The organism is Kitasatospora sp. NPDC097643 (assembly GCF_040302625.1).
Taxonomy (GTDB): Bacteria; Actinomycetota; Actinomycetes; order Streptomycetales; family Streptomycetaceae; genus Kitasatospora.
The window spans coordinates 1-57,671 of sequence record NZ_JBEOSA010000039.1 but is presented as its reverse complement, the minus strand read 5'-3'; the positions used below and the strand labels follow the sequence as shown (position 1 = coordinate 57,671).

Annotated in this window: 40 protein-coding genes and 3 pseudogenes (1 of these 43 running past the window's edge); 28 read left to right on the top strand and 15 right to left on the bottom strand. The window is 71.9% G+C overall.

Annotated features, from left to right (window positions below):
- From ABTY15_RS23950 to ABTY15_RS23925, 6 genes are all read left to right on the top strand, one after another.
- Positions 1–118, top strand: partial view of an arabinofuranosidase catalytic domain-containing protein gene (locus tag ABTY15_RS23950; protein WP_502893574.1) — the 3' end only. Its footprint begins 1,364 nt before the window's first position; the window shows 118 of its 1,482 coding nt (coding positions 1,365–1,482); its start codon lies off the left edge, out of view; the stop codon is at positions 116–118.
- A gap of 491 nt (positions 119–609) precedes the next feature.
- Positions 610–1,599 (top strand): LacI family DNA-binding transcriptional regulator, encoded by a 990-nt coding sequence (locus ABTY15_RS23945; RefSeq protein ID WP_350598435.1) that lies wholly within the window; start codon positions 610–612, stop codon positions 1,597–1,599.
- A gap of 363 nt (positions 1,600–1,962) precedes the next feature.
- Positions 1,963–3,660, top strand: a complete 1,698-nt coding sequence (locus tag ABTY15_RS23940; RefSeq protein WP_350598324.1) for a ribulokinase — start codon at positions 1,963–1,965, stop codon at positions 3,658–3,660.
- Positions 3,657–4,325 carry an L-ribulose-5-phosphate 4-epimerase gene (locus ABTY15_RS23935; RefSeq protein WP_350598318.1) on the top strand — a complete coding sequence of 223 codons (669 nt, stop codon included), beginning with the start codon at positions 3,657–3,659 and terminating at the stop codon, positions 4,323–4,325. The genes ABTY15_RS23940 and ABTY15_RS23935 overlap by 4 nt, the downstream gene beginning before the upstream one ends.
- Before the next feature lie 11 nt (positions 4,326–4,336).
- A complete protein-coding gene (gene araA / locus ABTY15_RS23930; protein ID WP_350598314.1) occupies positions 4,337–5,845 on the top strand; it encodes an L-arabinose isomerase in 1,509 nt (502 codons plus the stop codon).
- Between the two features lie 81 nt (positions 5,846–5,926).
- The gene (locus ABTY15_RS23925) at positions 5,927–7,015 is read left to right on the top strand and encodes an aldose epimerase family protein (RefSeq protein ID WP_350598308.1); all 1,089 of its coding nucleotides are present in this window, start codon (positions 5,927–5,929) and stop codon (positions 7,013–7,015) included.
- A gap of 64 nt (positions 7,016–7,079) precedes the next feature.
- Here ABTY15_RS23925 and ABTY15_RS23920 read toward each other — a convergent pair whose 3' ends face one another.
- The 10 genes from ABTY15_RS23920 to ABTY15_RS23875 all read right to left on the bottom strand — a co-directional run bounded on the left by ABTY15_RS23920 (position 7,080) and on the right by ABTY15_RS23875 (position 22,300).
- Positions 7,080–9,197: a beta-galactosidase gene (locus ABTY15_RS23920; protein WP_350598303.1), complete on the bottom strand. Its 2,118-nt coding sequence runs from the start codon at positions 9,195–9,197 to the stop codon at positions 7,080–7,082.
- 66 nt (positions 9,198–9,263) lie between these two features.
- On the bottom strand, positions 9,264–11,015 hold the full coding sequence (locus ABTY15_RS23915) for a cellulase family glycosylhydrolase (protein WP_350598298.1): 1,752 nt from the start codon (positions 11,013–11,015) through the stop codon (positions 9,264–9,266).
- A 48-nt stretch (positions 11,016–11,063) separates the two neighbouring features.
- On the bottom strand, positions 11,064–12,575 hold the full coding sequence (locus ABTY15_RS23910; protein ID WP_350598295.1) for a glycoside hydrolase family 43 protein: 1,512 nt from the start codon (positions 12,573–12,575) through the stop codon (positions 11,064–11,066).
- Positions 12,576–12,674: 99 nt separating this feature from the next.
- Positions 12,675–13,133 carry a cellulose binding domain-containing protein gene (locus ABTY15_RS23905; RefSeq protein WP_502893573.1) on the bottom strand — a complete coding sequence of 153 codons (459 nt, stop codon included), beginning with the start codon at positions 13,131–13,133 and terminating at the stop codon, positions 12,675–12,677.
- Positions 13,134–13,390: 257 nt separating this feature from the next.
- Positions 13,391–15,532 (bottom strand): alpha-galactosidase, encoded by a 2,142-nt coding sequence (locus ABTY15_RS23900; protein WP_350598289.1) that lies wholly within the window; start codon positions 15,530–15,532, stop codon positions 13,391–13,393.
- Positions 15,533–15,571: 39 nt separating this feature from the next.
- Positions 15,572–17,557: a beta-galactosidase gene (locus ABTY15_RS23895; RefSeq protein ID WP_350598283.1), complete on the bottom strand. Its 1,986-nt coding sequence runs from the start codon at positions 17,555–17,557 to the stop codon at positions 15,572–15,574.
- A 37-nt stretch (positions 17,558–17,594) separates the two neighbouring features.
- Positions 17,595–18,623, bottom strand: coding sequence for a LacI family DNA-binding transcriptional regulator (locus ABTY15_RS23890; RefSeq protein WP_350598277.1), 1,029 nt, complete (start codon positions 18,621–18,623; stop codon positions 17,595–17,597).
- Positions 18,624–18,714: 91 nt separating this feature from the next.
- Positions 18,715–19,689, bottom strand: coding sequence for a carbohydrate ABC transporter permease (locus ABTY15_RS23885; protein ID WP_350598272.1), 975 nt, complete (start codon positions 19,687–19,689; stop codon positions 18,715–18,717).
- Positions 19,686–20,675, bottom strand: coding sequence for an ABC transporter permease (locus ABTY15_RS23880; protein WP_502893572.1), 990 nt, complete (start codon positions 20,673–20,675; stop codon positions 19,686–19,688). Before ABTY15_RS23880 ends, ABTY15_RS23885 begins: the two co-directional genes overlap by 4 nt.
- Positions 20,630–22,300: an ABC transporter substrate-binding protein gene (locus ABTY15_RS23875; protein ID WP_350598261.1), complete on the bottom strand. Its 1,671-nt coding sequence runs from the start codon at positions 22,298–22,300 to the stop codon at positions 20,630–20,632. The genes ABTY15_RS23880 and ABTY15_RS23875 overlap by 46 nt, the downstream gene beginning before the upstream one ends.
- Before the next feature lie 231 nt (positions 22,301–22,531).
- Here ABTY15_RS23875 and ABTY15_RS23870 point away from each other — a divergent pair, with 231 nt between their 5' ends.
- The 5 genes and pseudogenes from ABTY15_RS23870 to ABTY15_RS23850 all read left to right on the top strand — a co-directional run bounded on the left by ABTY15_RS23870 (position 22,532) and on the right by ABTY15_RS23850 (position 31,368).
- Positions 22,532–25,384 carry a glycoside hydrolase family 3 C-terminal domain-containing protein gene (locus tag ABTY15_RS23870; protein ID WP_350598256.1) on the top strand — a complete coding sequence of 951 codons (2,853 nt, stop codon included), beginning with the start codon at positions 22,532–22,534 and terminating at the stop codon, positions 25,382–25,384.
- A gap of 117 nt (positions 25,385–25,501) precedes the next feature.
- Positions 25,502–26,491, top strand: coding sequence for an acetylxylan esterase (locus ABTY15_RS23865; protein WP_350598250.1), 990 nt, complete (start codon positions 25,502–25,504; stop codon positions 26,489–26,491).
- A gap of 26 nt (positions 26,492–26,517) precedes the next feature.
- Positions 26,518–26,649, top strand: a pseudogene (locus tag ABTY15_RS23860) (family 1 glycosylhydrolase); the annotation flags it as partial.
- The gene (gene yicI, locus ABTY15_RS23855) at positions 26,646–28,928 is read left to right on the top strand and encodes an alpha-xylosidase (RefSeq protein WP_350598242.1); all 2,283 of its coding nucleotides are present in this window, start codon (positions 26,646–26,648) and stop codon (positions 28,926–28,928) included. The pseudogene ABTY15_RS23860 and the gene yicI, both read left to right, overlap by 4 nt.
- Positions 28,929–29,373: 445 nt before the next feature.
- A complete protein-coding gene (locus ABTY15_RS23850) occupies positions 29,374–31,368 on the top strand; it encodes a glycoside hydrolase family 31 protein (protein ID WP_350598235.1) in 1,995 nt (664 codons plus the stop codon).
- A 173-nt stretch (positions 31,369–31,541) separates the two neighbouring features.
- On the opposite strand, the gene ABTY15_RS23845 is transcribed toward ABTY15_RS23850, so the two are convergent.
- The gene (locus ABTY15_RS23845) at positions 31,542–33,686 is read right to left on the bottom strand and encodes an alpha-galactosidase (protein WP_350598229.1); all 2,145 of its coding nucleotides are present in this window, start codon (positions 33,684–33,686) and stop codon (positions 31,542–31,544) included.
- A gap of 193 nt (positions 33,687–33,879) precedes the next feature.
- Here ABTY15_RS23845 and ABTY15_RS23840 point away from each other — a divergent pair.
- Positions 33,880–34,092: pseudogene (locus ABTY15_RS23840) on the top strand (helix-turn-helix domain-containing protein); the annotation flags it as partial.
- 458 nt (positions 34,093–34,550) lie between these two features.
- Here the strand turns inward: ABTY15_RS23840 and ABTY15_RS23835 are convergent.
- Positions 34,551–34,661: pseudogene (locus ABTY15_RS23835) on the bottom strand (GntR family transcriptional regulator); the annotation flags it as partial.
- Between the two features lie 307 nt (positions 34,662–34,968).
- Here ABTY15_RS23835 and ABTY15_RS23830 point away from each other — a divergent pair.
- Both ABTY15_RS23830 and ABTY15_RS23825 read left to right on the top strand, forming a co-directional pair.
- A complete protein-coding gene (locus tag ABTY15_RS23830; protein ID WP_350598223.1) occupies positions 34,969–37,200 on the top strand; it encodes an alpha-L-fucosidase in 2,232 nt (743 codons plus the stop codon).
- Between the two features lie 308 nt (positions 37,201–37,508).
- The gene (locus tag ABTY15_RS23825; RefSeq protein ID WP_350598218.1) at positions 37,509–38,930 is read left to right on the top strand and encodes a non-reducing end alpha-L-arabinofuranosidase family hydrolase; all 1,422 of its coding nucleotides are present in this window, start codon (positions 37,509–37,511) and stop codon (positions 38,928–38,930) included.
- A 131-nt stretch (positions 38,931–39,061) separates the two neighbouring features.
- On the opposite strand, the gene xylA is transcribed toward ABTY15_RS23825, so the two are convergent.
- The gene (xylA, locus tag ABTY15_RS23820) at positions 39,062–40,234 is read right to left on the bottom strand and encodes a xylose isomerase (RefSeq protein WP_350598215.1); all 1,173 of its coding nucleotides are present in this window, start codon (positions 40,232–40,234) and stop codon (positions 39,062–39,064) included.
- 96 nt (positions 40,235–40,330) lie between these two features.
- Here xylA and xylB point away from each other — a divergent pair, with 96 nt between their 5' ends.
- Both xylB and ABTY15_RS23810 read left to right on the top strand, forming a co-directional pair.
- Entirely contained in the window at positions 40,331–41,761 is a 1,431-nt protein-coding gene (gene xylB, locus ABTY15_RS23815; RefSeq protein ID WP_350598210.1) for a xylulokinase, read from the top strand.
- A gap of 24 nt (positions 41,762–41,785) precedes the next feature.
- Entirely contained in the window at positions 41,786–43,000 is a 1,215-nt protein-coding gene (locus tag ABTY15_RS23810; protein ID WP_350598426.1) for an ROK family protein, read from the top strand.
- Positions 43,001–43,046: 46 nt separating this feature from the next.
- On the opposite strand, the gene ABTY15_RS23805 is transcribed toward ABTY15_RS23810, so the two are convergent.
- Positions 43,047–45,050: an alpha-amylase family protein gene (locus ABTY15_RS23805; protein WP_350598206.1), complete on the bottom strand. Its 2,004-nt coding sequence runs from the start codon at positions 45,048–45,050 to the stop codon at positions 43,047–43,049.
- Between the two features lie 184 nt (positions 45,051–45,234).
- Positions 45,235–46,029 (bottom strand): FadR/GntR family transcriptional regulator, encoded by a 795-nt coding sequence (locus tag ABTY15_RS23800; RefSeq protein ID WP_350598202.1) that lies wholly within the window; start codon positions 46,027–46,029, stop codon positions 45,235–45,237.
- Between the two features lie 367 nt (positions 46,030–46,396).
- Between ABTY15_RS23800 and ABTY15_RS23795 the strand changes: the two genes are divergently transcribed.
- The 12 genes from ABTY15_RS23795 to ABTY15_RS23740 all read left to right on the top strand — a co-directional run.
- Positions 46,397–47,761: an ABC transporter substrate-binding protein gene (locus ABTY15_RS23795; protein WP_350598198.1), complete on the top strand. Its 1,365-nt coding sequence runs from the start codon at positions 46,397–46,399 to the stop codon at positions 47,759–47,761.
- Positions 47,758–48,666, top strand: coding sequence for a carbohydrate ABC transporter permease (locus ABTY15_RS23790; RefSeq protein ID WP_350598194.1), 909 nt, complete (start codon positions 47,758–47,760; stop codon positions 48,664–48,666). Before ABTY15_RS23795 ends, ABTY15_RS23790 begins: the two co-directional genes overlap by 4 nt.
- 55 nt (positions 48,667–48,721) lie before the next feature.
- On the top strand, positions 48,722–49,630 hold the full coding sequence (locus ABTY15_RS23785) for a carbohydrate ABC transporter permease (protein WP_350598190.1): 909 nt from the start codon (positions 48,722–48,724) through the stop codon (positions 49,628–49,630).
- Between the two features lie 35 nt (positions 49,631–49,665).
- Positions 49,666–51,666: a DUF8034 domain-containing protein gene (locus tag ABTY15_RS23780; protein WP_350598185.1), complete on the top strand. Its 2,001-nt coding sequence runs from the start codon at positions 49,666–49,668 to the stop codon at positions 51,664–51,666.
- Positions 51,663–52,010 (top strand): L-rhamnose mutarotase, encoded by a 348-nt coding sequence (locus ABTY15_RS23775; RefSeq protein WP_350598181.1) that lies wholly within the window; start codon positions 51,663–51,665, stop codon positions 52,008–52,010. The genes ABTY15_RS23780 and ABTY15_RS23775 overlap by 4 nt, the downstream gene beginning before the upstream one ends.
- A gap of 42 nt (positions 52,011–52,052) precedes the next feature.
- Positions 52,053–52,970: an amidohydrolase family protein gene (locus ABTY15_RS23770; RefSeq protein ID WP_350598177.1), complete on the top strand. Its 918-nt coding sequence runs from the start codon at positions 52,053–52,055 to the stop codon at positions 52,968–52,970.
- Positions 52,967–54,010, top strand: a complete 1,044-nt coding sequence (locus tag ABTY15_RS23765; protein WP_350598170.1) for a zinc-dependent alcohol dehydrogenase — start codon at positions 52,967–52,969, stop codon at positions 54,008–54,010. Before ABTY15_RS23770 ends, ABTY15_RS23765 begins: the two co-directional genes overlap by 4 nt.
- The gene (locus ABTY15_RS23760) at positions 54,007–54,768 is read left to right on the top strand and encodes an SDR family oxidoreductase (RefSeq protein ID WP_350598161.1); all 762 of its coding nucleotides are present in this window, start codon (positions 54,007–54,009) and stop codon (positions 54,766–54,768) included. The genes ABTY15_RS23765 and ABTY15_RS23760 overlap by 4 nt, the downstream gene beginning before the upstream one ends.
- On the top strand, positions 54,765–55,394 hold the full coding sequence (locus tag ABTY15_RS23755) for a bifunctional 4-hydroxy-2-oxoglutarate aldolase/2-dehydro-3-deoxy-phosphogluconate aldolase (RefSeq protein ID WP_350598158.1): 630 nt from the start codon (positions 54,765–54,767) through the stop codon (positions 55,392–55,394). Before ABTY15_RS23760 ends, ABTY15_RS23755 begins: the two co-directional genes overlap by 4 nt.
- Entirely contained in the window at positions 55,391–56,428 is a 1,038-nt protein-coding gene (locus ABTY15_RS23750; protein WP_350598153.1) for a PfkB family carbohydrate kinase, read from the top strand. Before ABTY15_RS23755 ends, ABTY15_RS23750 begins: the two co-directional genes overlap by 4 nt.
- Positions 56,429–56,467: 39 nt before the next feature.
- Entirely contained in the window at positions 56,468–57,319 is an 852-nt protein-coding gene (locus ABTY15_RS23745; RefSeq protein ID WP_350598149.1) for a fumarylacetoacetate hydrolase family protein, read from the top strand.
- Between the two features lie 88 nt (positions 57,320–57,407).
- A partial coding sequence (locus tag ABTY15_RS23740) for an SDR family NAD(P)-dependent oxidoreductase (protein WP_350598142.1) occupies positions 57,408–57,671 on the top strand: 264 nt, incomplete at its 3' end.

The following is a 57,671-nucleotide window of genomic DNA, read 5'->3' as shown; positions in this document are numbered from 1 at the left end:
CACCGGCGTCCCGTCCGGCCGCTGCCTGGACGTCTCCGGGGCGGTCACCGCTGACGCCACACCCGTCCAGCTGTGGAGCTGCTGGGGTGGCGACAACCAGAAGTGGACCTTCGGGTAGTGCGCACCCCGGCCGGGCCCCGGCGCCGCGTCCCCGCGGAGCCTGGGCCCGGCCGCCGTGCTGCGCTGCCCGGCACCGGCGCGGACGCCGTCGAGTGGTGGGCGGGTGCGGCGGTGCGGCGGTGCGGTGGAGGCGGTGGACTCGGTCATCGTGCGCGCCGAGGTCCGCGACGCCGACGGCGGTATGGCAGCGCTCACCAACCCCGGTCCCCCCGGCCCGAACGCGCCGCGTGCCGGGCCGCTCACCGAGCGCCGCCGTCGGGGGGAAGTGGGACGGCGATCAGGGCAATCACCTCCACGGAAGAGGCGTGAGCGTTAACTTGGCGATATTGGCACATGTCAGCGGCCTGGATGACTGGTATGAAGAGAAACCGCCAGCTGAACCGAGGGTGACGGATCGGCCTGGACCTGGTCGCGTACTGTGGTCCGCAGCCGAGGAGGGGACTACGCGTGGGAACCGAAAGTGCCGGGACGGAACACCGCCAGCCCGTGATGGCGGACGTGGCGAAACTGGCGGGTGTGTCCCACCAGACAGTGTCCCGCGTGCTCAACGGAGCCCCGCACGTCCGGCCGGACACCCGGGACCGGGTGCTGGCCGCCATCCGGGAGCTGGACTACCGGCCCAACTCCGCCGCCCGCGCCCTGGTGACCCGCCGTTCGCAGACCCTCGGCGTGGTCAGTTTCGACTCGACGCTCTACGGGCCCGCCTCGATGCTGGACGGCATCGAGCAGGCCGCGCGCAGCGCGGGGTACTTCGTCAGCGTGACCAGTCTGCGCTCGCTGGACGGCCGTTCGGTCCAGGAGGCCGTCGACCGGCTGCGCGACCAGGGGGTGGAGGGCGTCGTGGTGATCGCGCCGCAGACCTCCTCCGTCAGCGCGGTGGCGCGGCTCTCCAGCTCGGTGCCGGTGGTCGCGGTCGGTTCGGGCAACCAGACGCAGGTGCCCATGGTGTCGGTGGGCAACCGCTTCGGTGCCGGGGAGGCCACCGGGCACCTGCTCGACCTGGGCCACCGCACCGTGCACCACCTGGCGGGACCGGCCAACTGGCTGGAGAGCCAGGACCGCGAGGAGGGGTGGCGCCTCACGCTGATGGCGGCCGGCGCCCGGGTGCCGGACGTGGAACGCGGCGACTGGAGCGCCCGCTCGGGCTACCAGGCGGGGCTGCGCTTCGCCCAACTGCGCGACGTCACCGCCGTCTTCTGCGCCAATGACCACATGGCCCTCGGCCTGCTGCGCGCGCTGCACGAGGCCGGCCTGTCGGTCCCGGAGGACATCAGCGTGGTCGGCTTCGACGACATCCCGGAGGCCGCGTACTTCATCCCGCCGCTGACCACCATGCGGCAGGACTTCGGCGAACTCGGCAGACGGGCCCTGGAACTGCTCGTCGGGGAGCTGGAGGGCGGCACGCCCTCCCCGACCCATGTGCAGATCCACCCGGAGCTGGTGCTGCGCCGCAGCGCGTCCCGCGCCGCCGGGCGTTGAGCCGTGCCCGGCGCTGAACCGCGCCGGGCGCTGACCCGCCGCCGGGTTTCGCCACCACGCCCCTGATCCCTCGCCCCGCAGGTAGCTGCCCGACCAGGGAACTTCCCTTGACACGGACGTTGTTAGCGTTAACAATTCCTGTGAGCGTTAACAAAGACGCCATACAACTCCGCCGGCCGAGCGCTGATCCCCTGCTTCTGGGCGCCCGGCCGGCGGCCCCTCGTTCCGCCCTTCAGAGGGAGAGGCAGCGGAACGGAGCCTGTCGCCGGTGTGCTCCCCCTGCCCCGGACTCGGACCACCGGCGACAGGCGACACCAGTTGCTCGCGGCGCGAAAGCCGTTCCCCCGTACGAAGGATGAGCAGATGACCGTCAATCCCGCCGCCCCCGATCCGGACCGTTACGTGGTCGGGATCGACTTCGGCACCCTCTCCGGCCGCGCCGTGGTGGTCCGGGTACGGGACGGCGAAGAGGTGGGAACCGCCGTCCACGACTACCCGCACGCCGTCATCGAGCGCGAACTGCCCGGCACCGGCCGGCCGCTCCCGCCCGACTGGGCGCTCCAGCACCCCGGGGACTGGCGCGAGGTGCTGCGCACCGCCGTCCCGGCCGCGCTCGCCGCCGCCGGCGTCGACCCGGCGCACGTCATCGGCATCGCCACCGACTTCACCGCCTGCACCGTCCTGCCGGTCCTCGCCGACGGCACCCCGCTCGCCGAGACGCCCGCGTGGGCGCCCCGCCCGCACGCCTGGCCCAAGCTCTGGAAGCACCACGCCGCCCAGGGCCAGGCGGACCGGATCAACGCCCTGGCCCACGCCCGGGGCGAGAAGTGGATCTCCCGCTACGGCGGCCGGATCTCCGCCGAGTGGCAGTACGCCAAGGCCCTCCAGGTCCTGGAGGAGGACCCGGCCGTCTACGCCGCGACCGTCCGCTGGATCGAGGCCGCCGACTGGATCGTCTGGCAGCTCACCGGCGCCGAGAGCCGCAACACCTGCACGGCCGGCTACAAGGGCATCCACCAGGACGGGAGTTACCCGAGCGAGGAGTACCTCGCCGCGCTCCACCCGGACTTCGCCGACTTCGCCCGCACCCGCCTGGAGCACCCGCTCTCCCCGCTCGGCTCCCGGGTCGGCCCGCTCACCGCGCAGGCCGCCGAGTGGACCGGTCTGCCCGAGGGCATCGCGGTCGCCGCCGGGAACGTCGACGCCCACGTCGCCGCCCCGGCCGCCCGCGCCGTCGACAACGGCCGGCTCCTCGCCATCATGGGCACGTCCACCTGCCACGTCGTCAACGGCGCGACGCTCGCCGACGTCCCCGGCATCTGCGGCGTGGTCGAGGACGGCATCGTCGCCGGCTCCTACGGCTACGAGGCCGGCCAGAGCGCCGTCGGCGACATCTTCGCCTGGTGGCTGCGCCAGGGCGTCCCCGCCGACTACCTGGCCGAGGCCGAGGCCAACGGCGAGGACCTGCACCGGCTGCTCACCCGCAAGGCCGCCGACCAACCCGTCGGCGGGCACGGCCTGGTGGCGCTCGACTGGATGAACGGCAACCGCTCCACCCTGGTCGACCACCACCTGTCCGGCGTGATCGTCGGACTCACCCTGGCCACCCGCCCCGAGGAGGTCTACCGGGCCCTGCTGGAGGCCACCGCTTTCGGCACCCGGGTCATCGTCGAGGCCCTGGAGCAGGGCGGGGTCCCCGTCACCGAGTTCATCGTCACCGGCGGCCTCAAGAAGAACGCCCTGCTGATGCAGATCTACGCCGACGTGCTGCGCCGCCCGGTCTCGGTCGCCGAGTCGGAGCAGGGCCCGGCGCTCGGCTCGGCGATCCACGCCGCCGTCGCCGCCGGGGCGTACCCGGACGTCCGGACCGCGGCCGACGCCATGGGCCGGGTGCGGCGGGGTGCCTACCAGCCCGACGGGGCCGCCGCCGACACCTACGACCGGCTCTTCGCCGAGTACCGCGCCCTGCACGACCACTTCGGCCTCGGCGCCGACAAGCTCCTGCACCGCCTGCGCGACATCCGGAACGCCGCCCTCACCACACCGAGCGAGGCCATGTGAACGCGACCATCGACCTCATCCGCCGCCAGGTCAGCGACCTGCACCAGGAACTGGTCCGCTACAACCTGGTGGTCTGGACCGCCGGCAACGTCTCGGCCCGCGTCCCCGGCGAGGACCTGATCGTCATCAAGCCGAGCGGCGTCTCCTACGACGAACTGCTGCCGCAGAACATGATCGTCTGCGACCTGGACGGCAACGTCGTCGAGGGCGACCACGCGCCTTCCTCCGACACCGCGGCGCACGCCTACGTCTACCGCCACCTGCCCGAGGTCGGCGGAGTGGTCCACACCCACTCCACCTACGCCTGCGCCTGGGCGGCCCGCGGCGAGGCCGTCCCCTGCGTCCTCACCGCGATGGCCGACGAGTTCGGCGCCGAGATCCCGGTCGGCCCGTTCGCCCTGATCGGTGACGACTCGATCGGCCGGGGCATCGTGGACACCCTCAAGGGCCACCGCTCGCCCGCCGTCCTGATGCAGAACCACGGTGTGTTCACCATCGGCAAGGACGCCAAGGCCGCCGTCAAGGCCGCCGTGATGTGCGAGGACGTCGTCCGCACCGTCCACCTCTCCCGCCAGCTCGGCGAGCCCCTGCCGATCGCCCAGGCGGACATCGACAGCCTCAACTTCCGCTACCAGAACGTCTACGGCCAGCCCCAGGCCCGGTGAGGAGCCACCCCATGAAGAAGCCACTGGAGGGCCGCCAGGTCTGGTTCCTGACCGGCAGCCAGGGACTCTACGGCGAGGACACCCTCCGCCAGGTCGCCGAGCAGTCCCAGCGGATAGCCGAGGCGCTGAACCGCGACCTCCTGCTGCCGGTCGAGATCGTCTGGAAGCCCGTCCTCACCGACGCCGCGGCGATCCGCCGGGTCTGCCTGGAGGCCAACTCCGCCGACGACTGCATCGGCCTGATCGCCTGGATGCACACCTTCTCCCCGGCGAAGATGTGGATCGCCGGCCTGGACGCCCTGCAGAAGCCGCTGCTCCACCTGCACACCCAGGCCAACGTCGAACTGCCCTGGCAGACCATCGACATGGACTTCATGAACCTGAACCAGGCCGCCCACGGCGACCGCGAGTTCGGCTTCATCCAGTCCCGCCTCGGGGTGCCGCGCAAGACCGTCGCCGGACACGTCACCGACCCCGCCGTCTCCTCCAGGATCGCCACCTGGGCCCGCGCCGCCGCCGGCCGCGCCGAACTGCGCAGCCTCAAGCTCGCCCGCTTCGGCGACAACATGCGCGACGTCGCCGTCACCGAGGGCGACAAGGTGGAGGCCCAGCGGCGCTTCGGCGTCTCCGTCAACACCTACGGCGTCAACGACCTCGTCGCCGCCGTGGACGCGACGGCGGACGGTGACGTCACCGCGCTGGTCAAGGAGTACGAGGACGTCTACCGCCTCGCGCCCGAGCTGCGGGCCGACGGGGAGCGCCACGAGTCGCTGCGGTACGCCGCGCGGATCGAACTCGGCCTGCGCGGCTTCCTGGAGCAGGGCGGCTTCCGCGCCTTCACCACCAACTTCGAGGACCTCGGCGGACTGCGCCAGCTGCCCGGCCTCGCCGTGCAGCGGCTGATGGCCGACGGCTACGGCTTCGGCGGCGAGGGCGACTGGAAGACCGCCACCCTGCTGCGCACCCTCAAGGTGGCCGCCACCGGACTGCCCGGCGGCACCTCCTTCATGGAGGACTACACCTACCACCTGGAGTTCGGCCGCGAGCTGATCCTCGGCGCCCACATGCTGGAGGTCTGCCCGAGCATCGCGGCGGCCACCCCCTCCTGCGAGATCCACCCGCTCGCCATCGGCGGGCGCGAGGACCCGGTCCGGCTGGTCTTCGACGCCGAGCCCGGCCCCGCGGTGGTGGTCGGCCTCGCCGACCTCGGCGACCGGTTCCGGCTGGTCGCCAACGAGATCGACGTGGTCGAGCCGCCGGCGCCGCTGCCCAACCTGCCCGTCGCCCGCGCCGTCTGGCGGCCGCGTCCGGACCTGCACACCTCCACCGAGGCCTGGCTGACGGCCGGCGCACCGCACCACACCGTGTACTCCGGCGCGCTCGGGGTCGAGGAACTGGAGGACCTCGCCGAGATGCTCGGTGTCGAACTCCTGACGATCGACGACGACACGAACATCAGGCGGTTCACCAAGGAACTGCGCTGGAACCAGGCCTACCACCGCCTGGCCCAGGGGCTCTGACCCTTGCACGCTCGAACCGACGGTGCCCGCCCCTACGGCAGGCGTCGCCCAGTTTCCTACCGCGTCGATCGGAGGACGCCCGTGTCCAGGGACGCACTCGTGTCCACCGGCGAGCTGACGGTGACCCAGGAGACCCTCGGCGGCCTGCCGGACGGTCGGCGCATCACCCGCTGGACGTTCGGCTCCCGGACGCGGGTGATGGCGGAGGTCGTCAACCTGGGCGCCCGCCTCCAGGCGCTGTACACGCCGGACCGGGCCGGGCGGCGGGTCAACGTCGTCCTGGCCGGCGGCAGCGTCGAGGACCTGCTCGGGGAAGCCGCGTACTTCGGCGCGACGGTCGGCCGCTACGGCAACCGGATCGCCGGCGGCGTGCTGCCCCTCGACGGCAGGACGCACCGGCTGGCCACCCAGGCCCCCGGGCACACCCTGCACGGCGGACCGGACGGCTTCGCCACCCGCCTCTGGGACGGTGTGCCGGTCCGGGCGGACCGGCAGGTCGGCGTCCGGTTCCGCCTGCGCAGCCCGGACGGCGATCAGGGCTTCCCGGGGGCCATCACCGCCGAGGTGACGTACCTGCTCGATCCCGACGGGGAGCTCTCGATCGCCTACCGGGCGGCCACGGACGCCCCGACGGTCGTCAACCTCACCAACCACGCGTACTTCAACCTGGCCGGGGAGGGCTCTGGAACGGTACTGGACCACGACCTCCGGGTCGAGGCCGCCGGATACCTCCCGGTGGACGAGGAGCTGATCCCGCTCGGCCCGGTCGAGCCCGTCTGCGGTACGCCGTTCGACCTCCGGGAGGCCCGGAGGATCGGTGCCCACCTCGCGGAGGACCATCCGCAGCTCCGGCTGGCCGGCCGTGGTTTCGACCACAACTGGGTGCTGGACGGCGACGGGTTCAGGCGGGCCGCGGTGCTGAGCCACCCGGCCAGCGGCCGGCGCGTCGAATGCCTGACCACCGAACCCGGGCTCCAGGTCTACACCGGGAACCACTTCGACGGCTCACTGCGGGGGCGCTCCGGCCGCCGGTACGACCAGTACGCGGGCATCGCGTTGGAGACCCAGCACTTCCCGGACTCGCCGAACCGGCTCGGCTATCCCTCCGCCCTCCTGCGTCCGGGGGAGCAGTACCGGTCGAGGACGGTGTACCGCTTCTCCGCCGAGTAGCGAACGCTCCTCCGGGAGTGAACGGGGGGCGGTGGGCCCGGCGGGGCCCACCGCCCCCCGCGCGTCAGGAGGCGACGAAGACCCGCACGTCCCAGGCGCCGAGGTGGACCGACCCGCCGGCCGGCACCGAGGCGCCGCCCAGCACGTTGGTCAGGTCCACCGGAGCCTGCGCCCGGGCGGGCTGCCAGCTCCAGTTGTGCACCACGTGGACGCGGCGCCCGTCGGGAGCCGTACCGGTGGTCGCGGTGACGGATTCGGGCAGGTCGCGCCAGCCGCCGACGGGCGCGGGCGCCAGCCAGGCGGCCAGCGCCCGGGCCAGGTCGCGTCCGGGCACCGCGCCGACGCAGGTCACCCGGCCCGCGCCGTGGGCCCGGGTGGTGACGGCGGACCAGCGGCCGAAGTGCGGGTGGTCGTACCCGGCCAGCACCGACGCATCGGTGACCGTCAGGCAGTCGACCCACCGCGTCGCGGTCGCGCCCGCCGGCAGCTCGAACGGACTGCCGGGGAAGCTGCGCAGCGGGAGGTCCGAGGGCAGGTTGCTGAACTCGTCGTACCAGGCGCCCGCGGCGGCGGCGAGCCGCGGCGGAGCGGTCTCGTGCCGCGCCCGCGCCTCCTGGTCCGCGTAGCCGGCGCGGGGGCCGAGCACGAGGTGGCCGCCGGCCTCGGCGTAGGCCGCGAGCCAGTCCAGCAGCGAGTCCTCGGCGAGGTAGAGGCCGGGGACGACCAGCACGGGGTGGCGCCGGGCGGCCAGGTCGGGCGCCAGCCCGTCCCGCTCTCCCCTGGCGTCGTGCAGCTGGCGGGCGTGCAGGATCCGCACCTGGCGGCCGGCCTCGAAGGCGCCGCGGTAGAACGGGTCGAAGACGCGGTGGTAGGAGGTCGGGTCCGGATCGCCGTTCGGCTTCGCCAGCGGCGGGTACTTCTGCATCAGCCACTTGCTGGGCATCGAGTAGACCATCGCGAGGTCGGCGTCGGGCTCGATCCCGGCGACCAGCGGCCCGGCGGTCTCGAACTCGGCGCCGAGCCGGGCGAGTTCGGCGTACACCCGGCCAGGCTTGCCGCTGTGCGGCAGGATCCCGCCCCAGTACGTCTCGGTGCCGAAGTGCAGGGTGTGCCAGTGCCAGTACTCGATCATCCGCGCGCCGCGCGAGACGAGCGCCCAGGCGGCCTGCCGCCACTGGCCGTCGAAGGCCGGCCGGTTCTCCGAAGTACCGCTGATCGCCTGGGCGTTGGTCTCGGTGACCAGGAACGGCTCCTGGCGGGAGGAGAAGATCCGGTCGGCGCTCTGGTACAGGGCCCAGACGCCGCTGGTCTTCCACTGCTGCTCGTGGTCCTCGGGCGTGGGGTCGGGCAGGGCGAGGGCGTCCTGCATCTCGTAGTACGGGTTCCCCGCGGTGACGTCCAGGGCGTCGGTGATCTCGTCGTCCTCCATCGCGGGGTGGTTGTAGGCGAGGCAGGTGGTGACGAACTGGTCCGGGCGGGCGTACTCGCGGGCGATCGTGGCCTGCCAGGCGATGAACTCGGTGGTCTGGCGGGCCTGGAACGCCCGCCAGGCGACGTCGTACTGCGGCTGCTGGTTGCCGTCGGGCTGCCAGAGGTCGGCCCAGGTGGAGAGCCGGTGCGACCAGTAGACCAGGCCCCACTCCCGGTTGAGGGTCTCGACGTCGCCGTAGGTGTGCCGCAGGTGGTCGACGAAGCGTTGGAAGACACCGTGGTTGTGCGGCAGCCGCAGGCCCGGCTCGTTGTCCACCTGGAAGCCGATGACGGCCGGATGCGCGGCGTGCCGGTCGAGGATCGCCCGGGTGACGCGTTCGGCGTGGTAGCGGAACGCGGGGTGGGAGAAGTCGGCCTCCTGGCGGGCGCCCCAGCCCGTCCGCCGGCCGGTCTCCCGGTCGCCGGCGATCTCCGGGTACTGCCGGGCCAGCCACGGCGGCACGGCGTAGGTCGGGGTGCCGAGGACGACGTCGATGCCGCGCTCGTGGGCGCCGTCGAGGACGGGGGTGAGCCAGTCGAGGTCGAACCGGCCGTTCTCCGGCTCCCAGGTGGACCAGACGGACTCGCCGACCCGGATGACGGTGAACTTCGCCTCGGCCATCAGGTCGAGGTCCTCCTTGAGCCGCTCGTACGGCTGGTACTCGTGGTAGTAGGCGGCGCCGAACAGCACGCGCGGGGGCAGCGGGAACATGGATGCACCTCGGGACGTGACGGGGCCCCGGCTGCCGGGTGGCAGCCGGGGCGGGATGGGACGGGGTCAGGAGGCGGTGCCGGTCACCGTGTCACCGGACTTGGTCACGGTGTAGGTGACGGTGTCGCCGGTCCAGAAGCGGAAGGTGAGCGTCGCGGGGGCGCCGTCCTTGAGGGATTTGAGGAAGTCGGCCTTGAGGGTGGTGGTGTTGGCGCCGTAGTCGGGGCCGAAGTTGTCGAACGACTGGTAGGTGGTCCAGGAGGCGGGGCCGGCGGCGGTGCCGTCGGCGTAGGTGGACTGCACGTTGGCCATCAGGGCACCGTTGAACCGGGTGGGGATGGTGAGCCCGGCGGCGGTTCCCGTGGCGTCGGCCATCGCCGGCTTGTCGTACGAGCGCACGAAGAGCTTCCAGGGGACGCCGCCGGAGTAGCGGACCTCAAGGGTGGCGTTGACGCCGGCGGCGCGGTCGCCGGCGAGGCGGGTGAGGGCGTCGGCGGTCAGGGTGAGCCGGTCGCCGTCGAGGGTGTAATCCATGAAGGGGATCAGCGGGCGGTCGCCCTGCCAGAGGCCCGCGAACCAGAGGCCGTTGCGGTTCAGTGTGATGGTCTGCGCGGCGATGGGGCCGGACTTCGGCACGAAGAGGTTGTCGGTGGAGGCGGTGCCCGAGCGGGTCCGCCAGGAACTCTGGATCAGGGCCTTCATCTCGGGGACCTGCCACTGCATGGTGGAGCGGTTCAGGAAGTCGTTGGCGGCGTCCCAGACGGCGGAGGTCATGCCGTTGCGCCGCGCCTCGTAGTTGACGTGCTCGAAGTACTTGAGCATCTCGCCGCGCTCGACGACGCCGGAGTAGGGCGAGGTGAGCAGGCCGTACTCGCCGAGGTAGACGGGGATGCCCTTGGCGATGAAGGTGTCGTGCACCCGGGCGAAGCCGTCGGTGAGGTCCTTCTGGCTGGTGGCGTCGTAGGTCGTGCCGTTGGCGATGTTCACGCTGAACGGGTACCAGCTGTAGTAGTGCACGGTGGCGACCAGGTTGTGGTCGTGCAGAGAGCTCATCGTGGTGGACAGGTCGTCGAGCCAGTGCTGGGCGTTGTTGGTCTCCTCCGAGGGCAGGACGAGCAGGCGGTCCTTGTTCCTGCCGCCGGAGTTGCGGACGATGCTGTGGAAGGAGGTGTTGAGTTCCCGCAGGTACTGGGTTCGCTGGGCGTCGGTCGCGTTGGAGAACTGCGGTTCGTTGATGCTCTCCATGAGCAGTGTGCGCGGCTCGTCCTTGAAGGTCGTGGCGATCTGCTGCCACGTGGAGTTGAATCGCGCCGTGATGGTGTCGTGGTCGGTGGACATCGCGGCGATCCACTTCCACGAGTCGTGGTGGACGTTGATTTCGACGTAGAGACCGTCCTCCAGGGCGAGGTCGACCACCTGCTTCACCCGCTTCATCCACACCGGGTCGATGGTGTACGGGGCCGTGTCGGACTGGTGCGGGTACCAGGTGACGGGGATGCGGACGCTGCGGAAGCCCTGGGCTCGCAGGCCGTCGAACGTCGCCTTGGTGGTGAGGGGGTTGCCCCAGGACGTCTCGTCGGGGATCGCGTCGAGGGTGTTGCCGAGGTTCCAGCTGGGCTGCATCTGGGCCACGGCGGCCATCGGGTCGTGCGGGACCCTGGCCCCGGCCGCCTCGGCCGCCGACGGGGCCTGGTCGGCGGGTGCGGCGACGGCGGTGCCGCCGGCGAGGCTGCCGGTGGTGACCAGGGCCACCACGAGGCCGGCCGTGCGGTGGAGGCGGCGGTTACGGGTGCGTGCGGTCTGCGGTGCGTCGTTCACGGGTGTCCCTTTCGTGTGAAACAGGGGTGGCGTTCCCCTGGCGGATGGTCAGGGGAGCGGGAGGGGCTCGTAGTCGAACCGGTCGAAGTGGACGGTGCCGGCTGCGGCGTACATGCCGATGACCCGGCCGGTGAAGCCGCCGGCCACCTCGGTGGAGAGGTAGCGGCCGTCGAGGGTGGCGAGCACGGTGAAGGTGCCGTCGGGCTCCTCGACGCCGAGGACGACGTCGTCGGGGCCGGTGCGCGGGCCGCGCGTCGGCCGTGGGACGACGTCGACACCGAGCACCACGGCTCCGGCGGGCACCGGACGGGAGGCGACCTCGGTGCGCAGCGAGCCGATCCGGGCGAAGACCTTCACCTGGCCGTCGGCCGCCTCGATCTCGTAGTGGTGCTCCTCGTCCAGGCGGACGGCGAGGCCGCCGCGGCCGTCGGCGGGGTCGATCAGGGTGCGGGCCCGGCAGCCGAGGTGCTGCTGGCGCCGGCCGACGAACACCACGTCGTTCTCGTCCAGGGAGGCGCCCGCGGCGCGCAGGGTCAGCCAGCCGGAACGTTCCTTCATGGTGCACAGGTGCTCCGGGCGCTCGCGCACCGAGATCCACTGCGGGTGCAGCTCGGCCTGGTCGAAGTCGTCCCGGGCCGGTACGGCGGGTACGGGGTGCAACGGCCAGGCGGGGGTGGGCAGTTCGGGGGTGACATGGCCGACCACCGGCCAGCCGTCGACCCACTCGACCGGGGCGAGGAAGGTCTCCCGGCCGAGCACGTACCAGGCGGGGGTGCCGCCGCGCGGCCGGACGGCGAGCAGCACCATCCACCAGGATCCGTCGGGCGCCTGGACGAGGTCGGCGTGCCCGGTGTTCTGGATGGGACTGTTGATTCCGCGGTGGGTCAGCACCGGATTGGCCGGACACGGTTCGAACGGGCCCGAGGGCGAGGTGCCGCGGGCGATGGAGACGGCGTGGCCGCGCTCGGTGCCGCCCTCGGCGATCATCAGGTACCAGTACTCGCCGATCCGGTACAGGTGCGGGGCCTCGGGGGCCATGGCGCCGGGCGCGCCGGACCAGATCCGCTGCGGCTCGCCGAGGGTTTCGCCGGTGGCCGGGTCGAGGCGGACCTGGGAGACGCCGGCGACGGTGCACCAGCAGGTGCCGTCCTCGTCCCAGGCGAGGTCCGGGTCGATCCCGGGGACCCCGGGCAGCCGGATCGGGTCGGACCAGGGGCCGGCCGGGTCGGTGGCGGTGAAGAGCATGTTGCCGCTGTCGCTGACGTTGGTGACGATCAGCCAGAAGCGGCCGCCGTGGTGGCGCAGCGTCGGGGCGTAGATCCCGCCGGAGGACGGGGACTCGCGCGGCAGGCGCAGCTGGCTCGGCCGGTCGAGGGCGTTGCCGATCTGGGTCCAGTTGAACAGGTCGCGGCTGTGGAGGACGGGGATGCCGGGGAAGTACTCGAAGCTGGAGCAGACGAGGTAGTAGTCGTCGCCCACGCGGCAGACGCTCGGGTCCGGGTGGAAGCCGGGGATCACCGGGTTGGGGAGGGTGCCGGTCGGCTGGGGCTGGTCTGACACGTGGTCGGTTCCTCTCGGAGGTGCATGTCGGGGTGGTGGTGCCCCGGGCCCTTGGCCCTGGAGGAAGCCGGGGCCCGGGGCACCACCGGCTCATCGGGTTCAGCCGATCGCGCAGGAGGCGCCGTTGAACCGGAAGGCGGAGGGGTTGGCGTCACTGCTGGACCAGGTGGCCTTGAAGCCCCACTGGACGCTGCCGCCCTGCGGGACGGCGGCGTTGTAGGACACGTTCCCGGCGTTGACGCTCCGGCCGCTCTGCGACACCGAGGCGTTCCAGCTGTTGGTGATGCCGTTGTCGCCGGGAAGTCGAAGCCGAGGGGTGATGCTGGCGTTCTGGGCCTGCGGCTTGGTGAGCAGGTCGGCCGGGCTGGTGCTGGTGGGGTAGGCGTGCACGATGGCGAAGTCGATCTTCGAGCCGGCGATCGACAGGACGGTGTGGTTCCAGTCCATGGTGTCGCCCGGACCGACCATGCCGTCCGGCCAGTAGCCGGGGGTGGTCAGCACGGCGCCGATCTTGACGCTCGGGTCGGCCGCCTTCATCGCCGAGACGAACTGGAGCACGTTGTTCGCGTAGGTCGTGGCGCTCTTGCAGGGCTGCCACGGCAGCTATGACGCGATCATGACATGAACGGTTTGACCATTTCATTGCGCCCCTCCGGTGGGGTGGGGATGCGTGGTGTTCGAGTGGGGGAAGCGAACTCCCGCGTTCTGGACGGCAGAGGCCCGGTGCGGCTGCTTGGGTCGGGCCCGGACGCGAAGCGTGTTCCGTGCGGATGCGGGCCGGCGCGGTGGGGCGCGCGCGGACACCTGAGGTATCGTCAACTCCTCTCGGTCGGACTCCTGGTGAGGCGCAGCAGGACGGCGGACGGGGCCGCCGGCAGGGTCACGGTGAGGTCGGCGGTGTCCGGGTGCCAGGTGGCGCGGGCCTGGCTGGACGCCGGGTAGAGCACCTCGACACGGACCTCGGCGCCGATCAGGTGGGGCAGGTCAAGACCCCGGACGGCCTCGCCGCCGGGGCGGCGCCAGGCCGTGACGTAGGTGGTGGCCGGGGTGTGCAGGGCCAGGGCGATCCACGGGTCCTCCCAGCCGGGGAGCCCGAGCGGCCAAGCGGGCAGCGCCTGCGGCAGGTCGGCGCGGATCGACTTGTGGACGGTTACCGCTTCATGGACCAAGTCCAGTGCCTCTGGCGAGAGTTCGGAGATCCGGCCGGAGAGGTGGATGCGGCCGAGGAGCGCGTTGGCCATGGTCAGGGCGACCTCGTCGGGGGAGTCCCCGGGCAGCGGGTAGGCCCAGACGGCGCCCTGCTCGGGCGTGACGGCGGTGGGGGCCGACGCCGCGATCGGTGCGTAGCGCAGCAGGTCCTGCTGGTCGCTGGTGGACTGCAGCTGGAGCCGGGAGAGCAGGGCGTGATCCATCCGCATGCCGCCGGAGGCGCAGTTCTCGATCACCAGGTCCGGGTGCCGGTCCAGGATGCCGTCGAGCCAGTCGAGTTGGGCCCGGTTGTGGCCGAGCAGGCCGGCCGCCGGTGCCTCTCCCGGGTGGCTGCTGGTGCCGGAGCCCGGGTCGGTGTTGTGGTCGAGCTTGAGGTAGCCGACGCCCCACTCATCGACCAGGCGGTCCACCAACCGGTCCAGGTGGGCGCGGGCGGCCGGATGACGCAGGTCGAGGTGGTACCGGCCGCCGCCCTCCTCGACGCGCTGCCCCTCCCGGCGGAAGAACGCCTCCTCCGGCAGGGACCCGGAGACCGGGCTGTTCACCCCGACCGCCTCCGGCTCCAGCCACAGGCCTGGGACCATGCCGCGCTCCCGGATGCGGTCCAGGACCTCGTGGATGCCCTTCGGCCCGGGGAAGCGGGAGGCCGACGGCTCCCAGGCCCCGACGGAGCTCCACCAGTTGCCGCCGTCGTCGTACCAGCCGGCGTCGATGACGAAGTACTCCGCGCCGGCGTCGGCGGCGGCTTCGACCAGGGGCAGCAGCTTCGCGGTGGAGGGGTCGCCCATCAGGCAGTTCATGTAATCGTTGAAGATCACCGGCAGCCGCCGGTGGTCGGGGTGCCGGCGGCGGGTGGCGCGGCGGTAGCGGGTGAGGCCGGCGAAGGCGTCGTCCGGGCCGCCGTCCGTACTGAACGCCAGCGCCACGGGCACGGTGCGGAACTCGGCGCCCGGCTCCAGCGGGTGGCGCCAGCCGTGGTCCGCGTCGTTCGGCCCGTACAGCGCCGCGTAGGCGGTGTCGTCGCGCACCCCGCACTCCCAGCGCCAGCCGCCGCCATTGTGCTCGATCTGCCACAGCCAGGTGCGGCCGGACGCGCGGTCCGTCAGGCCGCCCATCGGCAGGTGGCCGCAGCTGGACCACACGCCCTGTCCGGCCACGACGCGGGTGCTACGGCCGGAGGTGGTGTGGAAGCGGCCGCTCCGTTCGGGCGAGGACACGCGCAGCGGCTGGCGCTGCCAGCGGCATTCGGCGAACCACTCGTTCTCTGCCCACAGCAGGTCGGCGTTGTCCAGATCCACCGGGGCGCCCCCGGTGAGGCAGCCCGCCACGAGCGAGGCGACCGATTCCAGGTGCAGCGTCGCCGGCCCGACGTTCCGCAACAGCACCTCGCTGCGCAGCACCGGCAGGCCGTCCGGGGAACGGTAGACCGCCTCGGCGGCCAAACCGGTCTCCGGTTCATGGAGTTCGATGGTGAGCACGTGCCAGTCGCCGTCCCGGGTCGCGCGGTGGGAGCGGTGGCGCAACCGTCCGCCGAGGGCGCTGTTGACGAGGTGGCGCCCCGACCAGTAGCGACCGAGACCGGCGGTCGTCACCTCCACCAGCGGCAGCGGTGCGCCGGGGCGCGGGGTGGTGGTCTTCTCTCCGGGGGCGCCGATGCGGACCAGGCGGGGGGCGCCGTGCTCGCCGAGGTCGATCTCCAGCTCCAGGGCGGCGTGCCCCCAGCGGATCGTCTCGTGCAGGTCGCTCATAGTGGCCTTCCTCGGTGGGGCGGGGAGACGTCGGAGTGCTCAGAGCATGCGCAGGACCGCGCAGCCGCCCGCCGGCAACTGGTCCAGGGGGGCGTCCGTGAGCAGGTCGTGGCCGGGCCGGGGGAGCGCGACGGCCTCGGTGCCGTGGTTGAGCAGCAGGTGCCAGCTCCGGCCGTCCGGCGCGTGGCGGGTGACGACCTCCACGCCGGCCGGCAGGCCGGGCAGGTCCGGGGTGACGCCCGCCTCCGTGAGCAGCGACCCCACCAGGGCGGCGTAGCCGGCGTCGTCGAGGCGGGTGGAGAGGTACCAGCCGTGGCCGGAGCCGAAGTCGTGCCGGGTGAGCGCCGGGCTGCCGGCGAGCATGCCGTGGGTGTAGGCGGCGAGCGCCTCGGCGCCCTCGGTGCGCAGGGACTCGCTCCAGGAGCCGGCCGTCGAGCCGTCGGAGAGCGTGACCTCCTCGCCCTGCCGCAGCGGGCGGTGCTCCTCGACGCGGATGCCCAGGGCCTCGCGCAGCGGTGCGGCCGGGTAGCCGCCGAGCCGGGCGTGCAGGCGCTCGTCGACGATGCCGTTGAAGTGCTGGACGAGCAGGATGCCGCCGTCGGCGACGTAGCGGCGCAGGTTCTCGGCGCCCGCGTCGGTGAGCAGGAACAGGGCCGGGGCGATGACGACCCGGTAGCGGCTCAGGTCGTGCTCGGGGTGGGCGAAGTCGACCGTCAGGCCGGCGTCCCACAGCGCGCGGTGGGCGCGGCGCAGTGCGGGGTAGTAGCCGAGCTCGGCGGACGGGAGGCCGTCGACGTTCAGAGCCCACCAGGCGTCGGAGTCGTGCAGCACGGCGACCTCGGCCCGGACGGTGGAGCCGGCGAGTTCGCCGAGCCGGGCGACGGCCTCGCCGGTCGCCGTGACCTCGCGGAAGGTGCGGCTGTCCGGTCCGGCGTGCGGGACCATCGCCGAGTGCCACGTTTCGGCCCCGGCCTTGGACTGGCGCCACTGGAAGAACAGCGCGCCCTCCGAGCCACGGGCGATGTGGGCGAGCGAGTGGCGCAGGATGTCGCCCGGCTCCTTGGGGAGGATGCGGTCGCCGACGTAGACGGTGTTGGTGCCCGATTCCATCAGCAGCCAGGGGCCGCCGCCGGCGAACGAGCGGGCCCGGTCGGCGTCGAAGGCGGCGTGGGCTGCGGCGTCGATGCCGGGTGCGCTGGGGTAGTGGTTGACGGAGACCAGGTCGACCTCGCGGCCGAACGCCCACAGGTCCAGGTTCTGGTAGCCGGGCAGCATCAGGTTGGTGGTCACCGGTCGGTCGCTGTGCGTGCGGATGACGTCGCGCTGCTCGCGGTAGGCGGCGAGGGTCTCGTCGGACCAGAAGCGGCTGTAGTCCAGGGCCTGGCCGGGGTTGTGGTGCCACTGGCTGGTGCGGGGCGGGAGGATCTGCTCCCACGAGGTGTAGTGCTGGCTCCAGAAGGCCGTTCCCCAGGCCTGGTTGAGGGCGTCCAGGGAGTCGTGGCGGGCGCGCAGCCAGACGCGGAAGGCGGCGGCGGTGTGGTCGCAGTGGCAGGGGGTGACGTACTCGTTGTGGACGTGCCACAGGGCGAGTGCGGGGTGGTCGCCGTAGCGTTCGGCGAGGGCGGCGGCGATGCGGCGGGCGGCCTGGCGGTAGGCCGGGGAGGTGAGGCAGTAGGTGTCCCGGCTGCCGTGGGTCAGGCGGGTGCCGTCGGGGCGGACGGTCAGGGAGTCCGGGTGGGCCAGGGTGAACCAGGGCGGCGGGGAGGCGGTGGGGGTGGCCAGGTCGACGGCGACGCCGGCCGCGTGCAGCCGGTCGAGGTGGGCGTCGAGCCAGTCGAAGTCGTAGCGGCCCTCTTCGGGTTCCATCAGGGCCCAGGAGAAGACGCCGACGGTGGCGAGGTTGACGCGCGCGCGGCGCATCAGCTCGTCGTCCTGCTTCCACACCTCGGCGTCCCACTGTTCGGGGTTGTAGTCCCCGCCGAAGGCGAGGCCGCCGAGGCGGTGGGTGAGCCGGCGGATGTCCATCTGGGAACCGTCTTTCCGGTAGTGGCTTCCTGTGGTGTCAACTGCGCTGCGGGGCCGGTGCGGTGCTCTCGCGGACGACGAGTTCCGGTGGCATCAGGAGGAGTTGGTCGTCGGGCTGCTCGCCCGCGGTGGTCGCGGCGATCCTCGCCATGACCTGGTCGACGGCGACCTGTCCGAGGTCCTTCTTCGGGCTGGTGACGGAGGTGAGGCGCGGTGCGTGCTGCTCGGCCAGCGAGTCGGGGCAGATGGCGATGACGGAGGCATCCTCCGGGACGGTCCGTCCGCTGGCGCGCAGCAGGCTGAGCAGCGGGCCGATGGCGGCCTCGTTCTGGACGACGAACCCGGTGGTGTCGGGCCGGTCCGCGAGGATGCGGGCCAGGGTGCCCGCGGTGCTCTCGTAGGTGCCCTCGCAGGGCCGGTGGAGGAAGCGCAGGCCGCGTCGTTCGGCGCGGGCGCGGAAGCCGCTCAGGGTGCGCTCGGCGTAGCCGGCGTGGCGCCGGTAGACGCCGCTGCTGTAGCCGATGAAGGCGATGTCGCGGTGGCCGAGGTCGGCCAGGTGGTCGGCGCACAGGGCGCCCGCGGTGGCGAAGTCGTGGTCGACGCAGGAGAGTCCGGTGGGGTCGTCGGGCAGGCCGATGAGTGCGGCCGGGATCTCCTGGGCGCGCAGGACCGGGATGCGGTCGTCGTCCAGCCGGACGTCCATCAGGATGACGCCGTCGGCGAGGCCGGTGGCGGCGACCCGGCGGACGCCTTCCGGCCCTTCGTCGTTGGTGAGCAGCAGGACGTCGTAGCCGTGTTCGCGGGCCGCCACGGTGACCGCGATGGCGATCTCCATCATGGTGGGCACGTGCACCTCGGGGTGGAGCGGGACCACCAGGGCGATGATGTGCGAGCGCTTGCCGGCCAGGGCCCGGGCGCCCGCGTTGGGGTGGTAGCCGAGCTCCGTGATGGCCTGCTCGATGCGGGTCCTGGTCTCGTCGGAGATCGGGCGCTTGCCGCTGAGGGCGTAGCTGACCGTGCTCGACGAGACGCCGGCGTGCCTGGCCACATCGGCGAGTGTCACCATCGCGCTGCTTCCTTCGTGTCGGTTCCGTTGGGGGGCGTGTTCCCGGTTCGGTCCCGGTCCGGCGGGGGCGCGCCGGACCGGTGCGGACGGCTCATCCCTTGATCGCTCCGGTGAGGACACCGGTGCGCAGGTGCTTCTGCACGAACGGGTACACGATCACCAGTGGTACCAGGGTCAGGACCACGACCGCCATCTGCAGCGACAGCGGTGCGGTCTGCACATTGGTGTTCCCGAAGCCCGAGTTGATCGAACCGGGCAGGCCGTTCGCCCGGTTGACGTAGGTGAGCAACACGTATTGGAGCGGCCATTTCTGACTGTCCGTCGGCATGTAGAGCATGACGTTGAAGAAGGAGTTCCAGTACCCGACGGCGTAGAACAGCGCGGTGACGGCGGTGACGGCGCGTGAGGTGGGCAGGACGACGGACCACAGGATCCGCCACTCCCCGGCGCCGTCCATCCGGGCCGCGTCGATCAGTTCGGAGGAGGTCTCCTGGTAGAAGGCGCGCAGCACCAGGATGTTGAAGACGGAGACCGCGCTCGGCAGGATCAGCGCCCACCACTGGCCGTAGCCGCCGAGGCCGGTGACCACCAGGAAGCTCGGGATCAGGCCGCCGCTGATGAACATCGTGACGATCAGCAGCAGGAGGACGAAGCGGTGCCCGAGGGAGCGCGGCCGGGAGAGGCCGTAGGCGCACAGGATGGAGACGGCCATGGACAGCGCGGTGCCGACCACGGTGATGCCCAGGCTCACCCCCAGCGCGGTGATGATCGTCGAGTCGCTGAGCATCTGGCGGTACGTCTCGGTGGTCAGGCCGTCCGGCCAGATGACCAGGCCGCCGGCCCGGTTGATGGCGCCGGGGGTGGAGAAGCTGGTCAGGACGATGATCCAGAGCGGGACCAGGATGACGGCGAGCGTCCCGCCGAGCGTGAGGCCCTTGGCAGCCTGGCCGACGGCGGTGGGCGGCTCGTCCCAGGGCGGGCGGGCGGAGCGGGCCCGGCGGCGGGCGGCTGCTGTCGCGGTGCGGCGCTTCTCGCCCCGCGAACCCATGGTGAGTGCGTTGGTCATTTGCGGTACAGCCCGTCCTCGCCGAAGGCGTGCGCCAGTTTGTTCGCACCCCAGATGAGCAGGAGGGAGACCACGCTCTTGAAGAGCCCGGCCGCCGCGCCGTAGCTGTAGCCGCCGGTGGCGATGCCGTAGTAGAAGGAGAAGGTGTCCAGGACGTCTGCGGCCTCGTGGCCGACGGCGTCGCGCTGGACCAGGAACTGCTCGAACCCGACGGACAGGGCGTTGCCGAGCCGCAGGACCAGCATCAGCACGATCACCCCGCGCAGGCCCGGCAGCGTGATGTGCCACATCCGCCGCAGTCGCCCGGCGCCGTCCGCGGCAGCGGCCTCGTACAGTTCGCTGTTGATGGCGCTGAGCGCCGCGAGGAAGACGATGATCCCCCAGCCGGCCTCCTTCCAGATCGCCTGGGAGGTGACCAGCAGCGCGAAGGTGTCCGGGTTGGTCATGATGTCCCAGGTGCCGATGTCGTGCTGGCGCAGGAACTGGTTGAGCACGCCGGCGCCACCCAGCATCTGCTGGAAGATCGTGACCGCCAGCACCCACGAGAAGAAGTGCGGCAGGTAGACCACGGACTGGAAGAAGTTGCGGACCCGCTCGCTGATCACCGAGTTGAGCAGCAGGGCCAGGGCGACGGGGACCGGGAAGAACAGGATCAGCTGGACGAAGCTGAGGTACAGCGTGTTCTGCAGCGAGGCCCAGAACGCCGGGTCGCCGAACAGCTGCTGGAACTGGTCGAAGCCGACCCACTCGCTGTGCCGAACCCCGACCAGCGGGTCGTACTCCTGGAAGGCGGTGACGATGCCGAACAGCGGGACGTAGTTGAACACCAGGAGCAGGACGACCGCGGGCACCGTCATCAGCAGGAGGGACTTGTCGCGCCGCAGCCTGGTCCGCCAGTTGAGCCGCGCGGGGCCGGCCGGGCGCTTCGGGGCCGCGGTACTCACTGGCCGGTGCCGTACTTGTTGAGGACGTTGTCGGTCATCCACTGCTTGAGCCGCTCCCCGGGGCCGGACCGCCAGCTCGCGATGGCGTCCTGCAACTCGGAGACCTTCTTCTTGCCGTGGTAGCAGTCCTTGAGGGTGTCGTTGACGTTCTGCGCGGCCGCTGCCGAGGCGATGGACTGCGGCATGCTGAGGTTCATGCCCCAGAAGGGCGGCTTGGTGAGGTACTTGACGTTGGCGGCGGACCAGCTCGCGTAGTCCCTGGTGACCTGCTCGCCGCCCGGGTTGCTGGTCACGGAGGGGGCGGCGGCCAGGAACTGGTAGCTCGTCACCTGGACGTCCTTCTTCCCCTCCTCCGTGAAGGTCGGCATGTCGTTCACCCGGGTGTGGTGGACGCCCTCGACGCCGAAGTTGACCATGGTGTACTCGGCCGTGCCGTAGGGCGCGGCGAGATAGTTCGCGACGGCGAGCAGTTCCTGGATCTGCTCCGGCTTCAGACTGGCGTTGAGGTAGCTGATCATGCTGGCGGCGGCGCCCATGTAGACCACCGGCGTGCCCTTGCCGTCGGCGGTGACGGCGTTGAAGGCGCCGCGCCGGTAGTTCGGGTCCGCGGCGGTGCCCGACTGGTGGTCGGCCAGGTTCCAGGCGCCCAGTCCGCCGCCTCCGATGAGCGTCTTGCCGCTGTAGAAGCGGGTGGCCCCGTTGGCGACGTCACCGGCGAGCGCGTCCGGGTGCATGTAGCCCGAGGCGGCCAGGCGGTTGTGCCAGTCGATGGCCTCCAGGAACTCCTGGGTCTCGAACGGGTGGACCAGCTTGCCGTTGTCGATCCTCCACTTCATGGGGACGTTCCAGGAGAACTGGAGGTAGGTCCACACGTCGTCGAAGGCCCACACGCCCCGTTTGGCGTCGGTCAGTTCCTTGCCGAGGTTCATCAGGTCGTCGGCGGACTTGATCTGGTCGGCCGTGATGCCCCGGGCCTCCAGGACGTCCCGGCGGTAGAAGGTGGCGCCGGGGATGCCGAAGCTGGTGGAGAAGCAGGGGATCCCGTAGAGCTTGTCGCCCCAGATGCCGTGCTGCCAGGCGCCGGTGGGCAAGGCGGCCAGGTTGGGGTACTTCTTGATGTTGTCGCCGGACAGGTAGGGGGTCAGGTCCGCGAGCTGGCTGCCGGCCAGCCCACCAGTGTTGAACTTGTCGTTCAGCCAGGACGGCAGGTTGATCCAGTCCGGCAGCTTCTTGGCGGCGCTCATCGTCGGGATGATGGTGTCGTAGTTGATCCCGTCCGTCGGTTTGACGGTGAGGTCGACCCCGAGCGCCTTGTTCATCGCCTGGTAGAAGGAGTTGCCGACCGGTGGGGCCGTGCCCCACAGCGGGGTGATCGCCGTGTAGCTGCCGCCCTTGCCCGGGACGCCGGAGACGCTGGTGGGCGGAGAGGCCGGGTAGGAGAGGTAGGCCGGGTCGGTCGCGGCGTCGCCCGCGCCCTGCACGGGGGCTATGTCCGGCTTGACCGCGTTGGCGTTGGGCACGTAGGTCGGCAGGGCGGCCTTGAGACCCTCCTTGGTGTTCGCCCCGGCCTTCTTGTCCGGGCCGCCGCCGCAGGCGGACAGCAGGGGTGCCATCGCGGTGGCTCCCGCGAGCGTGGCGGCGGTGGTGAGGAAGCTCCTGCGGTTCAACCCGGATCTCATGATGGCGTGGCCCTCTCCGTCGAAGCGTTGAAGCATCGAAGCGTCGAAGCGCTTGGATGTTTCGGCGAGACTAACGACGCGTTACCAGTTGGGCAAGAGGCTGAACAAATCCAAAATCGTTTGTGCTCTTGGGAGTTGACACCTCCATCGGAGCGTGTCAGCGTCGAAACGCTTCGATCATCCAGCCGCCGAGCCGAGCCCGCCCGAAGGGTGTTCCCCGTGAGTTCCGTGCCCGTGTCCGCTGCCGGCCTGCCCGGTTTCCGCAATTCCGCGCTCTCCCTGCGCAAGCGTGTCGACGACCTGATCCACCGGCTCACGCTCGACGAACGGCTCGCGATGCTGCACCAGTACGCACCGGCCGTACCGCGCCTGGGCGTCGCCCCGTTCCGCACCGGCAGCGAGGGCCTGCACGGCGTCTCCTGGCTCGGCGTGGCGACCGTCTTCCCGCAGGCCGTCGGCCTCGGCGCCAGCTGGGACGAGGACCTGGTGCGCGGCGTCGCCGAGGCGGTCTCGACCGAGCTGCGGGCCTTCCACTACCACCGCCCGCCGGCGATCGGCTCCCCCGAGCGCGGGGCCAACTCACTACAGGCCTGGGCCCCCGTGCTCAACCTGCTGCGCGACCCGCGCTGGGGCCGCAACGAGGAGGCCTACTCCGAGGACCCGGTGCACACCGCGCGGGTCGGTGAGGCGTTCTGCCGGGGACTCTCCGGCGACCACCCGACCTACCTGCGGACCGCCCCGGTGCTCAAGCACTTCCTCGCCTACAACAACGAGGACGACCGCTGCACCACCTCCTCCGGACTGCGCCCGCGCGTCCTCCAGGAGTACGACCTGGCCGCCTTCCGCCCCGTCGTCGCCGCCGGCGCCGCGACCGGCGCGATGGCCGCCTACAACCTGGTCAACGGCCGCCCCTGCCACGTCAGTCCGCTGATCGAGGCGGAGCTGCGCCGCTGGGCCGAGCCGACCGGCCACGAGCTGTTCGTGGTCAGCGACGCCGAGGCCCCCTCCAACCTGGTCGACCCGGAGCACTACTTCGACGACCACGTCGAGTCCCACGCGGCGGCGCTCAAGGCCGGCATCGACAGCTTCACCGACCACGGCGAGGACAGCGGGACCCCGGTCGGCCGCTTGCGGGAGGCGCTGGAACGCGGCCTGATCGACGAGGCCGACGTGGACCGCGCCGTCCGGCGGCAGCTGGAACTGCGCTTCCGCCTCGGCGAGTTCGACCCCGAGCTGGACCCGTACGCCGGCACCGGCCCGGAGGTGATCGACTGCCCCGAGCACCGTGCCCTGGCCCGGCGCGCCGCGACCGAGTCCACCGTCCTGCTCAAGAACGACGGCCTGCTGCCGCTCGACCCGGCCCGCGCGCGGCGGATCGCCGTCATCGGCCCGCTCGCCGACACCCTCTTCGAGGACTGGTACAGCGGCACCATGCCGTACCAGGTGAGCATCGCCACCGGACTGGCCGCGGCCCTCGGCGACGGCGGCGAGGTGACCTGCGTGGACGGTTCCGACCGGATCACCCTGCGCTCCCGCACCACGGGTGAGCTGCTCGGCAAGTCCGCCTACGACGTCACCGACTGGGGCGGCGGCGCCTTCACGCTGCGCGCGGCCGACACCGGCCGCTTCCTGAGCCTCCAGGACGACGACGCGCTGGCCGCCGACCAGGACATCATCAAGAACTGGTTCGTCAAGGAGACCTTCCGGCTCGAACCGGCCGACGCGGACACCGTGCTGCTGCGCAACGTGTTCACCGGACGCTACGCCGCCGTGGATCCGACCGACGGCCGGGTGACCGTCACCGCCGAGACCGCGGCCGACGCCGAACGCTGGCAGCGCGAGCTGGTGCGCGACGGCGCCGCCGAGGCGCGGGCGGCGGCCGAGACGGCCGACGTCGCGGTCGTCGTCCTCGGCAACCACCCGATGGTCAACGGCCGGGAGACCGAGGACCGCGCGGACATCGACCTGCCCGAGGGGCAGGAGGAACTGCTGCGCGCCGTCGCGGCCGTCCGCCCGCAAACCGCCCTGGTCGTGATGAGCAGCTACCCCTACGCCCTCGACTGGGCCGACGAGCACCTGCCCGCCGTGGTGTGGACCTCCCACGGCGGGCAGGAGACAGGACACGCGCTGGCCGCCGTCCTGCTCGGCGAGGCCGAGCCCGCCGGCCGCCTGCCGCAGACCTGGTACCGCGGCGACGACCCGCTGCCCGCCCCGCTCGACTACGACATCATCAAGGCCGGCTGGACCTACCAGTACCACCGGGCCACCCCGCTCTACCCCTTCGGGCACGGGCTGTCCTACACCGACTTCGCCCACCGCGACCTGCGCCTGTCCCAGCCCTCGGTCGGCCAGGACGGCTCGCTGGACGTCACCGTGACCCTGGAGAACACCGGACCACGACCCGGCAGCGAGGTGGTCCAGGTCTACGTCCGTGCCCTGGAGGCCCGTTACGAGGCGCCCCGGCTGCGCCTGGCCGACTTCCGCAAGGTCCGGCTGGAGCCGGGGGAGAGCCGCGAGCTGACCTTCCGGCTGGCGGCCGAGCAGCTCGCCCACTGGTCCGTCGCCACCGGTGCCTTCACCGCCGACCCCGGCGGCTACGAGGTGATCGTCGCCCGCAGCGCCGAGCACGCGGTGCTCAGCGCGCCGCTCACCGTGCTCGGGACGGCCGCCGCACCCCGGGCGGGCGTCGAACGCCGCACCCTGGCCGTCGACTTCGACGACTACGAGGACCTCACCATCGTCGACGCCACCCGCTCGGACGGTGACGCCGTCACGCCCACCGATCCCGCGCAGCCCGCGACGCTCCTCTTCCGCGGCCTCGACCTCTCCGGCGCCGCCCGGATCGAGGTCGAGACCGCCCGTGAGGACCGGGGGACTGCACCGGCACGGCTCGAAGTCCACTCCGGCGACCAGGTGTTGGCGGCGATCGAGGTGCCCGTGACGGGCGACCGCTACGCCTGGACGAGCACCACGGCCGAACTCGCCGCCCCGCTGGACGGCGTGCACGACCTGAGCCTGACCCTGCACGGCGACTTCCGACTCTCCGCCTTCCGCTTCGGCACGGCCGGCTGAGGCCTCCCGCCGCACCGACCGGCGGCCCGCCCCCGGGGGACGGCGGGCCGCCATCCCCTTCCCACCCCCATGTCGACCAGATCAGCTCGTCAGCACTCCACCCGGAGGAATCCCCCCATGCCGCCCACAGACTTCGGACTCGACGAACTCGCCTCCTACCGCCAGGAGTTGACCATCCCGCCGGACTTCGACGAGTTCTGGCGACGGACCCTGGCCGAAGCCCGCTCGCACGGCGGCGCGGTCAAGGCCGAACGCGTCACCGAGCAGTACGCGCTGCGCACCGTCGAGGTCGACGATGTACGGTTCCCCGGCTGGAACGGCGAGCCGGTGGCCGCCTGGCTGCTGCGCCCGCGCGGCGTGGCGGGGCCACTGCCGGTCGTCGTCACCTACATCGGCTACTGCGGCGGCCGGGGGCTGCCCACCGAGCACCTGTTCTGGTCCGCGGCCGGGTACGCCCAACTCGTCGTCGACAGCCGGGGCCAGGGCCGGGACACCCCGGACCGGGGTGAGGGCGACGGCACCCAGTGGGTCGAGGGCTTCATGACCCGTGGCATCGACTTCCCCGAGAACTACTACTACCGGCGGCTGATCACCGACTGCGTGCGCGCCGTCGACGCCGTCGCGCAGCTGCCGGGCCTCGACGCCGACCGGATCCTGCTGACCGGCGGCAGCCAGGGCGGCGGCCTGGCCCTCGCCGTCGCCGGGCTCACCGGGGACCGGGTCAGCGCCGTGATGCCGGACGTGCCGTTCCTGTGCCACTACCGGCAGGCCGCGCAGACCGCCCTGGAGGGGCCGTACCAGGAGATCGTGAAGTACCTGCGCTGGCACAGCCAGCACCGCGTGCAGCAGACCTTCGACACCCTCGACTACTTCGACGGCGTGAACTTCGCCAGCCGGGCCACCGCACCGGCGCTGTTCAGCGTCGGCCTGATGGACCCGGTCTGCCCGCCCCGCACGGTCTACGCCGCCTTCAACCACTACGCGGGCGAGGACCGCACCATGACGGTGTGGCCTTTCGCCGACCACAGCGGCGGCTGCGGCGCCAACCCGCCCGCCCAACTGGCGTGGCTGCACGAGCGCGGGCTGACGCCGAACGGCGCCGCATGAGCACTCCGTTCCGGGAACCGCCCCGCGGCTACGAGCAGCGCTTCGGCCTGGTCCACGTCGACTACGAAACCCTGACCCGAACGCCCAAGGACAGCTACCACTGGTACCGGGGCCTGATCACCGCGCACCGCGCGCGGACGGAGGAACCTGCCCGATGAAGTTCACCGACGGCTACTGGCTGATGCGCCCGGGCGTCACCGCGCGCTACGCCACCGAGGTCGCCGACGTCCGCACCGGTGAGGACCGGATGACCCTCTACGCGCCCGTGAAACACGTGCGCGGCCGTGGTGACACGCTCAACAGCCCACTGCTGACCGTCGAGTGCTGGTCCCCGGCCGAGGGCGTGATCGGCGTGCGCACCACCCACCACGCCGGTTCGGTGCGGCGCGGGCCCGAGTTCGCGCTGCCCGGCGCCGAGCGGGGCAGCGGAAAGGTGCGCCGCGACGGCGACGTGGTGGAGCTGAGCGCCGGTGAACTGACGCTGCGGGTGGACACCTCGAAGCCGTGGCAGCTGGAGTTCGGCGCGGGCGGGCGGGTGCTGACCTCGGTGGGGGAGCGCGGCACCGGCTTCGTCACCGACGCCGACGGCCGCCACCACGTGCTCGGACAGCTCTCGCTGGGCGTCGGCGAGCTGGTCTACGGCCTGGGGGAGCGGTTCACCCCGTTCGTCCGCAACGGCCAGGTGGTGGACATCTGGCAGGCCGACGGCGGCACCAGCAGCGAACAGGCCTACAAGAACATCCCGTTCCACCTGACCAACCGGGGCTACGGCGTCTTCGTCAACCACCCCGGCAAGGTCAGCTACGAGGTCGGCTCCGAGTCCGTCGGCCAGGTGCAGTTCAGCGTCGAGGACCAGTCGCTGGAGTACTTCGTCGTCCACGGCCCCACCCCCAAGCGGATCCTGGAGCGCTACACCGCACTCACCGGCCGCCCCGCGCTGCCCCCGGCCTGGGCGCTCGGCCTGTGGCTGACCACCTCCTTCACCACCGACTACGACGAGGCCACCGTCAACCGCTTCGTCGGCGGCATGGCCGAGCGCGGCATCCCGCTGAGCGTCTTCCACCTCGACTGCTTCTGGATGCGCGAGTACCAGTGGTGCGACTTCGTGTGGGACCAGGACACCTTCCCCGACCCGGCCGGCATGCTGGCCCGCCTCAAGCAGCAGGGCCTGCGCATCTCCGCCTGGATCAACCCGTACATCGCGCAGAAGTCGGAGCTGTTCGCCGAGGGCATGCGCGAGGGCCACCTGGTGCGCCGCCCGGACGGCAGCGTCTGGCAGTGGGACCTGTGGCAGCCGGGCATGGCCCTGGTGGACTTCACCAACCCCGCCGCCCGCGCCTGGTACACCGACAAACTGCGCACCCTGCTGGACGTCGGCGTGGACTGCTTCAAGACCGACTTCGGCGAGCGCATCCCCACCGACGTGGTCTGGCACGACGGCTCCGACCCCGAGCGGATGCACAACTACTACACCCACCTCTACAACCAGGCGGTGTTCGAGCTGCTCCGCGAGGAGCGCGGGGAGGGGGAGGCGCTGCTGTTCGCCCGCTCCGCCACCGCGGGCGGCCAGCAGTACCCGGTGCACTGGGGCGGCGACTGCGAATCGCACTTCAACGCCATGGCGGAGTCGCTGCGCGGCGGACTCTCCCTCGGGCTGTCCGGCTTCGGCTTCTGGAGCCACGACATCGGCGGCTTCGAGGGCACCCCGACCCCCGCCGTCTTCAAACGCTGGACCCAGTTCGGCCTGCTCTCCTCGCACAGCCGGCTGCACGGCAGCAAGTCCTACCGGGTGCCGTGGGACTTCGGCGAGGAGGCCGTCGAGGTCGCCCGGGAGTTCACCCTCCTCAAACACCGCCTGGCGCCCTACCTCCAGCAGGCCGCCCAGCAGGCGCACGCCACCGGCGTGCCGGTGATGCGCGCGATGGTGCTGGAGTTCCCGGACGACCCGGCCGCCGCCACCCTCGACCGGCAGTACCTGCTCGGCGAGGACCTGCTCGTCGCCCCGGTGTTCACCGAGGACGGCACGGTCGAGTACTACGTGCCGGCGGGCACCTGGACCAACGTCCTGACCGGCGACCAGGTCACCGGCCCGCGCTGGGTGCGCGAACAGCACGGCTTCCACACCCTGCCCCTGCTCGCCCGCCCCGACTCCGTCATCCCGCTCGGCGCGGACGACCAGCGCCCGGTCTCCGCCTGGGCCGAGGGCGTCGAGCTGCGCGTGCACGCCTTCGCCGACGGCGCCGAGCGCACCGTGGTGATCCCGCGCAGCGACGGCCCCGGCGAGAGCGCCCGCTTCCACCTGCGCCGCACCGGCGACCGCCTGCGGGTGACCACCGACAGCCCCCACCCCTGGCAGCTGCGGATCGGCGGCCCGGACGGCGCCCTGCACGTCAACCCGGCCGGCACCGCCGAGGCCGAGCTGCCCTACCCGGCCTGAGGCCGGCCCCCGGACGCGAGGCCCCGCACGCCACCGCATGGGCGCGCGGGGCCTCGCCCCCTTCCGCCCGACCCACGCCTGGAAGTGCCGATGCAGAGCCGCACCAAGCGCCACCTGACGCCCGTCGCGCTCGACGCCCTGCTGCGCGGCTCCGCCGGCGTGGGCTGCCACCTGGAACACGAGCTGACCGACGGCTGGTTCAACAGCGCCTACCGCGTCCGGCTGGACGACGACCGACCCGCCGTCGTCAAGCTCGCCCCGCCGCCCGACGCACCGGTGCTCCGCTACGAGCGCCGACACCAGCTGGCTGGTCGCCCAGCCCTGGGGCTGAGCCACCGGGGCAGCACCACCGCACCGGCCCGCCACCGCTTCGCCGGCGGTGGCGGGCCGGTCCCCGACGAACCGCGTGACACCCCGACCGACCCCAGGAGTAGAGGAACCGACCTTGTCCTACAGCATCCGCGCGGGCGCCCTGGAACGGCACACCGCCGCAGAGATCCTCCGCATCGAACCCTGGGGACCGGACGCCGTCCGGGTGCGGGCCTCGCCCGGGACCATCGACCCCATCGCCCCCGGTGCGCTGGAGAACCCGCGGCCCGCCCCGCACGCCGAGGTGTCCATGTCGGACGACGGCAGTGCCCGCCTGGTCAACGGCAGCATCGCCGTCGAGACCTCGGCGGACGGCCGGCTGCGATTCCGCCACGCCATCTCGGGCCGCGAACTCCTCGCCGAGCGCAGCCCGCAGGCGCTCCACACCGGCTCCCGCGTCCACGCGGCCGGCGGCCGGACGGAGCAGTCCTTCGAGGCCTACGACGGTGAACGGCTGCACGGACTGGGACAGCACCTGCACGGGCGCCTGGACCAGAAGGGCTGTGTGATCGACCTCGTCCAGCGCAACACCGTGGCGGCCGTCCCCTTCCTGCACTCCTCGCGCGGCTACGGACTGCTCTGGAACAACCCCGCCACCGGCCGCGTCGAACTGGGCGCCGACACCACCCGGTGGACCGCCGACGGCGGCGGGCGCATCGACTACTGGATCACCGCCGGCGACACCCCGGCCCGGATCCTGGACTCCTACACCCGGGCCACCGGCCGTCCGCCCCTGCTGCCCGAATGGGCCTCGGGTTTCTGGCAGTCGAAGCTGCGCTACCGCACCCAGGACGAACTCCTCGCCGTGGCCCGGAAGTACCAGGAGCGCGGACTGCCGCTGTCCGTCATCGTCTGCGACTTCTTCCACTGGCCGAGGATGGGAGACTGGCGCTTCGAGGGGAGCGAGTGGCCCGACCCCGCCGCCATGGTCAAGGAGCTGACGGACCTCGGCGTGAAGCTCGCCGTCTCGGTGTGGCCCACCGTCGAACCCGACAGCGACGCGCACGACGAGCTCCGCTCCGCCGGACACCTCGTCCGGGACGCGGACGGCGGCCTGCTCACCTTCCCGTGGCCGTCCCGGTTCGGCGGGGATGCGCTGATCCGCCCGATGGCGTACTACGACGCCACCCACCCCGGAGCGCGCGCCGCGCTGTGGCAGCGGTTGAACGACAACTACCGTTCGCTGGGCGTGGCGTGCTTCTGGCTGGACGCCTGCGAACCCGACGTGCCCCCAGGCCTCGCCGAGCGCGCCGTCTACGCGGCAGGGCCGGCCGCCGAGGCCGCGAACCTCTACCCCGTGCTGCACACCCGCGCGATCGCCGACGGCCTGCGCGCGGCGGGCGAGGACCGGCCGCTGTCCCTGGTGCGGTCCGCCTGGGCGGGCAGCCAGAAGTACGGCGCCCTGCTGTGGTCCGGCGACATCCCCACGACCTTCGACTCCCTCGGGCGCCAGATCAGGGCGGGGCTGAACGTCGCGATGAGCGGCATCCCCTGGTGGAACACCGACATCGGCGGCTTCTTCGGCGGGGACCCGGACGACCCGGCGTACCGCGAACTGCTGATCCGGTGGTTCCAGTACGGCACCTTCAGCCCGGTCATGCGGCTGCACGGGGACCGCGAGCCCAACCACCCCGCCTTCGCCACGGACATGACCGGAGGGCCGAACGAGGTCTGGTCGTACGGGGAGCAGGCGTACGGCATCCTCCGCGACCACCTGTCGCTGCGCGAGCGCCTGCGCCCGTACCTGCACCGCCTGTCCGAGGACGCCCACCGCACCGGCGCCCCACCGATGCGCCCGCTGTTCTTCGACTTCCCCGACGACGAGCGCGCCTGGGAGGTGGACGACCAGTTCCTGCTCGGCCCCGACCTGCTGGTGGCACCCGTGTACGAGGCGGGTGTCCGGGCCCGCCGGGTGTACCTGCCGTCCGGCACCCGCTGGCGGGACCCGGCCACCGGCCGCGTGCTGGAGGGCGGAACGACGCTCGACGCCGAGGCCCCGCTGGAGCGCATCCCGGTCTTCGTACGGGAAGGCGCCGACGTCGTGGCCCGGCTGACACCTTCTGAGGCCTGACGAAGGAAGGAACGGCCGTGCAAGCTCTCCCTCGCGGCGCGGTGCGCCGCTTCACCCGGCTGTTGACGGCTCCTGCCGAGCCGGAGTGCGCGGGACCGCGGCACACCGGTCCGCCCCGACTGCAAGGTCCTGCTCCTGCGGTCGGGGCGGGGAGCCCGGCGGTGGGCGGAGGACTATTTCTGCGAGGCCGACGGCTGCGCCTGCGCCTCGACCACCAACGCGTGGCCGGGGTGGTTGGCCAGGCCCGGGGCTGCGAGGCCGACTCGGGCGAGGTACTGGCCGGTGAGGGTGAGTGCGCTCGCCCGTCGTGCCCAGGCGGGCCAGGTGTGCTCGGGGGAGGAGAGTTCGGGGCGCACCCGCAGGACGTAGTGGGTCTCGGGGTCCAGGCCCGGGAGGCGTACGGGCGCTCCGTTCTCGGCGACGGAGGTCTCCAGCTGGACGTACGCGAAGACGGCGTGGGCCCGGTCCCGCGAGACGACGCCGTGGACCCAGGCGGCCGGGTCGGGGTGGTCGGTGCGGACGACGTCGCCGCCGTGGAGCAGCGGGCGCAGCTGCTTGTAGGCACCGACCCACGCGGTCAGCGCGGTCAGGTCGTCCTGCGACCAGTTCGAGATGTCGGATTCGATGCCGGCGTGTCCGAACAGGGCGGTGGCGCAGCGGAAGGCGAGCGTGGTGGCACGGTGGCTGATGTGGGCGGGGGCGGAGCCGATGTGGGAGCCGATCAGCTCGTGGGGCAGGAGCAGGCCGGTCCAGCGCTGGATGGCCTGGCGTTCGATCGGGTCGATGTTGTCCGATCCCCAGATCCGGTCGGTGCGTTCGAGGATGCCGAGGTCGGCGCGGGCTCCGCCGGAGGAGCAGGACTCGATCTCCAGCCCGGGGTGGCGGCCGCGCAGTTCGTCCAGGAGCAGGTAGACGGCCGTGGTCTGCGCGTGGACGCCGGGTCGGCCGTCGTGGACGGCGTCGGCGAGGTCGCGGTTGTGGTCCCACTTGAGGTAGTCGACGCCCACCTCCCCGACGAGGGTGCTGATCCGCTCCAGCAGGTAGGCGTGGGCGTCGGGGTGCGCGACGTCCAGGACGTGCTGGCTGCGCTGCTCGAACGGGAGGCGGTCGGGGTCGGCGAGGAACCAGTCGGGGTGGGCGCGGGCCAGGTCGGAGTCGGGGTTGACCATCTCGGGCTCGAACCAGAGGCCGAACTGCATACCGAGCCCGTGGACGTGGTCGGCGAGCGGGCGCAGTCCCTCGGGCCACACCTTCTCGTCGACGTACCAGTCGCCGAGGCCGGCCCGGTCGTGGCGGCGGTGCCGGAACCAGCCGTCGTCCACGACGAACCGTTCCACGCCGACCGCCGCCGCGGTGTTCGCGAGGGCGCGTACCCGTTCGGGGTCGTGGTCGAAGTAGACCGCCTCCCAGATGTTCATGGTGACCGGCCGGGCGGTGGCCGGGTGCTGTGGCCGGGCCCGGAGCATGTCGTGGAATCCCCGGCTGATTCCGTCCAGACCCGTGCCGGAGGTCGCGAAGTACACCCACGGGGTTCGGTAGGACTCGCCCTCCGCCAGCCGGATCTCACCCGCGTCCAGCAGTTCGCCGCCGCCGAGGACCGTCGTCCCGTCGGCCAGCCGCTCCGCGTACTGGACGTGGTTGCCGCTCCAGGCGGGGTGCACGCCCCAGACCTCGCCGTGCCGGAAGCCGAAGCCCTCGCTGCCGGCGAGCAGCAGCCCGGCGTCGAAGCCCGTGCGGCCGCGCCGGTTCTCCCTCGACCAGACGCCCTGCCGCAGCGGGGCGCGCTGCGGGGAACGCTCACGGGCCCAGCGGCCGGCGAAGTCCAGCAGTTCCGCGGCGTGGGCGGGCACCGGCAGCACGCACGCCAGCCCGTCCAGGGTGTAGGTGTCCGTCGCCGTGTTGGTCAGGGTGTGGCGCAGCCGCACCACGCCCTGTTCCGTCATCTGCAGCTCGGTGTCCAGCGCGAGCCCCGCGCCGGGGTCCAGAGCCCGCACGCGGACGGTGCCTCCCCGGCCGTCCCGGGCGCGTACGGCGACCGGTTCGGCGAGCTCGAAGCGCGTCGGGCGGACCCGGCCGTCGCGGTGCCCGGCGAGGGTCGGACGTCCGAACCAGCCCTGGCCCCGCCCCTGGGAGGGCATCAGACTCCCGGCCTGGTGGCGCGAGGTCCGGCCCATGGCGTCGAGTACCTGCGCGGCATCGTCGGCGCGGAAGCCGGGATCGACGCCCCAGTGCAGCACCCGGGGCATCTCGGCTCCGGTGGCGTCGAGCGCGAGGGCCGCATCACCGGCCGACAGCACGACGAGATTCGCCTCAGTCATCGGGGTCCTTTCGTGGATACCCCCGGCTTCAGCCGGGGGTGGGGGTACCTCCCGCTTGCGGGGGAGAAACGAAACTCCTGCGGAGCAGGGAAAGGAACTGCAATTCGCCGCGAAGGCGGACCGCAGTGCTCCGACCCGCAGATTTGATCTCCAATCCGTAGGCCAGCTGGTTTGTGAGGGTGACCGCAAACCCGTGAAGCGGGCGTTCAAGTACCGCTTCTACCCGACCGATGCGCAGGCAGCCGAGCTGTCGCGCACGTTCGGATGCGTTCGCAAGGTCTACAACCTGGCGCTGGCGGCCCGCACCGAGGCGTGGACGCCGCGTCAGGAGCCCGTCAACGAAAACTCCACCAGTGCGATGCTGACAGCGTGGAAGAAGACCGAGGAGCTGGCCTACCTCGGCGAGGCGCAGCGGTCAACGAGCCGTGTCCGGCGCGGAAGCGTCCTCGTCCGCCTGGGGCCGCGGCCGGAGCCGTCCGGCCGCGCGTCCGTTCGGTTCCGTCAGGAGTTCGGCTGGCGCTCGCACATGCCCCGGTCCGCCGCGTTCGTCGGTTCGGGCTCCCTTCGTCGGCGGGTTGGTTCCGCGCCCCCGCCCGACGGAGTGCACCCTCCAAGAGATAGCACGTTCGCCCTCGCGCTGAACATCCCATGTCCGATCGCCGGCCGGTTCACCTCCACTGCACGTCTTTGACGGTTGACGATATGTCAGGTTCCAGGGTTGCCGAGTCCGGGGTCTGCTTCTGCTCCGCCGGGCCGGACGAGGCTGGCATCCGTCACCGTGGCCCGGTGGGCGTCATCGCCACTCCCGCGCTGCCCGGCCCTCGACGCTCCCGACTCCCCGCGGAGTCGGGGGCGCGAGACCCACAGCGCCCGGAAGATCGCTTCGTGCTCGTCGATGGTTCGACCCGAGGCCTGGGTGTCGACCGAACCGCGCCAAGTGCGAGCGCGCAGCGTACGCCCGGAGATGCCCTCCAGGGGGTCCCCGTGAAGGGCGTGGCTCGCGGTGCGCTGACGGTCTGCCGGCAAGCTCCCGTACGACGGCGTGTCCGCTGTGGAGGCTGAAACATGCGATGTCTGACGCATAGCAAATGGGGCAGAATCTTTTATATATGGACAAAACTTTGAGGCAGCGATCGTATTCATCCCTGCACGCCCGTTGACATCAGGGCGTCACATGGACGAACTTCGTGCGTAACCTCCGGTGCCCAGGGGTGAGCGCGTCGCGCCGTACGTCCCCTTGGTCGTGCCTGTCTCCTCCGTCCCCCAGCCCAGGGATGTCCTCATGGCGAGTTCACTGAAACGACGTCAGTTCCTCTCCGCAGCCGCAGGTGTGGCTGCGGCTGCCATCGCCGGCAGTGGCCTCGTGGCCGGCGTCGCACAGGCGGCACCGAGCACCTACACTCCGGATTGGAACTCGGTCGACCAGCACCCGGCGGCCCCGGAGTGGTTCCAAGACGCGAAGTTCGGGATCTACTTCCACTGGGGGGTGTTCAGCGTTCCCGCGTACCAGAGCGAGTGGTACCCGCGGAACATGTACAAGGCCGGCAGCGCGGCCAACCAGCACCACATCGCGACCTACGGTCAGCCGTCGGCCTGGCCCTACCACAACTTCATCAACGGGGCGAAGGACCTCGCGGGCAACACCGTGCAGTTCGCGCCGAAGCTGAAGTCGGCGGGCGGGAACTTCGACCCCGACGAGTGGGCGCAGCTGTTCGTCGACGCCGGCGCCAAGTACGCCGGACCGGTCGCGGAGCACCACGACGGCTTCTCCATGTGGGACAGCCAGGTCAACGAGTGGAACTCGGTCGCCAAGGGCCCGAAGCTGAACCTGCTGCAGCTGTTCGCCACGGCCATCCGCGCCAGGAACCTCAAGCTGCTGGTGGCCATGCACCACGCGTTCAACCTCAACGGATTCTACGAGAGCGCCCCCGCGCAGTCGGACCCGAGCCTCAAGAAGCTCTACGGGCAACTGGACAAGTCGCAGGAGAACCAGCTCTGGTACGACAAGCTGAAGGAGGTGATCGACCGCGCCCAGCCGGACATCCTCTGGCAGGACTTCGATCTGAACATGGTCGACGAGACGCAGCGCCTCAACTTCCTGTCCTACTACTACAACCAGGCCAACTCCTGGGGCCGCGAGGTCGTCGCCACCTACAAGGACGGCTTCGACAACAAGGGCGAGGTCTTCGACTACGAGCGCGGTGGCCCGGCGGACCTCACCAGCCCGTACTGGCTGACCGACGACAGCATCTCCAGCAGCAGCTGGTGCTACACGCAGGGCATCGGCTACTACAGCATCCAGCAGATGCTGCACTCGTTCATCGACCGGGTCAGCAAGAACGGCAACGTCCTGCTGAACATCGCGCCGATGGCCGACGGCACCATTCCCCAGGCGCAGAAGGACGTCCTGCTCGGCATCGGCGACCACCTGAAGCGCTTCGGCGAGTCGATCTACTCGACCCGCGCCTGGACGGTCTACGGCGAGGGCCCGACGAAGATGGGCGGTGGCTCCTTCACCAACCCGACGGCCGGCACTCCCCAGGACATCCGCTTCACCCGCAACAAGGCCGGCAACGTCCTGTACGCCACCGTCCTGGGCTGGCCCGGCAGTTCACTCACGATCAAGACCCTCAGCTCGGACCGGATCAACCTCTCGTCGCTGACCTCGGTGAAGCTGCTCGGCTCGACCGCCGGAACCACCGTCGACCTGCCCGCACCGGTGCAGAGCTCCTCCGGCCTCACGGTCACGCTGCCCTCCTCCGCACCGTACAGCGCCTACGCGTACGTCCTGAAGCTCTCCTTCTCGGGCAGCATCCCGGACCTGCTGCCGCCGGCCGGCGCCGTCGCCTTCAAGGACGTCAACTACACCGGCGCCTCCGCCGCGCTGACCGTGGGCGAGTACACCGCGGCCGACCTGGCCGCGGCCGGTGTGGGCGCGGCCACCATCTCCTCCATCCGTACGTCCCCCGGCTTCCAGGTCATCGGCTACTCGGCGGACAACTTCACCGGTACCGCCTGGACCTTCACCGCCGACACCCCCGACCTCAGGGCCACCGGCAACAACGACCAGATCACCTCGCTGAAGGTCCAGTTCAACCCGTCGACGTACTTCCGGCTCACCAACGTCACCGACGGCCTCGCCCTGGACGGCGGCGGCAAGGTCGACTCCGGGTCCAACCTCAAGCAGTGGACCTGGGACGGCAGCACCAACCTCCAGTGGCAGGCGGTCGACGTGGGCGGCGGCTACTACAAGCTGGTCAACCGCACCAACGGCATGGTCGCCGACGGCTGGGGCGCCACCACCGCCGGCTCCGCGGCCCGGCAGGCCCCGTGGAACGGCGGTACCAACCAGCAGTGGAAGATCACTCTCCGGAGCGGTTACGGCTACTCGATCGAGAACCGCACCACCGGTCTGGTCCTCGACGGCGGCGGCAGCGTCGCGTCGGGCTCCGTCACCAAGCAGTGGACCTACAACAGCAGCTCCAACCTGCTGTGGACCTTCACGGCGCTGTAGACGCCGGCACCCGCGAAAGTCCTTGCAGCCATCTTGACGTGCCCAGGTCGGCGGGTATTGACTCCGCTCACCTTCAAGATCTCCTCCGCCTCCCAGCAGGAGGGCTCACTTCGACCCTGAATTGTTAGCGCTAACATACTTCCGGAGCTGTACTCCGCCCGCGCCGAATCGGGGCCTCTGAAGTCCGACGGGCAGAGGTGAGGCTTCCTCGCCGGCCGATCCCACCTCCTGGCGCGCCGTCAGGTAGCACACGTGTCGACGGCAACCGGACCGTGTGACAGCTCCATCCCTACAGATAGGACATCTCGATGCGTGGACAAAGTTCCAACCGCAGGCCTCTGTCCGTCGTGCTCACGGCCGTGATCGCGGCCGTGGTGGCGTTGGCGTCGATGCTCGTCGCAGCCCCGGCTCAGGCGGCCACCAGCGGCGCCTTGCGTGGTGTGGGTTCCGGCCGGTGTCTCGATGTGCCGAACGCCAGCCAGAGCGACGGAACTTTCCTGCAGATCTGGGACTGCTCGGGCGGGACCAATCAGCAGTGGACGTTGACGTCCGGCAACCAACTGACGGTGTACGGCAACAAGTGCCTGGATGTTCCGGGCCACGCCACCACGGCCGGCACCCGGGTGGAGATCTGGACGTGCACCGGCGGGGCGAACCAGCAGTGGCGGGTGAACTCCGCCGGCTCGGTCGTCGGGGTGGAGTCCGGGCTGTGCCTGGACGTCAGCGGCGGCGGTACGGCCAACGGGACGGCGGTGCAGCTCTGGAACTGCAGTGGCGCCGACAACCAGAAGTGGACCGGCCTGTCCGGGGCGGGCACCACGTGCGCTCTTCCGTCGACGTACCGGTGGACCTCGACCGGTCCGCTGGCGGAGCCGGTGAACGGGGGAGCCGCGTTGAAGGACTTCACCGACGTGGTCTACAACGGCAAGCACCTGGTCTACGCGACCTACTCCGACGGAACGTCGTGGAAGTCGATGGGATTCGCTCCCTTCACGAACTGGTCGGACATGGCCTCGGCCACCCAGACCGTCATGTCCTCGTCCGCGGTGGCGCCCCAGCTGTTCTACTTCGCGCCCAAGAACATCTGGGTGCTGGCCTCACTGGGGTGGGGGACCGCCTGGCCCTTCACCTACCGCACGTCCAGCGACCCCACCAACCCCAACGGCTGGTCCGCGCCGCAGCCGCTGTTCACCGGCAGCCTCCCCACTGGCGGCCCGATCGACCCGACCCTGATCGCCGACGACCAGAACATGTACCTGTTCTTCGCCGGTGACAACGGCAGCATCTACCGGGCGAGCACGCCGATCGGGAACTTCCCCGGCAGCTTCGGCTCCTCGTACACCACGGTCATGAGCGACACGGTGCAGAACCTGTTCGAGGCGCCCCAGGTCTACAAGGTCCAGGGTCAGGACCAGTACCTGATGATCGTCGAGGCTCGGGACGTGAACGAGCACCGCTACTTCCGCTCGTTCACCGCCACCAGCCTGAACGGCTCCTGGACCCCGCAGGCCGCCACCGCGAGCAGCCCCTTCGCGGGCAAGGCCAACAGCGGCGCCACCTGGACCAACGACATCAGCCACGGCGACCTGGTCCGCAACAACCCCGACCAGACCATGACCATCGACCCCTGCAACCTGCAACTCCTCTACCAGGGCAGGAACCCCTCCTCGGACGGCACTTCCTACATACAACTGCCGTACCGGCCGGGCGTGCTCACCCTCCAGCGCTGACCCTGCCCGGCCCGTCCGAGAGCTGATACTCAACGCCTTGAGGGACCCCGGCCGCGCGGCGGCCGGGGTCCCTCATCCTGCGCGCGTCGCCCCTACAGTCGGTAGGAGTCCCGGCTCGGTCGGGGATGCGGTCAGCGGGCGCCGAGGAGGTGTTCGAGGGCGAGCTGGTCCAGCTGCTCGAAGGCCATGCCGCGCCGGGCGGCGGCGTCGACGTCGAACTCCTCGAAGGCGGAGCGGTCCGCCAGCAGCCCGGCCAGGCCGTCCCCGGCCGTCGGGAGGGCCAGCTCGGGCAGGCGGGAGGCTTCGAGCGCGGCCCGCACCGCCGGGTCGGCCCGGAAGGCGCGGGAACGCTCGGCCAGCAGCAGGTAGTTGCGCATGCAGCCGGCCGCCGAGGCCCAGACGCCGTCGAAGTCCTCGGTGCGCGGCGGCTTGAAGTCGAAGTGCCGGGGGCCGTCGTAGCCGGCCGACTCCAGCAGGTCGACCAGCCAGAAGGCCTGCCGCAGGTCGCCCGCGCCGAAGCGCAGGTCCTGGTCGTACTTGATGCCGGACTGACCGTTGAGGTCGATGTGGAACAGCTTGTCGTGCCACAGGGCCTGGGCGATGCCGTGCGGGAAGTTGAGCCCGGCCATCTGCTCGTGGCCCACCTCCGGGTTGAGGCCGACCCGCTCGGGGCGCTCCAGCTCGTTGATGAACGCCAGCGCGTGGCCGACCGTGGGCAGCAGGATGTCGCCGCGCGGCTCGTTGGGCTTGGGCTCGATCGCGAACCGCAGGTCGTAGCCCTGCTGCTCGACGTACTCGCCCAGCAGGTCGAAGGCCTCCTTCAGCCGGTCCAGCGCGGTGCGCACGTCCTTGGCCGCACCGGACTCCGCGCCCTCGCGACCGCCCCAGGCGACGTAGACCGAGGCGCCGAGCTCCGCGGCCAGGTCGATGTTGCGGATCGTCTTGCGCAGCGCGTAGCGCCGCACGTCGCGGTCGTTGGCGGTGAAGGCGCCGTCCTTGAAGACGGGGTGGGTGAACAGGTTGGTGGTCGCCATCGGGACCTTCAGCCCGGCGGCGTCCAGCGCGGCGCGGAAGCGCTTGACGGTCTCCTCGCGGACGGCGTCGGCCGCGCCGAAGGGGATCAGGTCGTCATCGTGGAAGGTGACGCCGTAGGCGCCCAGCGCGGCCAGTCGCTGCACGGTCTCGACCGGGTCGAGGGCGGGGCGGGTCGCGTCGCCGAAGGGGTCGCGCCCCTGCCAGCCGACGGTCCACAGGCCGAAGGTGAACTTGTGCGCGGGGGTGGGAACGAGCGGGTCGCTGGACATGGAGCGGCTCCGGATCAAGGCCAGGGGGGTGTTTGTCAGGGCTCTCAACAAATTAGTATGCCGGGACGTCAGAAGGAACCCCCACCGGAGGAACGCATGGCTGAGCAGCGTGTCGTGATCGGCTTCGACAGCTCGACGCAGTCCACCAAGGCCATCGCCGTCGACATCGACACCGGCACCGTCCTGGGCCGGGGCCGCGCCCCGCACACCGTCAGCACGGGCGCCGGCCGGGAGAGCGACCCCGAGCAGTGGTGGCAGGCGCTCGGCGAGGCCGCGGCGGAAACCGGCTGGGCGGACCGCGCGGCCGCCGTCTCGGTCGCCGGCCAGCAGCACGGCCTGGTCACCCTCGACGCCACCGGGGCGCCGGTCCGCCCGGCACTGCTCTGGAACGACGTCCGGTCGGCCCCCCAGGCCGCCGGGCTCCGGACCGCGATCGGCGCGGCGGAACTCGCCCGCCGCACCGGCAGCGTCCCCACCGCCGCCTTCACCGCGCCCAAGTGGGCCTGGCTGCGCGCCAACGAACCCGCCGCCGCCGAGCGCGTCGCCGCCGTCCGCCTCCCGCACGACTTCCTGACCGAGCGGCTGACCGGGGAGGCGGTCACCGACCGGGGCGACGCCTCGGGAACCGGCTGGTGGGGTCCGAACGGCTACGACCACGACGTCCTCGCCCGCATCGGCCTCGACCCGGCCCGGCTGCCGCAGGTCCTCGCGCCCGGCGCGCTGGCCGGCGTGGTCCGCCCCGGGACGGCGCTGCGCGAGGGCGTGCCGGTGGCCACCGGCACCGGCGACAACATGGCCGCCGCCCTCGGGCTCGGCCTGTTCCCCGGGCAGCCGGTGCTCAGCCTCGGCACCTCCGGCACCGTCTACGCCGTCGGCCGCACCAGGCCCACCGACCCGACCGGCACGGTCGCCGGCTTCGCCGACGCCCTCGGCGGCTGGCTGCCACTGGCCTGCACGCTCAACTGCACCCTCGCCGTCGACCGCGTCGCCGCCCTGCTCGGCCGCGGCCGCGAGGAGGTCGAGGCCGGCGGCACCGCCGTCGTCCTGCCCTACCTGGACGGCGAGCGCACCCCGGACCTCCCGGGCGCCTCCGGCCTGGTCCACGGGCTGCGCCACGACACCACCCCGGGCCAGCTGCTCCAGGCCGCCTACGACGGCGCCGCCCACGCCCTGCTCACCGCGTTGGACGGCGTGCTGCGCGCGGGCGGCACGGACCCGGCGGGCGACGAGCCGCTGCTGCTGATCGGCGGCGGCGCCCGCGGCCGGGCCTGGCAGCAGACCGTCCTGCGGCTCTCCGGCCGGGCGGTCCAGGTGCCCGACGCGCAGGAGCTGGTCGCGCTCGGCGCCGCCGCCCAGGCCGCCGCGCTGCTCACCGGCGAGCCCGCCGACGCGGTGGCCCGCCGCTGGCGGACGGCCCACGGCCCGGTGCTGGAGCCGGTGAAGAAGGACGAGGACGCGCTCGAACGGATCGGCGATACCCTGCGTCGGGCCGGGGCCTTGCAGGGCGCCCCGGTCGAGAACCGGTAGGAGGAGCGGCACGTGACGGTCGGCATGGCGAGCAGGAGTGCTTCGAGCGGGCCCGCCTCGCAACAGGACATGCGCCGGCAGAACCTCGCGGTGGTCCTCGGCGCGGTCGCCGGGCACAGCCCGCTCGCCCGCCCGCTGTCCCGCGCGGACGTCGCCGGACGCGTCGGACTGACCAGGGCGGCCGTCTCCTCACTGGTCGACGAGCTGATCGGGCGCGGCGCGCTCACCGAAGCGGCGGCCACCGCCAGCGGGCGCGTCGGCAGACCCGGACGGGCGCTGGCCGTGAGCGACGAGGGCCCGGCGGGCCTCGGCCTGGAGATCGGCGTCACCCACCTCGGCGCCTGCCTGGTGGACCTGCGCGGCGAGCCACGCGCATGGCGCCGGGTCGAACGGGAGAACGCCGGCCGGCCGGCCGGGGAGGTCCTGGCCGAGGTCGCCGCGCTGGCCGCCGCGATGGAGGCCGAGGCCGCCGCCCTCGGGCTGCGGGTCGAGGGCCGGATCCTGGCCGTGCCCGGGGTGGTGCCGAACGAACCCGGCGGAGTGGTCGAGCGCGCGCCCAACCTCGGCTGGCGCGGGGTCCGGCTCGCCGACCACTGGCCGGACGCGGACACCGTGCCCGAACCGGAGAACGAGGCCAACCTCGGGGCGCTGGCCGAGTACTGGAACGCCGGGCAGCCGGTGGAGACCTTCGTGCACGTCTCCGCCGAGACCGGCATCGGCGCCGCCCTGGTCATCGACGGGCGGCTGTTCCGGGGCGCCCGGGGCTTCGCCGGCGAACTCGGCCACCTCCCCGTCCACCCGGACGGCCCCGGCTGCGCCTGCGGCGCCCGCGGCTGCCTGGAGCAGTACGCGGGCGAGGCGGCCGTGCTGCGCGAGGCCGGTCTCGCGGAGCACGGCCCGGGCGACGCGGTCGCCCTGCTGGCCGAACGGGCGGGCGCCGGGCACCCGCCGACCCTGGCGGCGCTGGACCGCGCGGGGCGCGCCCTGGGCCTGGCCCTCACGTCCGCCGTCGACCTCATCGACCCGGACGGCCTCGTCCTCGGCGGCGCCTACGCCGACCTCGCCGACTGGCTGCTGCCGTCCGTACGCGCCGAGCTGGCCGCCCGGGTCACCGTGCGGCCCTGGGCCCCGGAGGCGCTGCGCCCGTCCGCGCTGGGCCGGCGCGGGCCGCTGCTGGGTGCGGCGCTGACGACGGTCCGCCGGATCATGGCGGACCCGACCCTGCTGCCCGCCGGCTGACCCGGGGCCGGTGCCGCCTCACCGGTGAAGCGACACCGCTGCCGCGTCAGTCGTGCTCGACCACGACCATCGCGTGCCCGTCCGCGGTGGTGACCCGCACGTGGACGTACTCGCCGTCGTGTCGCCAGGCCAGCTCCTGCCCGGCGGGTTGCAGCCGCACCGAGCGCGGCGCGGTGGCGAGCCGGACGGCGACGGGCACGTCGAGGAGCGGGAACGCGTCGTGCACCAGGTCCAGCTGCGGGGTCTCCCGGGACGGGACGAAGCTGATCAGGTGCACCACGGTGCTGGTGGCGGTCCGGACGACGGTGGTCTCCAGGTGGACCGGCCCGCCGGCGCGGACCAGCGGGTCCGGCAGCAGCCGGTCCAGGGCGGCGCCGAGCAGCCGGCGGTACGTCTCCAGGCCGTGCTCGTGGAAGGCCTCCAGCAGCGGTACGGTCACCGCGGCCACGCCGTCGCCGACGACGACGGCCACGTCGTCGGTCGGGTCGGCCGGGGGCGTGTAGGAGTGGCCGCAGAAGCGGTCCCAGGAGCGCGGGAAGTAGGGCGCGACGACCCGGGCCAGGACCTCGGCACCGGGCAGCGCCCGGGCGGTCAGCCGGGAGCCGTGGCTGATGACCGGGAAGTCCTCCGGGACGCCGGGCACGCCCTGGCAGGCGAGGAAGCTCTCGCCGGCCGGCGCCGGGGCCAGGTCCTCGACCGGGAGGTCGGGCAGGGTCGGCTCGGTGCCGTTCCTGAGCAGTGCGGGCCCGACCAGCAGCACGGCACCACCGGCCCGGCGGTACGCGCTCAGGCGCTCGGCCAGGTCGTCGTCGACGGGGGTGCTCTCCGGCACCACGACGGCCCGGTACCCGCCCAGGTCGGCCGTGGGCGGGACCATGTCGAACTGGGCGCGGAGCTGCTGGAGCGCCCGGACGGCGCCGATGTTGCTCGCGCCGGGGTTGTCGCCCAGGGCGGGGTCGACCACCACGGCGACCTCGCTGACGACCCGTCCGCCGTCGAGGAACGGCTCGCACGCCTCGATGTGTCCGTAGGCCGAGCCGATCAGCTCGTACACCGCCCGCGAGGGCACTCCGCGCGGGTGCAGCACGTCGCCCACGCCACCGGTCAGACCGTGGCTCAGCATCTGGCTGGTCTCGTAGCGCAGGGCCGCCCGGGGCTTGAGGGCGGCGTTGTCCCCCCAGCTCTCGTGGAAGCGCCCGGTGTGGCTGAGGACGGGCAGTCCGAGCGGGCGGACGAAGCGGGCCACGTAGGGCAGGAACGCGTAGCCCCAGCCGCCGGTGGGCAGCCCCTCGATCTCGACGTGCCGCACGAACCGCCGCTCCTCGGGCAGCCCGGTCTTCGGCCGGCTGTTGAACCAGGCACCCTGGACGGCGTCCGCGGGCAGGGCCTTCTCCACCATGGCGGAGTAGCGGGCCATGTAGCGCCGCGCCACGAGGTCGGCGTAGCGGTTCCGGTGGTCCTCGTCGGTCGGGTCCAGGCCCTCGCGACGCATCCCGTCGACCGCCCAGCGGCTCGCGCTGGGCTGGTTCCAGCACATGTCGATGAAGATCCCGTCGACCGGGGCGAAGCGGCGCAGCACCTCGTCCAGCTGGTCGGCGAAGTAGTCGGCGTAGGGGCTGGACATGTCGAGGATGTTCCACGCGGCCTCGAACGCCGAGGCGCTCCAGCGGGTGATCTTGAGGTTCTCGTCGTGCGCGATCCACTCGGGGTGCTCCCGGGCGGCGTACTCGTCGACCTGGAGGGAGAGGTAGATCGGCGCGCGGATGCCCACGGCGTGCAGGGCCTCGACCTGTTCGGCGAGCAGGTCGAGGTCGGGGGCGAGGCCCGGGTGGCGCTCCGGCCGGTCGGTCCCGTAGTAGAGATGGCCGTGGTGGCACTTGGCGAAGACGGTGACGCTGTCGACGTGGGCTTCCTGGAAGGCCCGGGCGAAGGTCACCGGGTCGAAGTCCCGCCCCACGTCGGGGATGTCCGGCCCGGTGTGGAAGTCCAGGTGCACGGTGCGACGGGGGAAGCGGCCAGTATTGTGAGCGTTCACATCGTCGGGAGTCATGGGATGGGTCTATCGGAGACGCAGCCGCGACGTCCAGGGGGTCAGCGGGATGAGTCGCGAAATCGCCTGTCAGAGCGGTGAGTCGGAGAGTGGTGCGGTGTCCGGCCGATGGGTCGGGCGATCCTGCCCTGGCCGAGACATCGGATCTCTCGCTCCGTCGGCGCCGCTACCCGAACAGGCGCCGCTACCCGAACAGGCGTCGCTGGATCTCCCGCCGGTAGTCCTCCAGCGTCCGGTCGAGGTGCACCACCGTGGCCGCGGCCGCCTCGTCGGGTCGGCCGTCGCGGATGGCGCGGTAGATCGCCTCGTGCTCCTCGACCGCGGCCTTGGTGCCTTCGCCGAGCATGTCGTGGATGCCGATGGCGCTGGACTGGCGCTGGAGCCGGCGTGCGTCGCGCACGGCGCTGAGCAGGAAGGTGTTGTGCGCGGCGGTGGCCACGGCGGTGTGGAAGTCGTCGTCCGCCTGGTTGAACACGTCGACCTGGCCGTGCACGACCCCGTGCCGGCACTGCTGCATGGCGACCTCGATCGTGCGCAGCTCGGCCGGAGTGGCGCGGGTGGCCGCGAGACTGCTGGCGGCCGTCTCCTGGACCTTGCGGAACTCGAACAGCATGAGGACGTGGTCGAGGTCGACGGGGCGGAAGAACCCGCCCCAGCGGCTGGAGATGAGCATCCCCTCGTCGTCCGCGACGAACAGACCGCGCCCCTTGTGCGCCCGGACGCGGCCGAGTGCGGAGAGGATCTTCACGGCCTCCCGGACCACTGCCCTGCTGGTGTTCAGCGTGGCGGCCAGGTCGTGCTCGGTGGGCAGCCGGTCGCCCGGGGTCAGGCGCATCTCGGCGATGTACTCGAGGATCTGCTCCGACACGATCTCGTACCCGGGTCGGTAGTCCCCGCGCTCCTTGCCCGGGCCGTTCACCGCCGCCGCGGGCGCGGCCTGCGCGGGCAAGGCCGTTTCGGTCGTGGGCGTGTCGTTCATCTGTCCTGCCTCCGGGTGGCTGGCGTGCGGTGCGACTGATCGTTGTGGAGCTGGTTCATCGTAGCGCAGGGAGCAATGAGTCCTACTCATTCTGGCGAGATCATTGGCGCGGATTCGGGATCCAAACTCGGACAAATGCTGTCTTAGGTCGCATCAGCGCGGCTTGAGGTCGGGCGGCCGGTCCGAAACTGCTCGGAATATCGGTGCTTGAACTCTTGACGATCCCCTCGATAGGGCGGCTAATTTATCCACACCGAGGGCGGGCAGTGGAACGGCAGCCCTCGGTGCCGACGCCCGACCGGGACGGCCCGGCGTCACCCCACCCCCACCTCCCGACCTGTTCGGGGCTTCTGCAGTGGAGTCGCAAATGACCGTCAACAAGCCTCTGGCCGGCAAGGAAGCAGTGTCCGGGACGAGACGATCGGTGTTGCTGGCCGCCTGTGCGGTCACCCTGGCCATGTCCGTGGCCGCCTGTAGCGGCGCCACTCCCGACAAGACCACCACCAAGGACGGCTTCGCCCAGGCGGCGCAGAAGGACGGAGCGGTGACCGTCTGGGTCGACGCGACCCGCGTGCCCGCCGCGAAGCAGTACCAGCAGCTCCACCCCGAGGTGAAGCTGGACATCGTCACCTACGACGGCGACGCCAACGGCTCGAACTACCTCCAGACCAAGGTCCAGCTCTTCAACCGGACCGGCAAGGGGTGGCCCGACGTCGTCTTCAGCTCCCAGAACAACGAGGCGACCTGGGCGGTCGACGCGGGCTTCGCGGCGCCGCTCGACAAGGGCCTCATCCCGGCGGAGACCCTGAGCGGGTTCGCCAAGGGCGCCAACGACGTCTGCACCGTCAACGGCACCGTCTACTGCCTGCGCAACGACCTCTCGCAGGCGGTGCTCTGGTACAACGCCCCGCTGATGCAGCAGTTCGGCTACACCGTCCCGAAGACCTGGGAGGAGTACCAGCAGCTCGGCGAGAAGGTGGCCGCCGAACACCCCGGCTACCTGGTGGGCGACGCCGGCGACTCCTACACCCCCGAGATCTACCTCTGGGCGAGCAAGTGCGAGGCCAACCACATCACCGGCCCCAAGGCCGTCACGGCCAACACCGGCGGTGCGAACTGCACCAGGATGGCCAACCTCATGGACGGGCTGATCAAGAACAAGTCCATGTCCGTCAGCGGCGTCTTCAGCACCGACTTCGCCAAGAACCAGGCCGGCAAGGTCCTGCTGATGCCCGGCCCGGCGTGGTACGGCGGCGCGGTGTTCAAGGACACCCTGAAGCTCCCGGAGAAGACCATCGGGGTGGCCCCGATCCCGCAGTGGCAGGGCGAGACCGAGCCGTCCACCGGCAACGTCGGCGGCGGCACCTGGGTGCTGTCGCAGCACTCCACCCACCTCAAGGCGGCCACCGACTTCCTGAAGTGGGTCACCACCGACAACGCCTACCAGGGCGAGAAGTCCCCCGGCTTCCCGGCGTACGCGCCCGCCGCCGAGAACTGGCTGAAGGCGCAGGCCGCCTCCGGCTACCTCGTCGGTGACCTCGGCGCCCTCAAGGACGCCTCCGCCCAGGTGTGGCCGGGCTGGGGTTCGGGCCAGTACAGCCAGGAGTCCATCTGGGCCGCCACGGTGAAGCCGGGTCTGACCCAGGGTCAGACCATCGTCTCCCTGCTGCCCGCCTGGCAGGACTCCATCGTCAAGCACGCCGAGTCGTTCGGATACAAGGTTTCTCAGTGACCACCACCGTCTCCCCGGCCGGCTCCGGCCGGCGCCCCCGTGGCGCCGGCCGGAGCTGGGCCGGTCCGGCCTTCGTCGCCGGCTACGTACTCCTCCTGATCGCCTTCGGCGTCCTCCCGATCGGTTACGCGATCTACTTCGCGTTCACCGACGCGGGCGGCACGTTCACCGGCTTCACCAACTTCGTGACCACGGCGCAGGACTTCCGCTTCGTGGACGCGCTCGGGCACGTGGCGGTCTACCTGCTGTTCTGGCTGGTCTCGCTGGTGGTGTTCGTGGTGGGGCTGGCGCTGCTGCTGCACCGCGTGTCCTCCGGCCGGACCAGCCAGGCACTCCGCTTCCTGTACTACATCCCCGGGGCGCTGGCGGGCGCCGCCAGCGTGCTGGTGTGGCTGTTCATGCTCGACCCGACGGTGAGCCCGGTCAGTTCGCTGCTGGGGGCCCTCGGGTTCGACACCTTCGGCAAGGTCATCGCCCCGGACAACCTGCCGGTGCTGTTCACCGTCATCGCGTTCTGGACCGGCGCGGGCGGCTGGATCGTCGTCATGTACGGCGCGCTCAACAACATCCCCACCGACGTTCTGGAAGCCGCGCGGATCGACGGCGCGGGTGCCTGGCAGACCGCCTGGCACGTGCAGATCCCGATGCTCCGCAAGTGGATCGTCTACATGGTGATCCTCGCCTTCGCGGGCGGCGCCCAGCTCTTCGTCGAGCCCCAGCTGCTCTCCCTGGCCAGCGTGGGCGTGGCCGGTCGCGACTACTCGCTCAACCAGCTGACCTACGACTTCGCCTTCCAGATGAACAACATCAACGGTGCCGCCGCGGTCTCGATGGAGCTCCTGGTCGTGAGCGTGTCGGTGGCCGGCATCTTCGTCGCACGATCGAGGTTCTTCGATGCCGACTGAGACTCCCGCCACCCCGACCGCCACCGCGCCACACACCGAACGGGAACCGAGCGCCATGAGCCGAACCGCACCCCGGACGTCCCGGCGGGCCCCCGGATCCGTGAGCCAGGCGTCGTACCGGCTGCTGGCCGGTTCGATCCTGACGGCGTTCGTGGTGTTCTTCGTCCTGCCGGTGCTCTGGCTCCTCCTCGCGGCGACCAAGACCGACCAGCAGCTGGTCCACGACAACCCGCTCTCCTTCGGCTCCTTCGGCACGCTCGCGGACAACTGGCAGGCGCTGTCCGCCTTCCAGGACGGCGCGATCCTCCAGTGGCTGGGCAACTCCGCCCTGTACGCCGTCGTCTCCCTGGTCATCACGCTCTGCGTGTCGGTGCCCGCCGGGTACGCGCTGGCCATGACCGAGTTCCGCGGCCGCAAGACCCTGTTGGTCACCACCCTGGTCGTCATGCTGATGCCGACCGCCACGCTGGTGGTGCCGCTGTTCCTGGAGCTCAACGCGGCGCGCCTGATCGGCACGATGTGGTCGATCATTCTGCCGTACGCGTTCTACCCGTTCGGCGTGTACCTGACATACATTTACTTCACCACCGCCGTACCGAAGGACCTGTTGGCGGCCGCCCGGATGGACGGCTGCTCCGAGTTCGGCGTCTTCCGCCACATCGCACTGCCGCTGGCGACCCCGGTGATCGCGCTCGTGGGCTTCTTCAGCTTCGTCGCCAACTGGACCAACTACTTCCTGCCCTACGTGATGCTCCCCGAGAGCGACCAGATGCCGGTCCAGGTGGGCGTGGGCAACCTGCTCACCAGCGTGCCGCAGTTCAACCCGGCCGCCGGTGATGCCGCGATCGAGCGCCCGCAGCTGGCCCTCGCGACGCTGGTCGCCATCACCCCGGTACTCGTGGTCTTCCTCTTCGCCCAGCGCTTCCTGGTCAGCGGCATGCTCGCCGGCGCCACCAAGGAATGACGCTCGAGCCGCCACCCCGATCGGAGATCCTCCCCATGTCCCACAGCTCCACCGACCCCTCCCCGGGCGAGGACGCCGCAGCGCCCCGGCCCGAGATCCAGGCCGGGGTGCCCCTGCTCGAACCGCCCGGCTGGGCACTGGCGCAGCGCGCGCTGTTCGACCTGCTCGACCACGGCTGGCGCCGCTTCGCCCGTGACTTCACCGGCCCCGACGGCCGGCTGAACTACACCGGCCGGCTGACCACCCGGGACGGCGTCGACGACTTCTACGAGGTCTTCTTCAACTGGCCGCAGCTGTACCTGCTCGGCGGCGCCGACGACCTCCTGGCCGCCAGTGAGAAGCACTGGGAGGGCGTGACCAGGCACCTCACCGAACTGGACATGCTCAAGGACGAGTACGAGCGCGGCTACGACTGGTTCCACCAGGGCGAGAGCCTGCTGCTGCTCTACTTCCTGTGCATGGCGGACCCCGAGCGCTGGTCCGAGCGCGCCCTGAGGTTCGCCGAGCTGTACGTCGACCCGGCCCACGGCAACTGGGACCCGGCGCACCGCATCGTCACCCGCCCGCACAACGGCAGCGACCCGGACCGTACGGGCGTGACCGACGGCGACGTCTACCCGTGGCTGCAGAAGGAAGCCGACACGTACGGCTACCCGCTCGAATGGCTCCCCGAGGCGCAGGACGGCCCGTACCCGCTCTCCTCGGACCCGCGGCTCGGGGCGCAGATGCGCGAGCGGATCGGTGTCGGCGACACCGCGGTCAACCTCGCCGCGGCCGGTCTCGTCCTCAACGCCTGGGTCCTCACCGGCGAGCAGCGCTACCGCGACTGGATCGTCGAGTACGTCGGCGCCTGGCGCGAGCGCACCGAGGCGAACGGCGGCCTCATCCCGGACAACGTCGGTCCGGACGGGGTCGTCGGCAGCCGGCTCGAAGGCCGCTGGTACGGCGGCCACTACGGCTGGTCCTGGCCGCACGGCTGGCACAGCGTGGGCCACGCGGCCTGCGTGGCGGCGATCGCCGCCGCGGTGGCTACCGGGGAGGACGACTACCTCTCGATGGTGGGGACCTCGCTCGACGACGTCATCTCCCGGGCCAAGCTGATGCCCTTCACCGAGGCGGACTCCAGCCTGCGGTCCAAGTGGGCGGTCGAACTCGCGGGGGACACCGACAAGCCGACGCTCCACCTCCCGTTCCGGCGCAACGACTCCGGCTGGTTCGACTACAACCCCGTCACCCTGCCGGTGCCGATGGCGTTGTGGCACCACACCGCCTCGGACACCGACCGCGCCCGCATCGAGAAGCTGCGCGAGGCGGACGAGCTGGACTGGAGCACCGTGCGGTCGTTCCGGGCCAAGGAGGAGTCCGGGCACGAGAAGGCGTGGTTCGCGTTCCTCGCCGGCGACGACCCCGACTACCCCGAGCGGATCCTCGCCGCCGCCCAGGCGCAGGTCCGGCACCGGCTGCGGCGGATCGACCGCTACCGCGACCTGGAGGTGGACGAGGCCGACATCCACGTCTGGCAGCAGTGCAACCCGGTGGCCACCGAGGCCCTCGTCCAACTGACCTGGGGCGGCCCCCAGGTGCTCTACAACGGCGGTCTCCAGCAGGCCCGGCTGCGCTACCACGACGCCCAGGCCCGCCGCGCGGGGCTGCCGCCGGACGTGGCCGCCCTGGTCACCTCCATCGACCCCGAGGCGACCACCGTCGAGCTGGTGAACCTCTCGCCAGAAAAAGATCGGACGATTATCATTCAGGCGGGCGCCCTCGCCGAGCACGCCATCGTCTCGGTCCGGTACACGACGTGTACGGACGAGGGATGGATCGGCGACATGTACGACTACGGCCACACCGAGCCGGTGGTCGGCGAGTCGGAGACGGCCTGCGACGACGCCTACCTGACGGTGCGGTTGCCCGCGTCCACCCGGATCCGGCTGGCGCTCCGACTGGAGCTCCGCGCCCGTACCCCCAGCTATCGTTCGCCCTTCGGCACCTCGGCCGACGCGTCGAACGCCGAAACATCGGAGGAATCCGCATGAGGCGCTTCGCCCAGACCATCAGGCTCCGCCCCGAGTACCGGGAGAAGTACCTCGAACTCCACTCCGCCGTCTGGCCCGGCGTCGAGGCGGCCCTCCACCGGGCGCGGATCCGCAACTACAGCATCTACCTCCACGGCGACGTGCTGTTCGCCTACTTCGAGTACCACGGCGAGGACTTCGACGCCGACATGGCGGAGCTCGAAGCTGACCCGGTGACCCAGGAGTGGTGGACGCACACGGACCCCTGCCAGGAGCCCTGGCCCGACCGGGGCGACTCCCGCCAGTGGACCGAACTCCCCGAGGTCTGGCACCTGGGCGAGCCCGCCGACCCCACCGCCGGCTGACCAAGACCCGCGCCGGACCGACCACCCGAACCGGAGCCTCCAGTGACCTCCCCGCCACCCCCGGGACTCATCGACGCCCACCACCACCTCTGGGACCTCGACCAGCGGCCGCAAGCCTGGCTCGACGACCCCGAACTCACCTCGATCCGCCGTACGTTCACCCCCGACGACCTGCGCGCCACCGCCACCCAGGTGGTGGCCGGCCGGCGGCTGCACAGCACGGTCGTCGTGCAGTGCATCCCGGACGTGCCCGAGACCGAGGACCTGCTCGCGCTCGCCGCGCGGGACCCGCTGATCGCGGCCGTGGTCGGCTGGGCGGACCTCACGTCCCCCGCGGTCGGTGACGAGCTCGACCGGCTGCTCGCCGGACCGGGCGGCAGCCACCTCCGCTCCCTGCGCCACCTGGTCCAGGGCGAGTCGGACCCGGACTGGCTGCAACGCCCGGACGTCGAACGCGGGTTGGCGGCGGTCCGGGACCGCGGCCTCGGCTACGACGTGCTCGTCCGCAGCCACCAGCTCGACCAGGCGATCCGGCTGGCCGAACGCCTCCCCGACCTGCCCCAGGTGCTCGACCACGCGGGCAAGCCGGACCTCGCCCGCGGCGAACTGGCGGACTGGGAGCGCCGGTTGCGCCGGCTGGCCCGGCACCCCCAGGTGGTCTGCAAGGTGTCCGGACTGATCACCGAGGCCGACCACGACTCCTGGACCATCGCCGACCTCCGACCGGCGTGGGACGTCCTGCTGAGCGCCTTCGGCCCCGACCGGCTGATGTTCGGCTCGGACTGGCCGGTGGCGAACCTCGCGGGCGGCTGGAACCGCTGGGCCGCCACGGTGCACGTCCTGCTCGACGACTGCTCCGCCGACGAGACCTCGGCGATCCTCGCGGGCACCGCGACCGCCTTCTACCGCCTCACCCGCACCGAACTCACCCGTACCGAAGAGACTCGGGACTCACGATGACGCTCGCTGTTCGCTACACGGCCGCCCGCACGCTCGACACGGCTCCGGTCGAGCCGGCCGAGCCCGGCCCCGGCGAGGTGCTGCTGGCTCCCGCCTACGTCGGGATCTGCGGCACCGATCTGCACATCTTCCACGGCGACATGGACGCCCGGGTCGCCACGCCGGCCGTCCTGGGCCACGAGATGTCCGGCCGCGTGCTCAAGGTCGGCGCCGGGGTGGAGGGCTGGCAGCCAGGGGACGCGGTGACGGTGATGCCGCTGCGCTGGGACGCCACCTGCCCGGCCTGCCGGAGCGGCCACCAGCACGTCTGCCAGAACCTGGACTTCATCGGCATCGACTCGCCCGGTGCGATGCAGCAGCGCTGGACGGTCCCCGCCACCACGCTCGTCCGACTGCCGGACTCCCTCCCGCTGGACCGGGCCGCGCTGGTGGAGCCCACCGCGGTGGCCGTGCACGACGTCGGGCGGGCCGAGGTGCGGGCGGGGGAGCGGGTCGTCGTCGTGGGCGGCGGTCCGGTCGGGATCCTGATCGCGCTGGTGGCCCGGGCGGCCGGGGCCGAGGTCCGGGTGGTGGAGCTGAGCGCCCACCGGCGGAAGCTGGCCGAGGAGTCGGGCCTCGCCACCTGGGACCCGGCGGCCGAGAACGTCGTCGAGGCCGTGCAGGAGTGGACCGACGGCGCGGGCGCGGACGTCGCGTTCGAGGTGTCCGGTGCGGCGGCCGGCGTCGACACCGCGGTGGAGGTGCTGGGCGTGCGCGGCCGGCTGTGCCTGGTGGCGATCCACCCCCGGCCCCGCGAGGTGAACCTGCACCGCTTCTTCTGGCGCGAACTCACCCTGGTGGGCGCCCGGTTGTACGACCGCTCCGACTTCGAGCGGGCGGTGGCGCTGGTCGCCGACGGCACCATCCCGGCCGAGCGGCTGATCAGCAAGGTCGTGCCGCTCACCGAGGCGCCCGCGGCCTTCGAGGCCCTGGAGGGCGGCGGCGACGTGATGAAGATCCTGGTGGACTGCACCGGCGACACCCAGGGAGCCGCCGCATGAACGCCTTCGACCTGACCGGCCGGCTGGCCGTCGTCACGGGAGCCCGGCGCGGCATCGGCCGGGCCATGGCCCGCGCCCTCGCCGAGGCGGGCGCGGACGTCATCGGCGTCAGCGCCAACCTGGAGGAGAGCGGCAGCGAGGTCGAGAAGGACGTCCTGGCCGCGGGCCGCAGCTTCGAGGGGCTCCGCACCGACTTCGCCGACCCGGACGCGGTGTGGGCCCTGGGCGCCGACCTCGCGGGCCGCGAGCGGCCGATCGACATCCTGGTCAACAACGCCGGTACCATCCGCCGCGCACCGGCCGCCGAACACCCCGACGCGGACTGGGACCTGGTGCTCCAGGTCAACCTGAGCGCGCAGTTCGCGCTGGCCCGGGCGGTGGGCGGGGCGATGGTCGCCCGCGGCCAGGGGAAGATCATCTTCACCGCGTCGCTGCTCAGCTACCAGGGCGGCATCACCGTTCCCGGCTACACCGCCGCCAAGCACGGCGTCGCCGGCCTGACCAAGGCGCTGGCCAACGAGTGGGCGGGGCGCGGCGTCAACGTCAACGCCATCGCGCCGGGCTACATCGCCACGGACAACACCCAGGCGTTGCAGGACGATCCGGCGCGCAGCAAAGCCATCCTGGAGCGGATCCCGGCGGGTCGCTGGGGCCGGGCCGACGACCTGGCCGGCGCCACCGTCTTCCTGGCCTCGGACGCCGCCGCCTACGTCCACGGCACCGTCCTGCCCGTCGACGGCGGATGGCTGGGCCGATGACCACCGACCTGGCAGCCGTCCTGGCCGGCGCCCGCGTCATGCCGGTGCTGACCGTGCGCGACCCCGGCACGGCCGCCCCGCTGGCCGAGGCGCTCGGCGCGGGCGGCGCCCGGTGCGCGGAGGTCACCTTCCGCACCCCGGCCGCCGAGCAGGTGCTCAAGACGATGGCGGCCCACGGCGGCCTGGCCGTCGGCGCCGGCACGGTGCTCGACCCCGAGCAGGCGGAGCGCGCGGTGGCGGCCGGGGCCCGGTTCGTCGTCTCGCCCGGCCTCGACGAGGACGTCGTCGCCAAGTGCCGGGAGCTGGGGGTGCCCGTGGTGCCCGGCATCGCCACCGCCACCGAGCTGATGCGGGCCCTGCGAGCGGGCCTCACCACCGTCAAGCTCTTCCCCGCCGAGCCGCTCGGCGGCCTGCCCGCGCTCCGCGCGCTCGCGGCACCCTTCCCGGACGTGCGGTTCGTCCCGACCGGGGGGATCGGCCCCGGCGCGCTGACCGGCTACCTCGCCGAGCCCGCCGTCCTCGCCGTCGGCGGCAGCTGGCTGGCGACGCCCGCGCACCTGGACGCCGGGGACTACACCGAGATCCGCCGCCTGACGGCCGAGGCCGTGGGGGTGGGTGCGCCATGACCGAGGTGGTGGCCCTCGGGGAGGTCATGCTGCGGTTCGACCCGGGGGAGGGGCGGATCAGCACCGCCCGTAGCTTCCGGGTCTGGGAAGGCGGCGGCGAGTACAACGTCGTCCGCGGACTGCGCCGCTGCTTCGGTCTGCGGACGGCCGTCGTCACGTCGCTCGCGGACAACGCGGTGGGCCGGCTCGTCGAGGACCTGATCCTGCAAGGCGGAGTCGACACCTCGCTGATCCGCTGGGTACCCGACGACGGCATCGGCCGCACCGCCCGCAACGGTCTCAACTTCGTCGAGCGGGGCTTCGGCATCCGCGGCGCACTCGGTGTCAGCGACCGCGCCCACACGGCCGCGTCCCAGCTGCGCCCCGGGGACGTCGACTGGGACACGGTCTTCGCGGCGGGGGTGCGCTGGTTCCACACCGGCGGCATCTTCGCCGGCCTGTCCGACACCACCGTCGAGGTCGCCGAGGAGGCGATGACGGCCGCCCGGCGCCACGGGCTCACCGTCTCCTACGACCCCAACTACCGCCCGAGCCTCTGGGCCGACCGAGGCGGGCCGGAGCGGGCCCGCGAGACCGACCTGCGGCTCGCCCGGCACGCCGACGTCATCGTGGGCGCCCTGGGGCTGGCGGGCCGCCATCCCGGCGCCGACCGCTTCGGCGCCGGCGAGGTGGCGGAGGCACTCGCCTCGGTGGCCGGTCTGCTCCCCGCGGCGCAGGTGCTGGCGACGACCCTGCGCGAGGTCCCCTCGGCCGGGGTGAACGACTGGAGCTCGGCCGCGTGGTCGGCGCAGACCGGTTACGTCACCGGCCCCAGGATGCCCGGGCTGCACGTCCTGGACCGCATCGGCTCCGGTGACGGCTTCGCCGCCGGGCTGATCCACGGCCTGCTCGCCGGTGCCGAGCTGGAACGCGCCCTCGCCTACGGCACGGCCCTCGGCGCCCTCACCATGACGACACCCGGAGACGTCGCCATGGCCTCGCTCGCCGAGGTCGAGGCGTTGATCGCGGGTGCCTCCGCCGCCGTCAGACGCTGACCGCGGCGTCTCGATTCCGAATTCTCGTTGGGAGTCCACATGAAACTGCTTCGGATCGGAGCAACGGGAGAGGAGATCCCGGCGGTCCTCGCCGAGGACGGCCGCGTGTTCGCGCTCTCGGAGCTGACCGGTGACATCGACGGGGAGTTCCTCGCCTCGGGCGGGATCGACCGGGTCCGGGCCGCGCTGGCCGAGGGCTCGCTGCCCGCCGTGGACCCGGCCGGTCTTCGGATCGGGGCGCCCGTCGCCCGTCCGGGGAAGGTGGTGTGCATCGGCCTCAACTACCGCGACCACGCCGAGGAGACCGGGGCGGCCGTCCCCGAGCGGCCGGTGGTGTTCATGAAGGACCCGTCCACCGTCGTCGGCCCGTACGACCCGGTGCTGATCCCGCGCGGTTCGGTGAAGACCGACTGGGAGGTCGAGCTCGCGGTGGTCATCGGCCGCGAGGCCCGCTACCTCGCCGACCCCGGCGAGGCGGCGGACTGCATCGCGGGTTACGCGATCAGCAACGACGTCTCCGAGCGGGAGTTCCAGCTGGAGTACTCCGCGCAGTGGGACCTCGGGAAGTCCTGTGAGAGCTTCAACCCGCTCGGTCCCTGGCTGGTGACGCCGGACGAGGCGGGCGACCCGCGGGCGCTGGGCCTGCAACTGGCCGTCAACGGCGAGGTGCGGCAGGACGGCGACACCAAGAACATGATCTTCGACGTCCACTACCTGGTCTGGTACCTGAGCCAGTACATGGTGCTGCGCCCGGGTGACGTGATCAACACCGGCACCCCGGCCGGGGTGGCCCTCGGTCTGCCCGGCACCCCCTACCTGCGCGAGGGCGACACCGTCGAGCTGTCCATCGACGGCCTCGGCACCCAGCGTCAGACCTTCGTCAACGCGTGAAAGGCACCACCTTGTCCGCAAGCACAGCGCGGATCACCGCCGTCGACACCGGCGACCTCCGCTCCACCCGCCACGAGGAGGCGCAGGCATGACGACGAAGGACCTCGACGGCCTCGCGGCCCTGGTCACCGGGGGCGCGTCCGGGATCGGCCTGGCCGCCGCGTCGCTGCTCGCCGAGCGCGGCGCGCGGGTCGCCGTCCTCGACCTCGACCCGGCGGCGGTGAAGGAGCCGCTGCTGGGCTTCGCCGCCGACGTCAGCGACGACACCTCCGTCCGTACGGCGGTCGAGGCCGCGGCCGAGGCGCTCGGCGGGATCGACATCCTGGTCAACAACGCGGGGATCGGTGCGGTC

Coding starts and splice junctions, on each gene's coding strand:
- ABTY15_RS23945 (WP_350598435.1), top strand. CDS start 610: ATGGCGGACGTGGCGAAACTGGCGGGTGTGTCCCACCAGACAGTGTCC.
- ABTY15_RS23940 (WP_350598324.1), top strand. CDS start 1,963: ATGACCGTCAATCCCGCCGCCCCCGATCCGGACCGTTACGTGGTCGGG.
- araA (WP_350598314.1), top strand. CDS start 4,337: ATGAAGAAGCCACTGGAGGGCCGCCAGGTCTGGTTCCTGACCGGCAGC.
- ABTY15_RS23920 (WP_350598303.1), bottom strand. CDS start 9,197: ATGTTCCCGCTGCCCCCGCGCGTGCTGTTCGGCGCCGCCTACTACCAC.
- ABTY15_RS23900 (WP_350598289.1), bottom strand. CDS start 15,532: ATGAGCGACCTGCACGAGACGATCCGCTGGGGGCACGCCGCCCTGGAG.
- ABTY15_RS23895 (WP_350598283.1), bottom strand. CDS start 17,557: ATGGACATCCGCCGGCTCACCCACCGCCTCGGCGGCCTCGCCTTCGGC.
- ABTY15_RS23890 (WP_350598277.1), bottom strand. CDS start 18,623: ATGGTGACACTCGCCGATGTGGCCAGGCACGCCGGCGTCTCGTCGAGC.
- ABTY15_RS23885 (WP_350598272.1), bottom strand. CDS start 19,689: ATGACCAACGCACTCACCATGGGTTCGCGGGGCGAGAAGCGCCGCACC.
- ABTY15_RS23865 (WP_350598250.1), top strand. CDS start 25,502: ATGCCGCCCACAGACTTCGGACTCGACGAACTCGCCTCCTACCGCCAG.
- yicI (WP_350598242.1), top strand. CDS start 26,646: ATGAAGTTCACCGACGGCTACTGGCTGATGCGCCCGGGCGTCACCGCG.
- ABTY15_RS23845 (WP_350598229.1), bottom strand. CDS start 33,686: ATGACTGAGGCGAATCTCGTCGTGCTGTCGGCCGGTGATGCGGCCCTC.
- ABTY15_RS23830 (WP_350598223.1), top strand. CDS start 34,969: ATGGCGAGTTCACTGAAACGACGTCAGTTCCTCTCCGCAGCCGCAGGT.
- ABTY15_RS23825 (WP_350598218.1), top strand. CDS start 37,509: ATGCGTGGACAAAGTTCCAACCGCAGGCCTCTGTCCGTCGTGCTCACG.
- xylA (WP_350598215.1), bottom strand. CDS start 40,234: ATGTCCAGCGACCCGCTCGTTCCCACCCCCGCGCACAAGTTCACCTTC.
- xylB (WP_350598210.1), top strand. CDS start 40,331: ATGGCTGAGCAGCGTGTCGTGATCGGCTTCGACAGCTCGACGCAGTCC.
- ABTY15_RS23810 (WP_350598426.1), top strand. CDS start 41,786: ATGGCGAGCAGGAGTGCTTCGAGCGGGCCCGCCTCGCAACAGGACATG.
- ABTY15_RS23805 (WP_350598206.1), bottom strand. CDS start 45,050: ATGACTCCCGACGATGTGAACGCTCACAATACTGGCCGCTTCCCCCGT.
- ABTY15_RS23800 (WP_350598202.1), bottom strand. CDS start 46,029: ATGAACGACACGCCCACGACCGAAACGGCCTTGCCCGCGCAGGCCGCG.
- ABTY15_RS23795 (WP_350598198.1), top strand. CDS start 46,397: ATGACCGTCAACAAGCCTCTGGCCGGCAAGGAAGCAGTGTCCGGGACG.
- ABTY15_RS23785 (WP_350598190.1), top strand. CDS start 48,722: ATGAGCCGAACCGCACCCCGGACGTCCCGGCGGGCCCCCGGATCCGTG.
- ABTY15_RS23780 (WP_350598185.1), top strand. CDS start 49,666: ATGTCCCACAGCTCCACCGACCCCTCCCCGGGCGAGGACGCCGCAGCG.
- ABTY15_RS23775 (WP_350598181.1), top strand. CDS start 51,663: ATGAGGCGCTTCGCCCAGACCATCAGGCTCCGCCCCGAGTACCGGGAG.
- ABTY15_RS23765 (WP_350598170.1), top strand. CDS start 52,967: ATGACGCTCGCTGTTCGCTACACGGCCGCCCGCACGCTCGACACGGCT.
- ABTY15_RS23760 (WP_350598161.1), top strand. CDS start 54,007: ATGAACGCCTTCGACCTGACCGGCCGGCTGGCCGTCGTCACGGGAGCC.
- ABTY15_RS23755 (WP_350598158.1), top strand. CDS start 54,765: ATGACCACCGACCTGGCAGCCGTCCTGGCCGGCGCCCGCGTCATGCCG.
- ABTY15_RS23750 (WP_350598153.1), top strand. CDS start 55,391: ATGACCGAGGTGGTGGCCCTCGGGGAGGTCATGCTGCGGTTCGACCCG.
- ABTY15_RS23745 (WP_350598149.1), top strand. CDS start 56,468: ATGAAACTGCTTCGGATCGGAGCAACGGGAGAGGAGATCCCGGCGGTC.